51 protein-coding genes, 1 pseudogene and 2 other annotated features are annotated in these 57,671 nt (G+C 27.9%); of the genes and pseudogenes, 4 read left to right on the plus strand and 48 right to left on the minus strand.

Features of this window, described 5'->3' with window-relative positions:
* Positions 1-134 precede the first annotated feature (134 nt).
* The 3 genes from NSA50_RS15095 to NSA50_RS15105 all read right to left on the minus strand — a co-directional run bounded on the left by NSA50_RS15095 (position 135) and on the right by NSA50_RS15105 (position 884).
* Positions 135-272: a hypothetical protein gene (locus NSA50_RS15095; RefSeq protein WP_257446364.1), complete on the minus strand. Its 138-nt coding sequence runs from the start codon at positions 270-272 to the stop codon at positions 135-137.
* Positions 256-597, minus strand: a complete 342-nt coding sequence (locus tag NSA50_RS15100) for a MerR family transcriptional regulator (protein ID WP_257446367.1) — start codon at positions 595-597, stop codon at positions 256-258. The genes NSA50_RS15095 and NSA50_RS15100 overlap by 17 nt, the downstream gene beginning before the upstream one ends.
* 68 nt (positions 598-665) lie before the next feature.
* A complete protein-coding gene (locus NSA50_RS15105; protein WP_257446370.1) occupies positions 666-884 on the minus strand; it encodes a DUF739 family protein in 219 nt (72 codons plus the stop codon).
* A 209-nt stretch (positions 885-1,093) separates the two neighbouring features.
* Between NSA50_RS15105 and NSA50_RS15110 the strand changes: the two genes are divergently transcribed.
* A complete protein-coding gene (locus NSA50_RS15110; protein WP_257446374.1) occupies positions 1,094-1,528 on the plus strand; it encodes a DNA-binding protein in 435 nt (144 codons plus the stop codon).
* 266 nt (positions 1,529-1,794) lie between these two features.
* Positions 1,795-2,874, plus strand: a complete 1,080-nt coding sequence (locus NSA50_RS15115) for a site-specific integrase (protein ID WP_257446376.1) — start codon at positions 1,795-1,797, stop codon at positions 2,872-2,874.
* Between the two features lie 53 nt (positions 2,875-2,927).
* On the opposite strand, the pseudogene NSA50_RS15120 reads toward NSA50_RS15115, so the two are convergent.
* From NSA50_RS15120 to NSA50_RS15220, 21 genes and pseudogenes are all read right to left on the minus strand, one after another.
* Positions 2,928-3,257 (minus strand): annotated as a pseudogene (locus tag NSA50_RS15120) (iron-containing alcohol dehydrogenase); the annotation flags it as partial.
* Positions 3,258-3,770: 513 nt separating this feature from the next.
* Complete coding sequence (locus tag NSA50_RS15125) at positions 3,771-5,672, minus strand: sigma-54-dependent Fis family transcriptional regulator (protein ID WP_195430167.1); 1,902 nt, start codon at positions 5,670-5,672, stop codon at positions 3,771-3,773.
* A 150-nt stretch (positions 5,673-5,822) separates the two neighbouring features.
* Entirely contained in the window at positions 5,823-6,293 is a 471-nt protein-coding gene (gene smpB, locus NSA50_RS15130) for an SsrA-binding protein SmpB (RefSeq protein WP_195262847.1), read from the minus strand.
* Positions 6,294-6,521: 228 nt separating this feature from the next.
* The gene (rnr, locus tag NSA50_RS15135; protein WP_195262846.1) at positions 6,522-8,759 is read right to left on the minus strand and encodes a ribonuclease R; all 2,238 of its coding nucleotides are present in this window, start codon (positions 8,757-8,759) and stop codon (positions 6,522-6,524) included.
* Between the two features lie 580 nt (positions 8,760-9,339).
* Positions 9,340-9,717, minus strand: coding sequence for a PH domain-containing protein (locus NSA50_RS15140; RefSeq protein WP_195262845.1), 378 nt, complete (start codon positions 9,715-9,717; stop codon positions 9,340-9,342).
* Positions 9,718-9,793: 76 nt separating this feature from the next.
* Positions 9,794-10,024, minus strand: a complete 231-nt coding sequence (gene secG / locus NSA50_RS15145) for a preprotein translocase subunit SecG (protein ID WP_195262844.1) — start codon at positions 10,022-10,024, stop codon at positions 9,794-9,796.
* 164 nt (positions 10,025-10,188) lie between these two features.
* Positions 10,189-11,484, minus strand: a complete 1,296-nt coding sequence (eno, locus tag NSA50_RS15150) for a phosphopyruvate hydratase (protein ID WP_195262843.1) — start codon at positions 11,482-11,484, stop codon at positions 10,189-10,191.
* A gap of 333 nt (positions 11,485-11,817) precedes the next feature.
* Complete coding sequence (gene mmsB / locus NSA50_RS15155; RefSeq protein WP_195262842.1) at positions 11,818-13,032, minus strand: multiple monosaccharide ABC transporter permease; 1,215 nt, start codon at positions 13,030-13,032, stop codon at positions 11,818-11,820.
* Positions 13,033-14,568, minus strand: coding sequence for a multiple monosaccharide ABC transporter ATP-binding protein (gene mmsA, locus NSA50_RS15160; protein ID WP_257446384.1), 1,536 nt, complete (start codon positions 14,566-14,568; stop codon positions 13,033-13,035).
* Between the two features lie 110 nt (positions 14,569-14,678).
* The gene (gene chvE / locus NSA50_RS15165; protein ID WP_374940978.1) at positions 14,679-15,776 is read right to left on the minus strand and encodes a multiple monosaccharide ABC transporter substrate-binding protein; all 1,098 of its coding nucleotides are present in this window, start codon (positions 15,774-15,776) and stop codon (positions 14,679-14,681) included.
* 184 nt (positions 15,777-15,960) lie between these two features.
* Positions 15,961-17,211 (minus strand): response regulator, encoded by a 1,251-nt coding sequence (locus NSA50_RS15170; protein ID WP_257446388.1) that lies wholly within the window; start codon positions 17,209-17,211, stop codon positions 15,961-15,963.
* Positions 17,212-17,213: 2 nt separating this feature from the next.
* Positions 17,214-18,680 (minus strand): sensor histidine kinase, encoded by a 1,467-nt coding sequence (locus NSA50_RS15175; RefSeq protein WP_257446390.1) that lies wholly within the window; start codon positions 18,678-18,680, stop codon positions 17,214-17,216.
* Positions 18,681-18,699: 19 nt separating this feature from the next.
* The gene (locus NSA50_RS15180) at positions 18,700-19,656 is read right to left on the minus strand and encodes a substrate-binding domain-containing protein (RefSeq protein ID WP_257446392.1); all 957 of its coding nucleotides are present in this window, start codon (positions 19,654-19,656) and stop codon (positions 18,700-18,702) included.
* A 138-nt stretch (positions 19,657-19,794) separates the two neighbouring features.
* Positions 19,795-20,385 (minus strand): protein kinase, encoded by a 591-nt coding sequence (locus NSA50_RS15185; protein ID WP_257446394.1) that lies wholly within the window; start codon positions 20,383-20,385, stop codon positions 19,795-19,797.
* Positions 20,386-20,576: 191 nt separating this feature from the next.
* The gene (locus NSA50_RS15190) at positions 20,577-21,404 is read right to left on the minus strand and encodes a cysteine ABC transporter substrate-binding protein (RefSeq protein WP_257446396.1); all 828 of its coding nucleotides are present in this window, start codon (positions 21,402-21,404) and stop codon (positions 20,577-20,579) included.
* A 27-nt stretch (positions 21,405-21,431) separates the two neighbouring features.
* Positions 21,432-22,178, minus strand: coding sequence for an amino acid ABC transporter ATP-binding protein (locus NSA50_RS15195; RefSeq protein ID WP_306813958.1), 747 nt, complete (start codon positions 22,176-22,178; stop codon positions 21,432-21,434).
* 9 nt (positions 22,179-22,187) lie between these two features.
* On the minus strand, positions 22,188-22,862 hold the full coding sequence (locus NSA50_RS15200; protein WP_257446398.1) for an amino acid ABC transporter permease: 675 nt from the start codon (positions 22,860-22,862) through the stop codon (positions 22,188-22,190).
* Entirely contained in the window at positions 22,843-23,508 is a 666-nt protein-coding gene (locus tag NSA50_RS15205; protein ID WP_257446401.1) for an amino acid ABC transporter permease, read from the minus strand. Before NSA50_RS15205 ends, NSA50_RS15200 begins: the two co-directional genes overlap by 20 nt.
* A gap of 158 nt (positions 23,509-23,666) precedes the next feature.
* Positions 23,667-23,880: a binding site (T-box leader), on the minus strand.
* Positions 23,881-24,190: 310 nt separating this feature from the next.
* Positions 24,191-25,057: a DegV family protein gene (locus tag NSA50_RS15210; RefSeq protein ID WP_195262832.1), complete on the minus strand. Its 867-nt coding sequence runs from the start codon at positions 25,055-25,057 to the stop codon at positions 24,191-24,193.
* A 265-nt stretch (positions 25,058-25,322) separates the two neighbouring features.
* On the minus strand, positions 25,323-26,015 hold the full coding sequence (locus NSA50_RS15215; protein WP_257446404.1) for a hypothetical protein: 693 nt from the start codon (positions 26,013-26,015) through the stop codon (positions 25,323-25,325).
* Positions 26,006-26,689, minus strand: coding sequence for a hypothetical protein (locus NSA50_RS15220; protein ID WP_257446407.1), 684 nt, complete (start codon positions 26,687-26,689; stop codon positions 26,006-26,008). Before NSA50_RS15220 ends, NSA50_RS15215 begins: the two co-directional genes overlap by 10 nt.
* Before the next feature lie 209 nt (positions 26,690-26,898).
* On the opposite strand from NSA50_RS15220, the gene NSA50_RS15225 reads away from it, so the two are divergent.
* Positions 26,899-27,027 (plus strand): hypothetical protein, encoded by a 129-nt coding sequence (locus NSA50_RS15225; RefSeq protein WP_257446409.1) that lies wholly within the window; start codon positions 26,899-26,901, stop codon positions 27,025-27,027.
* A 75-nt stretch (positions 27,028-27,102) separates the two neighbouring features.
* On the opposite strand, the gene gpmI is transcribed toward NSA50_RS15225, so the two are convergent.
* The 14 genes from gpmI to NSA50_RS15295 all read right to left on the minus strand — a co-directional run bounded on the left by gpmI (position 27,103) and on the right by NSA50_RS15295 (position 44,156).
* Entirely contained in the window at positions 27,103-28,629 is a 1,527-nt protein-coding gene (gene gpmI / locus NSA50_RS15230; protein ID WP_257446412.1) for a 2,3-bisphosphoglycerate-independent phosphoglycerate mutase, read from the minus strand.
* Between the two features lie 311 nt (positions 28,630-28,940).
* Positions 28,941-29,687, minus strand: coding sequence for a triose-phosphate isomerase (gene tpiA / locus NSA50_RS15235; protein ID WP_097033114.1), 747 nt, complete (start codon positions 29,685-29,687; stop codon positions 28,941-28,943).
* A 241-nt stretch (positions 29,688-29,928) separates the two neighbouring features.
* Positions 29,929-31,107, minus strand: a complete 1,179-nt coding sequence (locus NSA50_RS15240) for a phosphoglycerate kinase (RefSeq protein WP_142418739.1) — start codon at positions 31,105-31,107, stop codon at positions 29,929-29,931.
* A 181-nt stretch (positions 31,108-31,288) separates the two neighbouring features.
* A complete protein-coding gene (gap, locus tag NSA50_RS15245; RefSeq protein WP_195262830.1) occupies positions 31,289-32,287 on the minus strand; it encodes a type I glyceraldehyde-3-phosphate dehydrogenase in 999 nt (332 codons plus the stop codon).
* Between the two features lie 46 nt (positions 32,288-32,333).
* Entirely contained in the window at positions 32,334-33,377 is a 1,044-nt protein-coding gene (locus NSA50_RS15250) for a sugar-binding transcriptional regulator (protein WP_257446422.1), read from the minus strand.
* 376 nt (positions 33,378-33,753) lie between these two features.
* Positions 33,754-35,136 carry an RNA polymerase factor sigma-54 gene (gene rpoN / locus NSA50_RS15255; RefSeq protein ID WP_257446425.1) on the minus strand — a complete coding sequence of 461 codons (1,383 nt, stop codon included), beginning with the start codon at positions 35,134-35,136 and terminating at the stop codon, positions 33,754-33,756.
* A gap of 115 nt (positions 35,137-35,251) precedes the next feature.
* On the minus strand, positions 35,252-36,304 hold the full coding sequence (locus NSA50_RS15260; RefSeq protein WP_257446429.1) for a BMP family lipoprotein: 1,053 nt from the start codon (positions 36,302-36,304) through the stop codon (positions 35,252-35,254).
* A 230-nt stretch (positions 36,305-36,534) separates the two neighbouring features.
* Positions 36,535-37,371 (minus strand): DegV family protein, encoded by an 837-nt coding sequence (locus NSA50_RS15265; protein WP_195262826.1) that lies wholly within the window; start codon positions 37,369-37,371, stop codon positions 36,535-36,537.
* Between the two features lie 17 nt (positions 37,372-37,388).
* On the minus strand, positions 37,389-37,850 hold the full coding sequence (locus NSA50_RS15270) for a tRNA (cytidine(34)-2'-O)-methyltransferase (protein ID WP_257446435.1): 462 nt from the start codon (positions 37,848-37,850) through the stop codon (positions 37,389-37,391).
* A gap of 280 nt (positions 37,851-38,130) precedes the next feature.
* Entirely contained in the window at positions 38,131-38,967 is an 837-nt protein-coding gene (locus NSA50_RS15275) for a Cof-type HAD-IIB family hydrolase (RefSeq protein WP_195262824.1), read from the minus strand.
* A 156-nt stretch (positions 38,968-39,123) separates the two neighbouring features.
* The gene (locus NSA50_RS15280) at positions 39,124-40,596 is read right to left on the minus strand and encodes a VanW family protein (RefSeq protein WP_257446440.1); all 1,473 of its coding nucleotides are present in this window, start codon (positions 40,594-40,596) and stop codon (positions 39,124-39,126) included.
* A 281-nt stretch (positions 40,597-40,877) separates the two neighbouring features.
* Positions 40,878-41,819, minus strand: coding sequence for a glycoside hydrolase family 25 protein (locus NSA50_RS15285; protein WP_195262822.1), 942 nt, complete (start codon positions 41,817-41,819; stop codon positions 40,878-40,880).
* Positions 41,820-41,887: 68 nt separating this feature from the next.
* The gene (locus tag NSA50_RS15290; RefSeq protein ID WP_257446443.1) at positions 41,888-43,453 is read right to left on the minus strand and encodes a sensor histidine kinase; all 1,566 of its coding nucleotides are present in this window, start codon (positions 43,451-43,453) and stop codon (positions 41,888-41,890) included.
* Positions 43,443-44,156: a response regulator transcription factor gene (locus tag NSA50_RS15295; RefSeq protein ID WP_257446446.1), complete on the minus strand. Its 714-nt coding sequence runs from the start codon at positions 44,154-44,156 to the stop codon at positions 43,443-43,445. The genes NSA50_RS15290 and NSA50_RS15295 overlap by 11 nt, the downstream gene beginning before the upstream one ends.
* A 633-nt stretch (positions 44,157-44,789) precedes the next feature.
* Here NSA50_RS15295 and NSA50_RS15300 point away from each other — a divergent pair.
* Positions 44,790-45,833 (plus strand): IS1 family transposase, encoded by a 1,044-nt coding sequence (locus NSA50_RS15300; protein WP_195262819.1) that lies wholly within the window; start codon positions 44,790-44,792, stop codon positions 45,831-45,833.
* Positions 45,834-46,276: 443 nt separating this feature from the next.
* On the opposite strand, the gene NSA50_RS15305 is transcribed toward NSA50_RS15300, so the two are convergent.
* The 10 genes from NSA50_RS15305 to NSA50_RS15350 all read right to left on the minus strand — a co-directional run bounded on the left by NSA50_RS15305 (position 46,277) and on the right by NSA50_RS15350 (position 57,345).
* Complete coding sequence (locus NSA50_RS15305) at positions 46,277-46,663, minus strand: BlaI/MecI/CopY family transcriptional regulator (protein ID WP_195262818.1); 387 nt, start codon at positions 46,661-46,663, stop codon at positions 46,277-46,279.
* A 411-nt stretch (positions 46,664-47,074) separates the two neighbouring features.
* Positions 47,075-49,174: a sodium-translocating pyrophosphatase gene (locus NSA50_RS15310; RefSeq protein WP_257446451.1), complete on the minus strand. Its 2,100-nt coding sequence runs from the start codon at positions 49,172-49,174 to the stop codon at positions 47,075-47,077.
* A gap of 352 nt (positions 49,175-49,526) precedes the next feature.
* A complete protein-coding gene (locus NSA50_RS15315; RefSeq protein WP_195262816.1) occupies positions 49,527-50,426 on the minus strand; it encodes a D-alanine--D-alanine ligase in 900 nt (299 codons plus the stop codon).
* Between the two features lie 386 nt (positions 50,427-50,812).
* Positions 50,813-51,478, minus strand: coding sequence for an endonuclease III (gene nth, locus NSA50_RS15320; RefSeq protein ID WP_257446453.1), 666 nt, complete (start codon positions 51,476-51,478; stop codon positions 50,813-50,815).
* A gap of 8 nt (positions 51,479-51,486) precedes the next feature.
* Complete coding sequence (locus tag NSA50_RS15325; protein WP_195430115.1) at positions 51,487-52,191, minus strand: lysophospholipid acyltransferase family protein; 705 nt, start codon at positions 52,189-52,191, stop codon at positions 51,487-51,489.
* 34 nt (positions 52,192-52,225) lie between these two features.
* Positions 52,226-53,215: a tRNA epoxyqueuosine(34) reductase QueG gene (gene queG / locus NSA50_RS15330; protein WP_257446501.1), complete on the minus strand. Its 990-nt coding sequence runs from the start codon at positions 53,213-53,215 to the stop codon at positions 52,226-52,228.
* A gap of 213 nt (positions 53,216-53,428) precedes the next feature.
* A complete protein-coding gene (gene epsC, locus NSA50_RS15335) occupies positions 53,429-54,013 on the minus strand; it encodes a serine O-acetyltransferase EpsC (protein WP_195262812.1) in 585 nt (194 codons plus the stop codon).
* A gap of 41 nt (positions 54,014-54,054) precedes the next feature.
* Positions 54,055-54,963: a cysteine synthase A gene (gene cysK, locus NSA50_RS15340; protein WP_257446457.1), complete on the minus strand. Its 909-nt coding sequence runs from the start codon at positions 54,961-54,963 to the stop codon at positions 54,055-54,057.
* Positions 54,964-55,080: 117 nt separating this feature from the next.
* Positions 55,081-55,312 (minus strand) — a binding site (T-box leader).
* A 73-nt stretch (positions 55,313-55,385) separates the two neighbouring features.
* Positions 55,386-56,642, minus strand: a complete 1,257-nt coding sequence (locus NSA50_RS15345; protein WP_195262810.1) for a magnesium transporter MgtE N-terminal domain-containing protein — start codon at positions 56,640-56,642, stop codon at positions 55,386-55,388.
* 364 nt (positions 56,643-57,006) lie between these two features.
* Positions 57,007-57,345 carry a hypothetical protein gene (locus tag NSA50_RS15350; protein WP_243241950.1) on the minus strand — a complete coding sequence of 113 codons (339 nt, stop codon included), beginning with the start codon at positions 57,343-57,345 and terminating at the stop codon, positions 57,007-57,009.
* Between the last annotated feature and the right edge of the window lie 326 nt (positions 57,346-57,671).

Here is a 57,671-nt window from a genome sequence, read left to right on the forward strand (position 1 = left end):
TCATATCTCCATAAAGGTCAATTCTAAGTCTTGATCTATCCTTTATCTTTGTATCTATAGCAGATAAAAATATTTTATATTGATTCACAACATCAACTCCTTATATAAAAGCTTGTACTACATCAAAGCACCTTTTATATATTTAAAACTTTCTTATGTCCTTCTTTAAAATAGCGAAGTTCATTATAACTAACTTTACATATTTTCATTATCTGTCTATCTGACCACCCTATAACCTTTAATTTTACATATCTTCTATATGTCAATCTCATTAATTCCCCTCTCTTCCACCCTTAAACTAGTTAACAAATTCATACTTTCACTTCCAACACTTATTATCTTTGTTAATATATTTTGAAAAAGATTAAGTCTCTCTTTTAAATCTCTATTTTCTTTCTCTAATCTTTTTCTCTCAAAATGAGATAATGGATTAGCCTTATATCTATCTATTTTCTGAATCTCTTCCAAGTAATACATTGGCTTGTCAAAATGAGGATTCCTTGTTATAAGCCCATTTTCTTCATAATTTATAATTGTCCGAACTGTTACTCCCCATCTCTCACTAAGTTCTTTTCTACTTATCAATACTTGTTCCATCAAAATCTCCATACTAAAATCTTTAAAATAAAGATTTTCCAATAAACATACAGAATATCCAGTTCAAATTATTGAACTTTTTTATCAAAAAAATATTTTTGTATTTTATCTTCTCCAATACTTAAAAGCTCTGAAATTCTAATAATTTCATCTTGTGAAAAAAATATTTTATTATTTAACTTTAATGATAATGTTCTTTCTGATACTCCTAATATCTTAGAAAATTCATTTTGGGTTTTATGTTTCTCAATTATCCTGCCTCTAAGTTTACTATAATCAAATTGCATTTTGTTCCTCCTTATAATATCAATCAGTTTTAGTTCAATTTTTTGAACAATATTATAATATCATATCCAAATAAAACCGTCAATACTTTTATTCAATTTTTTTAACTATTTTGTTTTTTCCATTGAACTTAAATTCAAAAAGATATATACTATATATGAAAGGATTTGATTATATGATTGAAAATACTTCAACTCGATTAAAAAAAATAATGAACGAAAGGCACTTAAGACAAGTTGATTTACTAGAACTTGCAAAACCCTTCTGCAAAAAATACAATGTGAAAATGAATAAATCTGATATAAGCCAATACTTATCAGGTACAGTCAAACCTGGTCAAGAAAAACTAGCAATGCTAGGAATGGCTTTAAATGTTAATGAAACTTGGCTAATGGGATATGATGTACCAATGGACAGAAATAAAATTGTTTATAGTCAGCCTAATAATATTAGTACTATAAATCCAAATCTAAACCAATATATATATGATTTAGGATATAAAATTACAAATGATAAATCAAAACAAAATTTACTATTAGAAACAAAAAAAAATAAATATGAAATAACTTTATCTGATTTAAAAGAACTTGAAAGCTTCACAGAATCATTTATTAAATTTAAGTTCTCCGAACTTATTAATAAATAAAATACTATCTACCAATTATAAAATTTTAAATCTAAAAATAAATACTATAAACATAGACAATTATACTAATCAAAAATTAAATGCTCATAGATTTTTATATAATAATTTAATAAATTCATCAAATTCAATTTAAAACTATTTAACATTCAAAAATTCATATTAAAATCTATTGAGCATTATAAAAAATTTATTTTTCTCTCATCAACTTATATTAACTAAATTCAAATAGTTAATATAAGTTAATTTTATCAAAGGAGATTGTTATTATGAATTATACTATAACCTACAGACAAAAAGATAAAGGCTGGCAATTTATTATATCTTACAAACTAAATGGAAAATGGAAACAAAAAAGCAAGCAAGGTTTTAAAACAAAAAAAGAAGCAAAACCATTTGCTGAAAAAACTCTAAAAGATTTAAAAAAACAACTTAAAAATATTAATTCTATTCAAGTTGAATCTTTAACATTTAAATCACTTCACTATAATTTTATAGAACATATTAAGCTATATAAAGAATTTAATACTATAAAAGGATATAAAAATGCTTATTCTTGCTTTTCTACATTAGAAAACTATGAAGTTGATAATATTAAAAATATTGATATCCAAAAATGTATTGATAATTTAATAAAAAAAGAACTTAAAAATGCAACTATAAAAAGCTATATATCAAGAATTTCTTTAGAATTTGAATACTATATAGAAACTTATAATCCTATTTATATAAACCCTACAAAAAAATTGAAACTACCAATAAATAAAAATACCACTATAAAAAAAGCTTTAACAAAAAAAGAGTTAGATCATTTATTAAAAAAGCTTAAAAATAATAAATTCTATATAGTCGCATATATCGCGTCTAATACAGGTTTAAGATGTGGAGAAATTTTAGGATTAACTTGGCTAGATTTAGATGAAAAAAATTTAACATTATCAATAAATAAACAATGGAAACTATTAAAAAATGGTTATTATGGATTTGGTGAATTAAAAAGTAAAAATTCTAATAGAACTATTCCTGTTAGTAAAGAATTTGTAAAAACTTTAAAAGAGTATAAATTATTAACACCTATTTCATTCGACAATAGAATTGCACCTTTTAATAATTCCTCTATAGAAAAGTATTTAAATCCTAAACTAAAAAAATATTCAGATATATCTATACATGAGTTAAGACATACATATGCTACTTTATTAATCCACAACGGAGTAGACTTTAAAACAATCGCCAAAATTCTAGGACATGATATAAAACAAACATTAGATACTTATTCGCATGTAACAGATGATATGATGAATTTAGCTTCTAAAAAAATTGAAAAAATTTTTTCAAATAATTTTTGACGTTTTTTGACGAAAAGTTATAATCCTTGCAAAATAGCCTTTTATAAATAATAATCTGGATTTTCATAGAAAATCCACATTACTTTTGCAGCATCTATTGGTGATCCTCCTCCCATTGCAACGATCCAATCTGGTTCAAATCTTCTCATTGCTTCTGCTCCACTCATAACAGTTTCTACTGATGGATCTGGTTCAACTCCCTCAAAAAGTTCAACTTCCATTCCAGCTTCCTTTAAATATGTTTCAACTTTATCTAAGAATCCAAAGCGCTTCATTGAGCCTCCACCAACTACAACAAATGCCTTCTTTCCTTCTAATGTCTTTAATACCTCTAAAGATCCTTCCCCATGATATAAATCTCTTGGTAATGTAAAACGTGCCATAATAAACCTCCTAAAAGTTATATAATTTATTTCTTACTTATTTACATAAATATAATAAGCAAAAATCATGCCAAGTGTTTATAATTTAACAATGTTGTTAAATCATTTACCTTCCTGTAAATAGTATGCACGCTTTAAAATAAATATGTCCTAAAATAAATCAGTTTAAATATTTTTTACTGCTCTACTTTAGGACACCGTCTTATTATCTTACGTTTTAAAATAAATTGAGAATAAACATAATTATATGTATTAATTCTTTATTTAATTATTTGAAGTAGCAAAATATAAGTTGGCTAAGATAAATAAAATATGTGTAATAAGCATATAGCGAACAATTAGAAGTACTTGGTGAAGGAATAACTACTAGGCCTTAGTATTGTTGGTTTGTTTGAGCGCAGCGAGTTAACCAAAACTCTTGGCGTAGTAGTTTTTTCGAACCTAGTACTTCTTTGTGCAGCTATTAGCTTATGGAACATATCTAGTTATCTTAGCCTTTACATTAGCAATTTATTAGTTAATATTAATATTGTATTTTTTAACTTTAAGGTAAAGTGTATTTCTGCTTATTCCCAATACTTTCGCTGTTTTAGTCATATTATATTTATTATGCTCTATAGCATTTCTTATAGTTACTTTTTCAATTTCCTCTAAGTTAAAGCATTTTTCCTTTTCTCCGTCAAAAACAATATCTTTGCTATCTATATCTAATATTTCATTTCTTTTTTCTTCTGATTCTTCTAATATATCATCTGATAACTCACCATTTAAATTAACTATATTTTCTATACAGTTTTCTAATTGTCTTATATTCCCTGGCCAATTATATCCAAGTAACCTATTAAATAATTCCTTAGTTATTTCAGGAATTTCTTTTTCTAATTCTATTGATTTCATGCTAAGGAAATATTCAATAAGCTTTCTTATATCCCCTTTTCTTTCTCTAAGAGGTGGTAATTTTATTGGAATTACACATAATCTATAATATAAATCTTCTCTAAAAGTTCCTTTTTTAACTTCTTTCTTTAAATCTTTATTTGTTGCAGCTATCACTCTAATATCTACAGGAATTTCCATGCTTCCTCCAAGTCTAGCAACTCTCCCTTCTTGAAGAACTCTAAGTAGTTTCACTTGCATATCCAATGGCATTTCACCTATTTCATCTAAAAATAATGTTCCACCATTAGCAATTTCAATTTTTCCTATCTTTCCGCCTTTTTTTCCTCCAGTGAAAGTTCCATCTTCATATCCAAAAAGTTCACTTTCAATTATATTAGCAGGTATGGCTCCACAATTTATAGCTATAAATTTATTATTTTTTCTTATACTATAATTATGAATAGATTGCGCTAGTATTTCCTTGCCTGTCCCACTTTCTCCATTAATTAATACCGTTGAAGGACTATTAGCTATAATCTTACAATTTGTTATAACATTTTTTATAGCATCACTTTCTCCTATAATATCATTGAAAGTAAAAAATGCCCCTGTAAAATTACTTTCTTTATTTTTTTCTTTTATCTTTGTTAATGTTGCTACAATCCCTATTATTTTTTCATTACATTTGATTCCTTTAAGAATAATTTCAGTCTTATATTTGCTTGCATGACTTAGCTTTATTTCTTTTGTTATAGTTTCACTATTCTTTGATATTCTGCTTACTATGTTTTTAAAATTGGGGATAATATGATTTATGTCTTCATTAATTAGGTTTTGATTTCTTTTATCTAAAATATTTAATCCTAATTCATTTATGTTTATTATTTTTCCATGTATGTCAATAATCATTATTCCTTTATCAACATTTTCTATAACAGTTTTCATATAATTATAGGTTTGATTTAAGATATAATTAGTTTTTATTCTGTAAAGTTCGTTTTCTATTGCTGTAACTCCAAAAATAACTAATCCTAAGGTGTGAGGGTGTTTCATATTACTTTTTCCTGTTAAATTTAAAGTTCCTATTATTTCACACTTACTATTATGGATAGGTGCTGCAGAGCAAGTTAATCCTTGAAATATAGTAGCATAATGCTCATTTGCAGTTATTTGAAGACATCTATTTTCTGTTATTGCTGTCCCCATTGCATTAGTACCTATATTTTTCTCATCCATATAGGCTCCAACTTTTAAATTTAACTTTTCAAGTTCATCCTTTATTGAATCAGCTCCCCTTATATAAAGTATGCATCCATTATTGTCTGTTAAAATTATGATAAAGTCATTATCTTCTACAGACTCAACTACCATATCTATATAGGGTTTTGATATTTCTATTAATTCTTTATTTATCTCTAGTACTTTTTTAAGCGCTTCTCCATTTAACATGGTTCTTGAATGATTGCTACTTTTTTCAACTCCGTAATCTTCACTTCTTTTATGCGAGTTTTCGATTAATAAACTTTTATTATACATAACTCTATACCTCTTAACCATTGTTTTACTTTAATCTTTATACCGTATAATATAAGTTTACTATTAGATTGATAAATTTTCTACAAAATAATATGACTATAATTGTATTTTTATAAAAAATTACAATTATAGTCATTAAAATTTGATTTTTTAGTATCTTGTAGAGTTCTTTAATTGTCTTTCTATATCTCTCTTATGAGCTTTTTCTAACATAGAATCTCTCTTATCATAATTCTTTTTACCTCTACACAATCCAAGTGCAACCTTTACCTTACCATCTTTTAAATATAATGATAATGGTATTAAAGTAAATCCTTGTTGTGCTACAAGTCCTGCAAATCTTGATATTTGCTCCTTATGAAGTAAAAGCTTTCTTTCCCTTAATGGATCAACATTAAATATATTTCCTTGTTCATAAGGACTTATGTGCATACCTTTTATAGTAATTTCACCATTTTCTACATCTGCGTAAGATTCTTTTAAATTACATTTTCCTGCTCTTATTGATTTAACTTCAGTTCCAACTAAAGCTATTCCAGCCTCTATGGTTTCTTCTACAAAATAATCGTGCCTAGCTTTTCTATTTTCAGCTAATGTATTACTATTTTTCTTCCTTACCATATTCTCACCACTCATTTTATTTTTCTTTTAGTATAACAAAATAGTAAAAAAATGTGAACATTTTTTTTAATGGATAATTGATAATGCACAATTGACAATTAAGGAAAAAAACCCTAAATATTTTTAAAATAAAGGTGCTGCACACCAATTTAAGTTTTGCTGTTCAAAACATTCTTAATTATCAATTATCACTTGTCAATTATCAATTATCAATTGCTTCGCAATTTATTACAGTTCTTCACTATCTTCATTATCATCTTCATTAACTAGTTCATTTTTTATTTCATCTTTTGCTTCTTGAATTTTTTCACTAAGCTTTTCACTAGGTACTATTTCTTCCTTAGGTTGTTCTTCTTCAATTAAATCAAAATAGACTTCTCTGTTGTCTATATCAACTCTAGTACATTTAACTTTGATTTCATCACCTAGTCTATAAACCTTTTTAGTTCTTTCACCGATTAAGCATAAATGGGCTTCATCATAAATATAGTAATCATCATCTAAAGCTGTTATATGAATTAATCCCTCTATTGTGTTTGGTAATTCTGCAAATAAACCAAAGGATGTAACTGAAGATATAATAGCTGTAAATTCTTCTCCAATTCTTTCTTGCATATATTCTGCTTTCTTTAAATCATCAACTTCTCTTTCTGCTTCTTGAGCTAATCTTTCCATTTCTGATGATTGTTTTGATGCTATTTCAACTATATTAGTTAATCTTCCTGCTCTCTTTTCATCTATCTTTCCATTTAATTGTTCTTTTATAATCCTATGGATTTGTAAATCTGGATATCTTCTTATTGGTGATGTAAAGTGGCAATAATACTTAGCTGCAAGACCAAAGTGTCCTACACATTCTGGTGAGTATTTAGCTTGCATCATTGAACGTAATAAAAGAGTACTTACTACTGTTTCTTCCTTTTTACCTTTTACTTTTTCTAATATATCTTGAAGAGCTCTTGGATGAGCTTCCTGACCCCATCTTACAATATAACCTAAGTTATATACAAACTCTTTAAACTTTTCTAACTTTTCTTCATCTGGCTCTTCGTGAATTCTATATACAAATGGTAAATTAGTCCAGAACATATGCTCAGCTATTGTTTCATTACATACAAGCATGAATTCTTCTATTATTCTATTTGCAATAGCTCTGTCATAAGGCTTAATATCTACTGGTTTACCTAAGTCATTTAATATAATTTTTGATTCTTCAAAGTTAAAGTCAATAGCGCCTCTTTTCATTCTCTTTTCACGAAGAATGTTGCATAACTCTTCCATAGCCTTAAAATCATCCACTAAGTAATCATATCTTTTAATAAGTTCTTCATCATTATTTTCTAAAATCTTTGTTACATCTGTATATGTCATTCTTTCACTAGTTTTTATAATTGTTTCTTCTATTTCATGTTGAATTACTTTTCCACTCTTATCAATAACCATAAAGCAGCTTAAAGCTAATCTATCTACTTTAGGATTTAATGAACAAATACCATTTGATAACTTCTTAGGTAACATTGGAATTACTCTATCTATTAAATATACTGAAGTACCTCTTTTTAAAGCTTCTTTGTCTAAAGGATTCTTTTCTCTTACATAATGAGATACGTCTGCAATGTGAACTCCTAATCTAAATTTACCATTATCAAGTCTTTCTATTGAAACAGCATCATCTAAGTCCTTAGCATCTTCTCCATCTATTGTTACCATTCTTAAATTTCTAAGATCTTTTCTTCTTGCATATTCCTTAGAATCTATTTCTTCTTCAATGTTTTCTGCATAATTTAGAACCTTTTCTGGGAACTCTTCTGGTAATCCATACTTCTTAATTATTGTAAGAATATCTAACCCCTTATCTCCCTTTTTACCTAAAACTTCTTTTACTATACCTTCAGGACTTCTTCTTTTATCTGCCCATTTAACTATTTCACAAATTACTACATCTCCATCTTGTGCTCCATTTCTATCTTTTTTAGATATAAAGATATCTTGATTTAATCTTGTATCTTCTGGAACAACAAATCCGAAGTTTCTACTATCTTCATATACCCCTATAATTTTAGTATTAGATCTTTCTAAAACTTCTCTTACTTCTCCTTCTCTCTTTTTACCATTTAAATCTTCTCTTGTTATTTGAACTAACACCTTATCTCCATTCATAGCACCACTCATAGATGAACTTGGTATGAAAACATCTTTTTCTCCCTCAGTATCTGGAAGTAAGAATCCAAATCCTTTTTGATGCACTTGTAACTTACCAGTTATTAAACCAAGTCTTTCAGGCACACCAAACTTATCTTTCTTTGTCCTAACAATTAGGCCTTCCCTTTCCATTGATTTTAGAACTTTCTTAAAAGATTTATATTCATCAGGATTTATATCAAATACAGCAACCAACTCTTGAATATCCATTGGTCTGTATGCTTCCTCTCTCATAAAACTTAATAACGTCTGTTTAATTCCCATATATACGTTTCCTCCATATAATTCAATTTATTTAAAAATCTATTTCTAATCTGATTTTATAAGTAAGTTATACATTTATTATATGTATAATTTAAAATCTATATCATTTGTAAAATAAAATAATATATCATTAATTCTTGGCTATTTGTAAATTAATCTACAGTCAGATCCATTTTATAATTCACCCTAGATGAATTATTTGCTAATTCTTTCATTATTAATTATTTTACCCTTAACTTCTTCATCCTTCTCTAGTTTATCCATCTTCCCTTGATATTACACACTTCCGAAACACTTTTATTAATTTCACCCATTTTCCTATTAGGGTTTTATTTACCAATTTATATTTAATCAAAAAAACAGACAATCAACAACCCCATTGTCAATTGTCCACACCAATTACCAACTATTAATTATTCCTTCACTTTTCCATATAATTCATTTTGCTTAAATTATCTATTATGAATTAACATTCTACTCATTTGTAAATTTATTCTACAAACAGCTGACTTTCCATAATTTAACGCAAGCGAATTATTTCCTAAACTTTTTTCATTTTTCATTCTTTCACTTATCCCATTTATCTTAAGCAATATTCAGCTAATACAGTTTGTAACTCATAAATATTTAAGCTGCTGTTGAACTGCTTTTCTATTGGAAGGGCTGTTCCAGAAATCCATATTTTTAATTCTGCATCTAAGTCAAAATGTCCAGCAGTCTCAATGCTAAAATGAGTTATTGATTTATATGGGATTGAATGATATTCTGTTTTCTTTCCAGTAACACCTTGCTTATCAACTAAAATAAGTCTTTTATTTGTGAAAATAAACGTATCTCTTACTAGTTTATAAGCTTTTTCTATAGTTTCTGATGATGCTAATATTTTTCCATATTCTTTTTTTAAAGCTTCTAAATTAACTTCTGAGGCATTTCCCATTAATCCATTAAATATACCCATAAAAACACTCCCTTTATTTTAAGATAAAATAGTATAAAAGAGCTACCTATTATAAAAAGCAGCTCTTGTTATAACATTATATTAAGTTTAATACTACTGTATTCACAGCAAATAAAGTCATTGTTACAATTGTTACTTTTAATAGCATAGCTTCCTTTGTTCTAGCTTTATTCTTTGAAAAGAAAGTTTCATTTTTACTTCCTTGAATAAGTCCACTTAATGCATCTGTTTTACTTGGTTGTAATAATACTGATATTATGATTGCTAACCCTAAGATCACTTCTAATACTAATAAAACATCTTTCATTCTTATACCTCCCATGATTACTCAAAACGGTCATATTTACATAACTTTATATTATCATATTAAATGCTACATTACAAGTCAATAGTTACAAAATTATCCCTTACAATCCCTTATAAAAATAAGGATAAGATTATAAAATCTTATCCTTATATATTACAATTTAATTATTTCTTGATGTTGAAGAATGCTTTTCTTCCTCTGTATTCAGCTACATCGTCTAATTCTTCTTCAATTCTTATTAATTGGTTGTACTTAGCAACTCTTTCAGATCTTGCAGGAGCACCAGTCTTGATTTGACCAGCGTTAACAGCTACAACTAAATCAGCAATTGTAGTATCTTCTGTTTCACCAGATCTGTGAGAAATAACTGCTGTATAACCAGCTCTGTTAGCCATTTCGATAGCATTTAAAGTTTCTGTTAAAGTACCGATTTGGTTTAACTTGATTAGGATTGAGTTACCAACTCCCATGTCGATTCCTCTTTCTAATCTTTCAGTGTTAGTAACGAATAAGTCATCACCAACTAATTGAACTTTCTTACCTAATCTTTCAGTTATTAGCTTCCAACCTTCCCAGTCTTCTTCAGCCATACCATCTTCGATTGAGATAATTGGGTATTTGTTAACCCAGTTTTCTAAGAAGTCAACCATTTCAGCTGCAGTTAAAGTTTTTCCTTCATGTTCTAATACATACTTTCCATCTTTGTAGTATTCTGATGAAGCAGCATCGATAGCGATGAACATATCTTCTCCAGCTTTGTAACCAGCTTTAGTTATAGCTTCTATAATAACTTCAATCGCTTCTTCGTTTGACTTAAGGTTTGGAGCAAATCCACCTTCATCACCGATAGCTGTTGAATATCCTTTATCATGTAAAGTTTTCTTTAATGTATGATAAACTTCAGCACACATCTTTAATGCATCGCTAAATGTTTTAGCTCCAACTGGCATAACCATGAATTCTTGTAAATCAACTGAGTTATCAGCATGTGATCCACCATTGATTATGTTCATCATAGGTACTGGTAAAACTTTTGCATTTACTCCACCTACATATTGGTATAATGGTAAATCTAATGATTTTGCAGCTGCATTAGCAACAGCAAGTGAAACACCTAATATAGCGTTAGCACCTAATTTTGCTTTGTTTGGAGTTCCATCTAATTCGATAAGCATTTTATCTATATATGGTTGATCATATACGTTGCATCCAATTAATTCTTCTGCAATTGTATCATTTACGTTTTGAACAGCCTTTAAAACACCTTTTCCTAGGTAGTTATCTTTATCTCCATCTCTTAATTCAACTGCTTCATACATACCAGTTGATGCTCCTGATGGAACTGCTGCTCTTCCTACAGTACCATCTTCTAAGTATACTTCAACTTCTACTGTAGGGAAACATCTTGAGTCAAGAATTTGTCTTGCTACAACGTCTACTATTTCACAATAATTTTTCATTACTTTTTCCTCCTTATATTTGAAATGTATAATTTCTTTCGCCTATATCCATACCTTTATATTATTTCTTATGAGTAATAATTTATTCATAAAAAGATATACATATAGATTTTTCTGAAAAAAATAACATTTTTTAGCAAATAATAATCATTATCACATTTTCAATATCATTATACCACTTTGACCATAATTTTCAATATTTATTTGTGGCTGTAATCATTTAAAAGGAATTTTTTTATTATAATATTTATGATAAGTGTTACAAATTAAAAAAAGCTCAGAATATCTAAGCTTTTTATTTATATGGTTTGGATAATTTTATAATTATAGATTTTAAATTTTTGCTTTCCTCTTGCTAAATACATCAAATGCTACTGCTAATAAAAGTACTAAACCCTTTATAGCCATTTGCATATCACTACCTACACCTAAAATTGACATACCATTATTTAAAACACCCATAACTAATGCGCCAACTATAGCTCCAATAACTGTACCTATACCACCATAAGCTGATGCACCTCCAATATAACATGCAGCTATTGCATCTAATTCGAAGTTTAGTCCAGATTGAGGTGAGGCAGCATTCAATCTTGATGTGAAACTTATAGCAGCTATTGCAGAAAGTACAGCCATATTAACATATACTAAGAATAAAACTTTATTAGTATTTATTCCTGAAAGTTTTGCTGATTTTTCATTTCCACCCATAGCATAAAGATATCTTCCTGGTATCGTTTTAGAAGTAATTATAGTATAAAGAAATACTAAAATGCCTATAATTGCAAACATTATTGGAATTCCTTTATATACAGCAAGCCAATAAGTTACTAACATAGTTGCTGATACTATTAATATAATCTTAGCTATGCATAATGGTAATGGAAGAACATCAAAATTATATTTTTCTCTTTCAGCTCTGTTTTTAAATTCTATATATACATATATAATAGAAACTAATATACCTACAATAATAGTTGTAATATTTATATTACTGTTTTTAAATATATCTGGAAAAAATCCTCCACTTATAGCTTGGAATGACTTTGGAAATGGACTTAATGTTAATCCTTGAAGCATCTTTACAGTCAATCCTCGAAATAACAACATTCCTGAAAGTGTTACAATAAATGCTGGTATTCTAATATATGCTATCCAAAATCCTTGCCATATTCCTATTAATAATCCTACAGCTAAACAAATTAATATTGCTGGGAATAACGCCATTTTATTGTTAATAATAAGTATACCAGCAAGTGCACCAATAAAGGCAACTATAGACCCAACCGAAAGGTCTATATTCCCACTAGATACTATACATAATGTCATACCAATCGATAAAATAAAAACATAACTGTTTTGAAGAATCAAATTAGTTACATTCATCGGTACTAAAAGTATTCCTTTTGTTAAAATTTGAAATAAAACTATAATTACAACTAATGCTATAAGCATTGTATATTGTCTTACATTGTCTTTAAATATTGTCTTTAATGATTCCCCTAAAGTTTGCTTGACTTTTAATTCTACATTTTTATCTAATTGCATTTAAACTACCTCCTTATTACTATCCATTATGCATTTCATTATAATTTCTTGAGATGCTTCACTAACTGACAATTCTCCAACAATTCTTCCAGAATTCATTATATATACTCTATCGCATATACCTAATATTTCAGGAAGCTCTGATGAAATTACTAAGATAGATTTTCCGGAGTCCGCTAAGTCATTTATTATTTTATATATTTCATACTTTGCTCCTACATCTATTCCTCTTGTTGGTTCATCTAATATTAATATATCTGGATCAGTAAATATCCATTTACTTAAAACAACTTTTTGCTGATTACCACCAGACAAATTTCCAGCCTTTTGTATTATTGAAGGAGATTTAATATTAAGTTTTTCTCTAAAATTTTCTGTTACTCCTATTTCTTCATTATCATTTATAAATTGCATTTTACTAAGCTTTTTAATTTTTGCTATTGATATATTATTTTTTATACTATCAATTAAATTAAGTCCTGCTGTCTTACGATCTTCTGTTACATAAGCTAGCCCTGAATCTATAGCATCTCTAATATTATTTAACTTAATTTCTTTTCCATTTTTGATTATAGTTCCGCTTATATTTCTGCCATAAGCCTTTCCAAAAATACTCATAGCAAACTCAGTTCTTCCAGCTCCCATTAATCCTGATAGCCCAACTATTTCTCCTTTTTTTATGTCTAGATTCACATCCTTAATAATCCTTCTACCATCTATAATAGGATCATAAACATTCCAATTCTTAACTTCAAAAATAACTTCTCCTATATTAGATTCGTGACTAGGATATCTATTAGTAAGTTCTCTTCCAACCATACATTTAATAATGTCATTCTCGTCAATACTTCCATCATTCTTCATTGATTGTATAGTTGATCCATCTCTAAGAATTGTTATATTATCTGCTACTCTTAAAAGTTCATTTAGCTTATGAGAAATTAAAATACATGTAATTCCATCTTTCTTTAATTCTAATAAAAGTTGAAGTAGACTTTCTGAATCCTTATCATTTAATGCAGCTGTAGGCTCATCAAGAATTAATAGTTTAACATCTTTTGCTAAAGCTTTTGCCACTTCTACTAGTTGCTGCTTACCAACACCAATATTTTTAATTTTTGTATGAACATTTTCTTCTAATTTAACTCTTGCTAACATTTTTAATACCTCTATATCTGTTTGTCTCCAATTTATCATTAGCCCATTTGCTCTTTCATTACCAAGAAATATATTCTCTGATATAGACAACTCGGGTATCAAGGCTAATTCTTGATGGATTATAACTATCCCTTTTTTTTCACTATCTTTTATATTATTAAACTTACATAATTCCTCATTAAAAATTATATCTCCACTATATGTTCCATAATTGTATATTCCACTAAGTACATTCATAAGAGTTGACTTTCCAGCGCCATTTTCTCCAATTAGTGCATGTATTTCTCCTTCTGTTACTTTAAGATTTACATTATCTAAAGCTTTAACACCTGGAAAAGTTTTTGTTATATTCTTCATTTCTAAAATGACTTTTTTCATCTACTCTCCTCCCCTCTATCTCCATTTTCCATGAATATATTGCTATAGCTGAAATATAAATTACATTCAGCTATAGCTAATAAATTTATTTCAGGATATGAATTTATTTTTTACTTTAAATCGGACTCTTGATAATATCCACTATCAATTAAAGTTGCTTTATAATTGTCTACAGTAACACTTACAGGGTCACAAAGGAATGATGGAACTACTTTTGCACCGTTATCATATGTTTTTGTATCATTTACTTCTGCTTCTTTTCCATCAACTAAAGCATTTACCATTTCAACAACTTTTTTAGCAAGCGTTCTTGTATCTTTAAATACAGACATAGATTGTTGCTTATTTATCATTGCTATTACATTTGGTTTATCACAGTCTTGTCCAGTCAATATTGGATAAGGCTTATCTGCTGAACCATAACCAGCATTTTGAAGAGACGCAACAACGCCTATAGCAACGCTATCATTTGATGATAAAATTGCATCTAACTTTTTACCACTAGCATAATTAGCAGTAATTATATTATCCATTCTTGCTTGTGCCTTTGCTGAGTCCCAGCTTTGAGTTGCTACTTCTGTAAATTCCTTTTGTCCACTTGGAACTACTAATTTACCGCTATCTATATAAGGTTTTAATATACTCATTGCTCCATTAAAGAAAAAAGTTGCATTGTTATCATCTGGAGCACCAGCAAATAATTCAATATTAAAAGGTCCATTTGAATTTTTTAAATCTAATTTTTCTTCTATATATTCGCCCTGAGTAACCCCTACTTTAAAATTATCAAAAGTAGCATAATAATCTACATTTTCAGATTGCATAATTAATCTGTCATATGCTATTACCTTTATATCATTATCAGCTGCTTTACTTAATACATCAGTTAATGCAGAACCATCAATAGATGCTATTACTAAAATATTGCATCCCTTTGTTATCATATTTTCTATTTGTTGAACTTGAGTATTTACATCGTTATTTGCATATTGTAAATCGACCTTGTACCCTTTTCCTTCAAGTTCTGATTTCATATTAGATCCATCTTGATTCCATCTTTGAAGAGATTGTGTAGGCATTGCAACACCTATTAAGGATTCTTTTTTATTACCTTCATTAGTATTATCACTACTTTGTGATTTTGATGTACAACCTATAGCAAAGGACATTAAAGCTGCAGTTAAGCCTAATGCAATGATTTTTTTAATCTTCATTTTTTTGACTCCCCCTATAATTTATTTTTAATTTATCACATAACCATCTTAGCCTTTGTATACGTTTAACTCAATGTAATTACTTGCCTTTTCACTTGATAAACTTGCTATAAATAATGCAAATTTTTACTATAAAAAAACAAAAAAATACTATAAGAATAATCCTATAGTATTTTTATTATTTAAATTTATATTCTGTTGGTGAATATCCTTCATATTTTTTAAATACTTTACTAAAATAATTAGGATCACTATATCCTACCTCATACCCTATTTCCTTAATACTCATTTCATTGTTATTTAATAATTCCTTTGCCTTTTTTATCCTCAATGAATTTATATAGTCAGATAAATTACATCCTATAAACTCCTTAAAGTTTCTACTAAAATAGCAAGAACTCAAATTGAAATTTTTAGCAATGCTTTCAAGACTTAACTCTTCTTTTATATTGCTTATAATATATTCCTCAACCTTTCTAAAAAGCTTAACTTTATCATTATCATTACTTTTATCTTTATCATAGTTAATAATATTATTAATATGGATTATATCATTTCCAATATTAGAATTAACAGCTCTATTAGCTTCTTCATAAGATTTACTCATATAATTAATTCCGCTATAACAATTTCCAATTCCTATTTTTATTGAAACATTAAAATGTCTATCTACTTCTCTTTTTATATCATTAGCTATTTTTATATTTGCTATTGTTTCTTCATATGCATTAAAATATCTTTCAGTTTGAATAAAATAAACTAAATCTTCCGTAAACCTGTATGTTCCTATTACTTTATACTTTAGCTTTAAAAATTCGATTACATATTCCCATATTTTTCTCTTTAAGATATTATTATAGTTACTTGCTAATATTTTTATAATAATCGAAAAAGCACTATCTAAATTCAAATTCAGGTAACTTATATACATATTACAATCAATCCCATCTAGTGTATTATTTATAATATTGTAACTTAATTCATTTTCAAGTACTCCAATCAAATTATTAATTTTTTCTTCGTTCTCTATATCATTTTTTCTTTTAGCTTTTTCTTTTTCTACAGTTTCTATTGCATCATTAATTTTTTTTATTAACTCCATTCTGATAAAAGGCTTCAATAAATATTCCTTTACATTTAATTTAACAGCTTCCACTGCAAAATCAAAGTAATCATATGCTGTTAACATAATAAAATAAGTATTAACTGCTGTCTTTTTTATTTCTTCAATTGCTTTAATACCATTTATCCCTGGCATTTTAATATCCATTATTACTATTTCTGGTCTAATTTGTTCTGCAATTTCAATTGCCTCTCTTCCATTTTTTGCTTGTGCTATAGTGAGTTTCTCTTTAAAATTTTCTTCTATAAGATTTACTATAGAGTCTCTTTCATACTTTTCGTCATCAGCTATAAGAATTTTTAACATGATTATTTCAACCCCTCAATTGGAATATTCAAAAATACTTTTGTGCCTTCTCCTTCTTTGCTGCTTATATAAAACATATCATTTCTACCGTATAATATTTCTAATCTACTAACTACACTTTTGATACCTAGCCCTGTTGTATGACCTGTATGTTGTCTTTCCCTATCTCCAAAACGTATTTCATTTAATGATTCTTTATCTATTCCACATCCATTATCCTCAATAATAACCTTATATTGCTCTGGTTCATTATATATTTTAATACTAATATATCCCCCCTCTTCCTTAGGTTCTATTCCATGAATAAATGCATTTTCTACAAAAGGCTGTAAAGTCATCCCTGGGACTAATATATCTCCTATGTAACAATTTATATCTAAATTGAAAACTAATCTATCATCATACCTTACTTTCTGAATAAATATATACTGCTTGACCACGTTTATTTCATCTTCTAAAGTTGCATTTCTCTCCATCATACTTAAACTATATCTAAGTATCCCCGATACAGCTGTTATTAGCTCCTCTGTTTTATATGCACCTTCACTTATAGCTATTTGATTTATACAATTTAAAGTATTAAATAGAAAATGTGGATTTATTTGTGATTGTAATACCTTCAATTGTGATAATTTTAATGCATTTTCATATTTTAATATTTTTACTTCATCATCCCTTAGCTTCGCTTCTAGCTTAGCATTTTCTTTAAGTGACTTTATATACCCTTTTAAATCTATTATCATTTTATCAAAAGCTTTATATAAAATATCAATTTCATATATCTCTGTATCTTCAGCTTTAATTCTATTAAAATTACCATTTGATACGTTCTTAGCTGAATCAACTAATATCTGAAGTTTATTTAATATGTCTTTTATAAAAAGTATTGTGTAAACTGCGCTTATAAATATGGTTATTGTTATAAACAAACTTAAAAGCCTATATAATTCTGTTTCTTTTTTCTTACTGTCATTATATATAATATTATTTGTTTTTATATAACTTTCATTTAGTTTTGCAATAAATGAATTACAATAAGATAATGTATCTCTAGTCGACATATAGTTATTATAATATGCGTCAATAGCTCCTTGATTATCAAATAACTCTATAGTTTTATCTCCTTCTGTTTTGTAACTCTTAATTGTATTAAGCAAATCTCTTAATATATATCTACTTTCTATATCAGAGCTAGCTTTCAATGATTCAATTTTACTTATAGCCTTAGATATATTATTTTCATATATCTTTTTAGATTCCTTATCACTTGTTTGAAAGTGCTCATTAAAATAATTAAATGATTCATTTAAAAGATTTTTTATATCATTAGCTGTATTTAGTTTATACAACATAATGCTATAATTCTTATTTATTTTCTTACTAATAATTAATGATATTACATTACTAGTTACCAAAGGTATGATTATAATTATTACAAATACTATTATTTTACTCCTTAGACTTTTCATTTTATTGATTTCTCCCTGATTAATCATAATCATTTATATTTCTATCATTAATTACTTCAACATCAATTAATTGAAGTTCTTTAACTTTATTACCTTCTAATATATTCACTATAGTATTAACAGCTTCTTCTCCCATAATATAAGGATTCTGTGCAACTGTAGCACTTATTGTTCCATCTCTTATTAATTCTAATGTTTCAGGCAATGCATCAAAGCATATTATTTTAACAATTCCCACCAATCCCATACTCTTAACAACTTTAGCCGCACCTATTCCATCCTGTGCCGAAGTACAAAATATAGCTTTAATGTCTTGATTATCAGTTAATATTTTTTTGGCTGCTAATTCTGCTTGTAATAAATATGAATCTGAAGACTCAATATTTGTGATATCTAAGTTAGAATTTTCTTTAATATATTCTGTAAATCCTGTAACTCTTTCAACTTGATTTTTAACTTCCATACCACCTAATATTATTCCAATATTCCCCTCTGTTCCTACTTGTCTAATCATCTCTTTTGCTCCAACTTTGCCTGCATTAACATTATCTGTTCCAACATAGGATAAACGTTTACTTTTTTCAGCATCAGAATCTATAGTAACAATAGGTATATTATTATCTATTATTTTATTAATAATTGAATTATAACTATTTCCATCTTGAACATATGTTATTATTCCGCTAACATTAGATGCATATGCCATATTAATAAGCCTTATCCCCTCTTCTATACTAGCATAATCAGGTCCTTGAAATTCAACTATAATATTTTTATCTTCTGCAGCTTTTTCTGCACCATTTTTTATATCCTGCCAATATGGGTTTGAATATACATGTGAAATTAATACTATTTTATTCTTTAGTTCCTCATCATAATTCTCTTGTTCTTTTAATATATCCTTCACGCCGAAAACTAAAGCAAAAAAAATACCTATAAAAATAAAGCATCTAGCCAATCTAAGAAATTTCCTCATATAAACTTCCACCTAAATATAATAATTTATACATTTTATATAAATATTATAACATAACCAACTTATTTAATAGTACTCCTTGTAATCAAAAAATATATCCCCCATCAAGAACAAAAAAGAGCCTGTCTAGACTCTTTTTTACTCTAATTCACCATTTTGTAAGTATTGCTTATATTTCTTTTCCCACTCTCTTGCAACTTTTTTATCAATTAATCTAATATCCTCTAAAAAACTTTCCAACACTCCAATTTTATCAAGTCCCTTCATTAGATGCCTTGGATAATGTACCTTTCTTTTATAACATTGCTTTGGATCTATAACCATAACCTTATTATCACTTGTTATGTAAATATCTCTACATCTAGCATCTAATTTAGTGAATTTAAGTCTTTTAAATTCTTCTATTAAATAATATAGATTTTCTGAAATTTCATAATTAAAACCTTTCTTCTTGATGTAATGGTCTAACCTATGTCCTTCAACCTTATCTCTTACTATATAAAACTTACCTACATTATATACCCTTGGAAAATATTTAGACCTACTTACTTTTTTAAGTATCTCCCCTTCTTCCTTACAACATTTTGCTTCTTGAAATATCTTTACTGCTTTATTACCGGGTAACTCATAAACAATACCATTATGACCTTCACCAAGAAAAACGGCTTCCTTAAAAAGCTCTTCAGTTTCAGCATCAAAATCTGCTGAATAAGAATAAGTCCTAGCCATATAACTCTCCCATAAAAATATTATTATTATATATTATTACTTATACGTAGATATTATCACAAGTTTCTGCTTTTATTTATAAAGAAAAAGTTTCTTTCACTATTTTACTTCTCCACATTAATTAAATAACAAATATAAATTGGCAAGGATAAATGGAACATATCAATTTATCTTTGCCGTTATATTCATATTTAATTAAATATTACTGTTTCTGGTTTTACAGTATCTCCGTATATTGGTGCTAGAGTTGTATCATAAGCTTCCTTAAAAAATCCTTCTTTAGTAAGCTCATCTATTTCTTTATTAAGCCATTCTAATAACTCTGTGTCTCCTTTTTTAACAGCTGGTGCTATTGCATCCTCTTCGCCTAAACTTGAAATATAAGTATCATAACCTTCATTTTCTCTTGCCCAAGCAAATAATAAAGTATTGTCGTGTGCTAATGCAGCACCTCTTCCATCCTTTAATGCAGCAAATGTTTCAGTATTTTGTTCAAATTTAACTAGTTCAATATCAGGATAGTTTTTTGTAAAATAGCTTTCAGCTGTAGTTCCCTTATTAACTAATAGTTTCTTTCCCTTTAGGTCATCTACTGATTTTATTGGTGCCCCATCTGGTGAAACTACTCCTAATGAAACTTTCATATATGGAGTTGCAAAATCTACTTTTTCTTTTCTTTCTGCTGTAACTGTAAAGTTAGCTAAGATTATATCAACTTTATTTGATTGTAAGTATTCTACTCTGTTTGCTGCTTCAACTAATACAAATTCAACTTTACTTTCATCTCCTAATAAATCCTTAGCCAATCTTTTTGCTAAATAAACATCATAACCTTGGTTTGCTCCTTTTTCATCCACAAAGCCAAATGGTGGCTTATCACTAAATACTCCAATTCTTATTTTTCCTGCCTTTTTAATTGCATCTATTGATGACTTACTCTCTTCTGATTTACTTCCACATCCAACTAATGCCCCCAATGCTATTACTAATGTTAAAATTAATGATAAAAATTTTTTCATTTTTACCTGCCCCTTTCTTATTTTAAATTATTTATATAAATCAAATGATGATAAAAAGCTTTTTGCTCTTTCTGTTTTTGGATTTTCAAAAAATTCTTTTGGAGAAGATTCTTCTACTATTTTTCCTTCCTCCATAAACACAATTTTATCTGCCACATGTTTTGCAAATTCTAATTCATGAGTAACTACAACCATAGTCATTCCATTTTGTGCAAGTTCTAATAATACCATTAAAACTTCTCTAACCATTTCTGGATCTAATGCTGCTGTAACTTCATCAAAAAGCATTATCTCCGGATTCATGCACAAAGCTCTAACTATTGCAATTCTCTGTTTTTGACCTCCTGAAAGTTCTCTTGGATATGCATATTTTCTATTAAATAATCCTACTCTCTTTAAAAGTTCATCAGCTTCTTTTTCAACCTCTTCTTTACTTCTATTTTGAGCCTTAGTTGGCCCAAGCAAAATATTATTTATAACATTCATATGAGGAAATAATTCATAGCTTTGAAACACCATTCCTATTGTTCCTCTTACCTTCTCAAATTCTACCTCTTTACCTAAAATCCCATAATTGTTTAAGATGATTTCTCCTTCAGATATATCTTCTAAGCCATTTAAGCATCTTAAAAATGTACTTTTCCCACAACCTGAAGGTCCCAAAATTACTACTACTTCGCCTTTTTTAACTTCTAAGTCTATCCCTTTTAATGCTTCTATTTCTCCATATTTTTTCTTTATATTTTTTACATTAAGCAATATTTCTTCACTCATAAAGTCCCCCTAGTTTAGTTTTTTCTCTAATGCCTTTGCTCCCAATGATATTGGGAAACAAATTAAAAAGTATATTGTAAGCAATAGTCCATAAATCCAAAAAGATGCTAGTGGCTCTGTTAAGACTGTTCTTTCTATAATTTGCTGTCCAACTTTTACTAAATCAACTGCACCTATTAAAGTCATTAATGTTGTAGTTTTAATCATTCTAGTGCTTAAATTAATAATACCTGGCAGAACTCTTCTAATACTAATTGGAATAATAATGTACTTATAAGTTTGTATCTTATTCAAAGATAATGCCTTTGATGATTCATAATATATTTTAGGAATAGAAGTAATTGCCCCTCTTACTAGATCTCCAATTTCTGCTGTTCCCCATAAAGTAAAAACAATATATCCAACTATTGCAGATTCTAAATGAACATTTAAAAATGTAGGTACTCCAAAGTAAAAAATAAATAACCACACCATTAATGGAATTATTCTTATACTCTCTAAATATATAGTTGATATTACCTTTACAAACTTTCTTTTACTTGTCATAATTATTCCAAATATAACTCCTAATATAGTTGATAAAACAACAGATACAATAGCTACATTTAATGTTACCAATAACCCCTCCATGAGTCTTTTCATGTTATCTATATTAAAAATTATATTACCTGCCAAATTCTCCATATCTTAACCTCCTCTCTAATATCCTGCTGATTATTGAAATAGGAAGTAATATTATAAGATAAAATATCACAACTAATATTAATGCTTCATTTGTTTTATAGTACATTCCTATAACATCCTTAGTAACAAACATAAGCTCTGCAACAGCTATTGACCCTATAATAGATGTTTCTTTTACTAAGAAGATACAATTAGCTACTATGGATGGAATTGATATAGAAAAGCTCATTGGCATCACTATATATGTTAAAATCTGTGTTTTCCTTAAGCCTAAAGCTTGTCCACTTTCTATTTGTGCTTTGGCAACTGCATCTATTCCACCTCTAAAGGATTCTGCCATATAAGCTCCACCTAAAAATGATAAACCTATTACTCCACAAGTAAATCCACTTAAGGTTACTCCTATCTTAGTTAATCCATAATAAAGAAAAAATACTTGTATTAATAATGGTGTATTTCTTGAAAACTCTATATATCCTTTTGATATTATATTTAGCAATTTTATATTAAAATATCTAGCCACTTCTATTATTAATCCAATTAGAATGGACAATATAATCGATATAATTGCTAATTTTATAGTAACGATTGTTGCCTGAAAAAAATGTGGTAAACTACTGATAATAAAATTGAAATCTAACTCCATAAAATCCCCCTAAATCTTATAACTCAATATGCACTTTCTAAACGATAAAGCAACTTAAACATATTAAAACCTTAACCCTATCAAAATTTATATTAAATTTAAATATAATATTCCTAATGTAATTTATATAAATAAAAAACTTCCTCCCTTACAACTTTATAAGAGACGAAGTCATACTCCGCGGTTCCACTCTAATTGAACATAGTTCCACCTTAAAAATTCGCTATAAACGGCGATCCGTTAAAATACTACTTATATTTCACATTTTAAACTCCGAAGTGCAATTCATATATTACTTTGCTAAAGGATCTCAGCAATTCCTTCTCTCTGTAAGCATTATTAATATACTACTTTCTTCATCTTAGCTTTTCCTACTATTCCGATATGTTTAATTAAATTATACCCTCTTGGTTTTATTTGTCAATACGTATTATTTATTTCTACCATTTTATTTTTAACATTTTACCCCATTATTTTTTGTTTCTATATTTTTATTACTAATATTTTATTTCAATGTATGTTTATATAATTAAATTGTTCACGTGTATAGAAAAAAATTATAAAAAGCCATTTAAAGAAAAACTTTTTATAACTTAAACCCAAAATAAAAGAGCTGCCAAAAGGCAACTCTTTATTTTAAATTAATTGTTTTTATGGGATTAAAAATAAATCGATTAATCTTTTATCTTTTATTTCCTATAAATACTACTCCTAGAGTTCCTGGTCCACCATGAGTCCCTATTACTGCACCTATAGAATTAATGATAATATCTTTAACCTTAACTTCATCAAGTATCATTCTTTTTACATCTTCAGCATCTTCTAAACAATCTGCATGACATATAAATACTACTTGATCCTCCGGGTTTATTGCTTTTTCTTTTAATTGCTGAACTAAAGATTTTAAAGCTTTCTTTCTTCCCTTTATTTTATCTCCTGGTATAACTTTTCCATCATCATCTATTTTTAAAGTTGGTTTTATTCCAAGTAATCCTCCTACTGCTGCTACTGTACCCGAAATACGTCCACCTCTTTTTAAGTGATTTAAATCATCTACAGTAATTGCATGAATAACTTTCTTTTTAATAGATTCTATATACTCTACAATTTTATTAATATCTATATTATTTTTTATCATTTCATTTGCTTTATAAACTAAAGAACCTTCTCCAAGAGATACACTTAATGAATCAATAACTTTTATATTCGCCTCTGGATATTCTTCTAAAATCATTTCTTTAGCAGTATACGCACTATTATAAGTTCCACTTAGTGCCGAAGATAATCCTATATAAATTATCGACTCTCCTTGCTCTACATACTTCTTAAATACTTCTAAAAAAGTTCCAACATTTACTTGAGTCGTAGATGGCATTGCACCTTCTTTTATCATTTTATAAAAATCTTGGTGCTTTAAAGTTTGTCCTAGATCATCAGGTATAAATTCTCCATTTATATTAACCATAAGTGGTACTACTTCTATATTGTTTTGTTTAATATAATCTAAAGGCAAATCACATGCTGAATCAGTTATAAGTCTAACTTTCATAATATTCAACTCCTACAATTACTTTCGTTTTAGTAATTGATATTATACATTCAAATTTTTTCATTGTCAAATCCTTTGAATATCAAAATATTCTATAGATATATATTACCTTTATTGTCAACCCAAAAGTAAGTCAGTAAAGGATGATATACATCTCTAATATACTAAACAATATAATTCGTTAGCCCTTAAATTTGCAAATTTCTTATGTATTTTAAATTAAATAAACTATGCATACATAATAACAATAATTAATAAAAATTTTTTAATTACTAAACAGTTCCTTACTTAGATTAGTGCTAAAATTCGTCCCATGTTGTCTTAACTTATTACTAAACATTATAATTTTCTTTTCTGGTTCAGTATAAGGAATTCTAAAAGGATGATTATAATGCATATAATTTACTATATTTGTTCCAGCTAAAGATTCTTGAGTAATATCTATTTTATAGAAAATATACCCTCTTTGTTTTTGAGATTTATAAGGATAATTTATAGCACCTGTAATTTTTTCTTCTTGCCTTTCATCTCCAAATATATCCCTACTTGTAACCATTCCACCATTTAACCTAGGTATTTCAGCTGAATAATTAACCCCATCTTTTTCATATAATAATCTTCCATTTATAACTTTTAAAGGTCTTGTGTTACTTATATCAAAACCATCTTGCCAATAAGGTCCTTCTTCCCCCCAGTTAAAATATTCAATTGCATACATTTCATTACCATAAAGTTCAAAAAATATAGTTGTTACTTGAACATCAATTCCAAAATCATTTAAAATAGAATTAAATTTTAAATCTTCACTAAAAGTTTCAATATTTATTAAATTTTTAAGTTTACTAATATCCTCGTCTTCTATATCCTTAACAATTTCTATTGGGACTCCTTTATCAATCAGCGTATTTCTAAATCCAAATTCCTTAACAGAAATAACCTCACTTGAATCTAGCAACAAACTCCAACTACAAAAGTAGAAAATAGCATATATGTATAAGTAAGCTTTTTCTTATTAAGTATTTCAATCTTCCTCGAATCTATGTAAATAATAGCTTCAATGTCGTAACTTAATTTATATAAGGATTTAAATATATAAAAGTAATAAATAATTATTGGAATAGATATAACCCAAATTTGTCCTAATTCTGTTAATGCACAAATAATAATTACAATTCTCCAAATAATTATCCTTAAAATAATATCTTTTTTTAAGATAACTCCTGATTCCTGAAAAATTTTCTTTAAACCTAATCTAAAAATAACAAGAAAACTTAATTGAAAAACTGTAGATACAAATGCTAATATACCAATACCTTTAACGTTAACATTTAATGGTGTATTTAAATATATCAAATTTAACACTCGAAATATCATATTTATTATGGAAAAGATCCAAGCTAAGTTAAGAGATTTATTTTCCTTTCGCAAGTTGTGAAATCCAATATATAAAAGTACTGCTCCTATACACGGTAAAATATATTGTAAATAAAAAAAATCAAAAGTAATTAAAGTAAACATGAAGCCAATTGTAATATTTTTCATAGATTCATACCAGAAGCTTTTTAAATTTGATTCTTCTAAAACTATTGATTCACCCTTAAAATATTGCTCTATAAATTTCGTTTTTCCCATCTCCTTTATTTCTAAATTTCATGATTAATATAATTCCAAATAGTATTCTTTTAGAATCTATCACTCAAAATTAATTATATCATATTTATACCAAATATTGTTTTATTATCCAGATAACTTACTTATTTATATTTAATTATGTATAAATTTAAATTGTTTTTGCTAATAGAAATTTAGAATGCAGGGATACTTTCATATAATAATTAATAATGGAAAATATCATAGAGCTTTTAAAAGATATGGTTACAAAAATTAACGTAACTGATTCAATAATTGATTCCACCTTAAGACTACCTACTGAAGAAATACCTTTTTATTGCTTTGATAACACTCTATAAATTTGACTTCTTAAATTTTAACAAAAGTAAAAGGACACTCCTTTATAGTGAGTGTCCTTTTACTTTTTATTCTTATTACTTATTTACTATTAAACATTCTCCAGTCATTTCTTCTGGTTTTGAAAGACCCATTTCATTTAACATAGTAGGAGCTATATCTGCTAGCTTACCTTCTTTTAATGTTCTTCCTTCAGTTCTGTTTGAAACCCAAATGAATGGAACTGGATCTGTAGTATGTGCTGTAAATGGATTTCCTGTTGAGAAATCTATCATAGTTTCTGCATTACCGTGGTCAGCAGTTATAAATAAAGTTCCGTCTTTTTCTAGAATCTTATTTGCAACCTTTCCTAAGCATTCATCTACAACTTCAATAGCTTTTACAGCTGCTTCCATTACTCCTGTATGTCCAACCATATCTGGGTTAGCATAGTTTAGAATAATCATATCATACTTATCTTCATTAATTCTATTAATTAATTCTTCTGTTACTTCATAAGCACTCATTTCTGGTTTTAAGTCATAAGTAGCAACCTTAGGTGATGCTATAAGAGCTCTATCTTCACCTGGATTTTCCTTTTCAACTCCACCATTAAAGAAAAATGTAACGTGAGCATATTTTTCTGTTTCTGCAATTCTTAATTGATTTAAGCCATGATTTGAAACATATTCTCCTAAAGTATTGTTGATGCTTTCTGGTCTATATGCAACATTAACTCCTTCTAAAGTTTTATCATATTGAGTCATTGTTACAAATGTTAAGTTTAAAGTTTCTCTCTTAAATCCTGCAAACTCTTTATCATTTATTGCTCTAGTTATTTCTCTAGCTCTATCTGGTCTAAAGTTAAAGAATATTACTGAATCTCCATTTTTAATCATTCCATTTGAATCTACAACAGCAGGTAATACAAACTCATCTGTTTTATTATCGTGGTATGATTTTTCTATTGCTTCTACTGCTGAAGCTGCAATTTCACCTTTTCCAAGTACCATTGCATTGTAAGCAAGTTCAACTCTTTCCCATCTATTATCTCTATCCATTGCATAGTATCTTCCTGCAACAGTAGCTATCTTACCTACACCAATTTCCTTCATGTAGTTTTCTAGTTCTATTATAAAATCTTTTCCTGATGATGGTGGAACGTCTCTTCCATCCATGAAGCAGTGAACATATACATTTTGTAATCCAGCTTCTTTAGCTAGCTTTAATAATCCTTTTAAGTGATCTATATGTGAGTGAACTCCACCATCTGATAATAATCCCATTAAGTGAAGTGCTGCATTATTTTCTTTAGCATTGTTAACAGCAAGAGTTAATGCATCATTTTTGAAGAATCCACCTTCACTAATTTCTTTAGTTATTCTAGTTAATTCTTGGTATATAATTCTTCCTGCACCTATATTTAAATGACCAACTTCTGAGTTACCCATTTGTCCATCTGGTAATCCAACATATAATCCACTAGCTTGTAATTGAGTGTGTGGATATCTTTCCATTAATCCACTAAAGTTTGGTTTATTAGCTGCTTCAACAGCATTTCCATCTGACTTTGGAGCTATTCCAAAGCCATCTAATATCATTAACATTACAGGTTTCTTCGCCATAATTCCCTCCAAATTTTTATCAAAATCTATATTTGACAATATTCTAATATTATCTTTCTTAATTTATATCTATATTATACTATAATTAGTGACTTTAAACAATAAAAGCACCGACTAGGTAAACCTTTGCAGAAAATTATTTTAATCCGTAAAAAGCATGTTTTAGTAAATTTTCTAAAAATTTTAAATATAAGCTTCCATTACTAGTATTCACTATGTATTTATTATTTTTATACCAGCCTATATAATGTTTTTATTAATTTTATAATAAAAATACGTAAGTAGAAAAACTACTTACGTATTTAACATTATTAGTAATTAACTATTTGTGAGAAGTCAGCAGCTACTAAGCTAGCTCCACCAACTAAAGCACCATCTATGTCAGACATAGCCATTTGATCTTTAATTGTGTTTGGCTTAACTGATCCACCGTATTGGATTCTTACTTTGTCAGCAACTTCTTTACCAAACATTTCAGCAACAACGCTTCTGATAGCCATTATTGTTTCATTAGCTTGCTCATTAGTAGCAGTTTTACCTGTTCCTATTGCCCATATTGGTTCGTAAGCAATAACTACTTTTTCTGCTAATTCATTTGATAAACCTTCTAAATCAGCTTTAATTTGAGCTCCAACAACTTCATTAGTTGTTCCATTTTCTCTTTGCTCTAAAGATTCTCCACAGCAAAGTATTGGAGTTAAGTTATGAGCAAATGCAGCTTTAACTTTCTTGTTTAAAGCTTCATCAGTTTCATTGAAGTATTCTCTTCTTTCACTATGTCCTAAAACAACATAGCTAACTCCCATAGCTTCTAACATTCCTGGAGCAACTTCACCTGTGAAAGCTCCTTTTTCTTCAAAGTGCATGTTTTGAGCAGCAACCTTAATGTTTGATCCTTCTACTGCTTTTAAAACAGCATCTAAGCAAACAAAAGTAGGACAAACTACTACGTCACAAGTAGCATCTTTTACTAATGGTTTTAATTCTTCTATAACTTTTACAGCTTCTGCTGGAGTGTAGTGCATCTTCCAGTTTCCTGCTATTATCGCTTTTCTCATTTAAATCACCTCATATTATAATTAATAATTGCTAATGAATAATTGATAATTATAAAAATTATTCAACAAAGTTGAATAATAAAAATTTAAATCCATAACTCCACCTAAGTGGAGTTATTTCATTAATTATGCATTATCCATTATACATTGTTCATTTAACAAATATTTCTGTTTAATGAAGCTCCTCCTCAGATTCCTTCGGATGAGTAAGTTCGCTTTACTAAATCAAAGATTTAGAAGCTTATTTATTATTAAGTGCTTCTATTCCTGGTAATGCTTTTCCTTCTAAGAATTCTAATGAAGCTCCACCACCTGTTGAAATGTGAGTCATCTTGTCTCCGAATCCTAAGATATTAACAGCTGCAGCTGAGTCTCCTCCACCGATAACTGTTGTAGCATCTGCATCAGCCATAGCTTTAGCAACTGCAATTGTTCCTTTGTTGAAGTTTTCAAATTCGAATACTCCCATTGGTCCGTTCCATATAACTGTTTTAGCATCTTTAATTGCATCAGCATATAAAGTTTCTGTTTTTGGTCCGATATCTAATCCCATGTTTCCTGCTGGAATGTTTTGATCTTCTGTAACTACTGGTTCAACATCTTTGAATTCTGCAGCAACTCTGTGGTCAACTGGTAATAAGAATTTAACTCCTTTTGAAGCTGCCTTTTCGATCATTTCTTTAGCATATTCAACTCTATCAGCCTCTACTAATGATGATCCTACTTCATATCCTTGAGCTTTTAAGAATGTGTAAGCCATTCCACCACCGATGATTAATGTATCAACTTTTTCTAATAAGTTGTTGATAACAGCTATCTTATCTGAAACCTTAGCTCCACCTAATATAGCAACGAATGGTCTAACTGGATTGTTTACTGCTTCTCCTAAGAATTTTAATTCTTTTTGAATTAAGTATCCACATACAGCTGTATCTAAGAATTCAGTAACACCAACTGTTGAACAGTGAGCTCTGTGAGCTGTACCAAATGCATCATTTACAAATATGTCAGCTAATGAAGCTAATTCTTTTGAGAATTCTTCAACGTTCTTAGTTTCTTCTTTTCTGCATCTTGTATTTTCTAATAATACAACATCTCCATCTTTCATTTCTGCAACAGCAGCTCTAGCATTTGCTCCTACAACTTCTTCGTCTCTTGCAAAAACTACTTCTTTATCTAGCATTTCGCTTAATCTCTTAGCAACTGGAGCTAATGACTTTGATGCATCTTTTCCTAAGTGTGAGCAAAGTATAACTCTAGCTCCATTATTAACTAAATATTTGATTGTTGGTAGTGCACCATTTAATCTATTTTCATCAGTTATAACGCCATCTTTTAGTGGCACATTGAAGTCACATCTTACTAAAACCTTTTTACCTTTAACGTCTATATCTTCGATAGTTTTCTTATTAAAGCTCATTGATTTCACCTCTTAAATTTATTTTGATTAATCTACACAAAACTTATAAATATAAATTTAAATATAAACTTAAATATAAACTTATAATTCTTGCTTAATTTAAAATTGGCCTGGCCTCATAGATTTTCTATAAAACCAGACCAATAATTATATTTCTTTAATTATACATTTAACTATTTAATTATCTAGTTACGAAGTATTTTAAAGTTCTGATTAATTGGTTAGTGTATGACATTTCATTGTCGTACCAAGCAGCAACTTTAACTAATTGCTCATCTCCAACTGTCATAACCTTAGTTTGAGTTGCATCGAATAATGAACCGTAAGTGATTCCGATTACGTCTGATGAAACTATTTCATCTTCAGTGTAACCAAATGATTCGTTAGCAGCAGCAGCCATAGCAGCGTTGATTTCTTCTACAGTTACTTTCTTGTCTAAAGTTACAACTAATTCAGTTAATGAACCTGTAGTAACTGGAACTCTTTGAGCACCACCATCTAATTTTCCTTTTAATTCTGGAATAACTAAACCAATTGCTTTAGCAGCTCCAGTTGAGTTTGGAACGATGTTAGCAGCAGCAGCTCTACCTCTTCTTAAATCGCCTTTTCCGTGAGGACCATCTAATGTGTTTTGGTCGTTAGTGTAAGCGTGGATTGTAGTCATGAATCCTTTTTGAACGCCAAACTTGTCGTTTAATACTTTAGCCATTGGAGCTAAGCAGTTTGTAGTACATGAAGCACCTGAAATAACTGTTTCAGTACCATCTAATATATCATTATTTACGTTGTAAACAACAGTCTTTATGTCTCCAGTTGCAGGAGCTGAAATAACAACCTTCTTAGCACCAGCTTCTAAGTGTAAACCAGCTTTTTCTTGAGAAGTGAAGAATCCAGTACATTCTAAAACTACGTCAACGTTTAATTCTTTCCATGGTAAGTCAGCAGGATTTCTTTCAGCTGTAACTTTTATTTCTTTTCCGTTAACAACGAAAGCTCCTTCTTTAACTTCGATTTCTCCGTTGAATCTTCCTTGTGAAGAGTCATATTTAAATAAGTGAGCTAAAGTCTTAGCATCAGTTAAATCGTTGATTGCTACCACGTTAAATTCTGGGTTTGCGATCATTAATCTTAATGCTAATCTTCCTATTCTTCCAAAACCATTAATTGCTACATTTACCATTTGCAATTACCTCCTAAAAATAGTTATATTTAAAATTTTAAAAATTTTAAGCTTGTTTAGTGTGTTCCTTAATAAATTCTACAATTTTTCTACCAGCTGCTTCGTCTGTTATTAATACTGCATTTTGATTTTTCATCATTGTTGCAATAATAGCATCAACTTTATTTTCCCCAGCAGCAACTGCAATATGTGTGTTAATTTTTCTTGCTTCATTAATATTTATTCCAATTGAAGTATTTTCTGAAACTACTTTGGAATCTTTGTTAAAGTAACAACCAAACGCTTCACCCACAGCTCCTAGAGATTTTAGTTTATTAAACTCTTCTTCTGAAACATCTCTTTTTTCTGCCATAACTAAAGCATCACCAATACCATAAATTAATATATCAGCTTTATGGATATTATCTATAACTTCTTTTATTTCCTTTTCCTTTAGTAAAGTATCCAAAAGTTCTAAACTAAGGTTTTCAGGAATATGAAGCAATTTATAAGCACCATTTAACTTTTTTGCTAAGGATGCAGCTAATGTACTAGCCTGTATTTCAACTTTTCTTCCCATACCGCCTCTTGCTGGAACTACGAGAATATTTGAAACATTATTTATCTTAGGTAATGCCTCCACAAACTCTTTTATAGTATTTCCCCCAGTTATAGCTATTATATTATCATCTTTAATAATTGATTTTAGATAATTAGCTGTAGCTTTACCAAGTTCTTTTAAAATTATTTCGTTTGTTTCTACATCACCTGGAACAATTATTACATCTCTTAACCCAAGGAAGGACTTTATGTTTTCCTCGATATCTGATAAACCTTTTATTTCATGTATAAAATCTTTAAGCTTATCCACTATTTCTTGTCCCTCTTCAGTAACTGTCATTCCTGGAGTATTAATCTCTATCAAATTTTGTGATTTTAAAAAACTTATTTCAGTTCTTACGATTCTTTCTCCAAGATCTAACTGATTGGCTAAAACACGTCTTCCGATAGGCTGATTGTAATATATAGTCCTAAGAATACTATATCTTTTCTCTAGGACTTCTACAAGTTCAGGAACTATTTTTTTCTGTAAAGACAATATTTCCTGCACTTCCAACCCTCCTTTGGTCTAAAAAGGTCCCGCATATAATTTATATGTCCCATATTTATTATTATAAAACACTTCTATGAATTTTAAAAGTACTTTCTTCAAACTTTTCTAAAAGTTTTACAAGTTTTTAGCATTACAGCTTCATATATCCTATAAAAGCCAGCATATGTAAGTTTGCCTTTTCCATCACTACTTTACCTAAAAAGTCAGTTCGAACTACACATATGACATTAAAAACTTAATTGATAAGTTAAGAAAAGAACTTATAATAGAAATGCCAACTTTCATTTCTACTATATTTAATATAAATAGCTATCATCTCTATTATAAATTCCCCTTTTTAATTCTTTTTTATTCTATTTTTATAATACTCTTTTCATTCTATTCTTTTTCTTTTGCTTGATGATTTTATCCCCATTTCTTCCCTATATTTTGCTACTGTTCTTCTAGATATATTTAAATTTTTCTTATTTAATTCTTCACATATTATTTGATCTGACAAAGGTTTTTTCTTATCCTCATCACCTATCATTTCTTTTATTTGTTTTTTTATATTAACAACAGCAACATCTTCACCATTACCTTTAGATTGACTTAAACCTGTTGTAAATAAATCTTTTATTTTTACAGTTCCAAGGCTTGTTAATATATATTTGTCTTTTATAGCTCTACTTACTGTTGATTCATGAATTCCAAGGTCTTCAGCCATTTCTTTCATCGTCATTGGCTTTAAATATTTTTGTCCCTTATCAAAATACTCTTTTTGCTTCTCCACAGTTTTTTCTAATATTCTAAGTAAAGTACTCTTTCTTTGTTCTATACTTTTTATTAAAAACATAGCGCTATTTAATTTTTCTTTTACATAGTTTTCCGTATTTTTATCTTCCTTATTATTTAAGATATCTTTATATATATTACTTATTGATAATCTTGGTATAACGCCATCATTCATAATAACAAAATATTGTCCGTCTATATTTCTAATAGCCGCATCTGGTATTATAAACTTAACCTCATCTCCTGTATAAAATCCCCTAGAAGGCTTTGGCTCTAACCCCTTAATTATATCCCCTAAATCTTGAGCTTCTTTGGGAGTTATTTTCAAATTTTTAGCTATTGCATTAAATTTATTATCCGCTATTAAATCTAGATATTCATCTATTATTATCTCTAAGTTGTCATCTAATATTCCCATTTTTATTAGCTGTATCTTCAGACATTCCCTAAGATCCCTAGCCCCTATACCATCTGGCTCTAAATCTTGAAGTATATCTAATGACTCCTGTCCTAAATCAATTGATATATTTAATTCTTTACATATATCTTCTAGAGGCATGTCCAAATATCCTCTTGCATCAATATTCTCAATCATATATGATACTATTGCCTTTTTCAATTCATCCTCATCTATCTCAAGTAATTGCTCCTGCAAATACTCTGTTAATGACTCTTTTTGTGATATAAAATTAAAAGGCGATACATCTTCATCCTTATTATAGTCTCCATAACTTTGAGAGCCATAATTATCGAATTCTAGGTATTTTATCATTTCCTTATAATCTATTTTATCTTCGTAATCCTTTTCTTCTTGAACAAAATCAAAATCACCTTCTAGTATTGGATTTTCCACAAACTCATTTTCTATATATTCTCTTAAATCATAAGTTGACATTTGTAAAAGCTTTATAGATAACTGCATTTGTTGGGTCATTATTAATTTTTGCTCTTGTGTGAGATTTAAATTAAAGTCTAATTTCATAAAGTACACCTTCATTTCTAAAACTATAAACTATAACTTTTACTTAATATACTAGTATTAATGATAACACTCTTTAATACTAGTATATACTGTAAGTAAACGTTATATCAAGTGTTTATTGTACTCTAAATTCTAAGACTTCTTCTTTTATCTTTGGAATTTCAATCTTTTCTTTGATTACTTCACTTTTATAGTTATTGACTAAATTAATTGTTTCTTTATCTAATATTGACTCATTCATAATTATTTCAATTGTATTCTCTTTTAAGCCTTCATTTATTTTGTTTATTTCTCCGCTCTTAAACATGCCATCATTTGCTTCTGATATGCTTTTATAAAGAATATCATCAAATCTAATTACTAAAGATGCAAGTACATTATCCTTATAATCACTATAAACCTCTTGTGCATTCATACCGCTGTTAATTACATACTTTCCTTTTTCTTTAGCGGCTTTAAAAACTCCTTCAGAAGCTCTACCTGCGGCTGTTAAAATAACTTCACAACCCTTATCATAAAGTTCTATTGCCTGTTCATATGCCAAATCAACATTTGCACAATCTTCAACGTATTTTACATTTTCTTCTGATAATAATTTTGATAATGCTTTTGGATTAGTAACTTTAATCCCTGCCATATAACCTGATAATAATAACTTATTTGGTTCATTATCCTTAATAGCTATATATCCAACATCTTTATTACTGCTTCTCTTTCCTGCTATTGCCCCTACTAAAAATCCGCCCTCTTCATATTTAAAATCTACATTTTGGACATTACTTTCTCTTATCTTATTAGTAGTAACTATGAACCTTTTATTTCTATAGTTTGTTGCAGCTTCATTAACTACATTTTTAAACTCTTCACCAACTACAATTATTAAATCATTACTTTTAACTGCTTTTATAAATTGCTTTTGAAAACTGTCTTCATCATCTCTGTCTATTTCTATGATAGTTAATTTAATGCTATCTTCTATAATAGATTTATTTATTCCTTCTAACCCTAACTGATTAAGCCCCTTATCTTCTAAACATCCTTTATTAATAACATAAGCTACTTTCAGTCTATCTAAATCTATTACGTGACTATTAAGCACTCCACAACTTACAAGCATACTAATTAGACATATACTTAGAGTTAGTAAAAATAGTCTTTGTTTATTCACTGTAACCACCTTCCTTTTTACTTTAGGTTACCCAAATAAATATATAAAAATTCAGTTTGTCTTTTTTACAAAATAAAAAAGATAAAGAATTTACTCTTTATCTTTTTAGTCTTATTATAAAAGTTATTTATTCTAAAAGTTATTTATTCTAAAAAATTTATTTATTATTCCATATATTTAGTTTGTACTCTTATTTTATATCTTTTAAGTTATTCAAAACTATTTAAAACTTATTTGCTTATAAAAAATAGACCACTTACTCTTGTACCAGAATGTATTCCAACTGCACAACCTGGTTTTGTTTCAATATATTTTATATTGTTATCCTCTAAATATTTTTTAAGTTCACCCTTCATTTCTGGGCTTTCTATTTCGATTAATATAACTGGCTCATTTTTATCTGGATTGCTTGATTCATAATCTGATATTATCTTCTTTAATGCTTTTTTATTACCTCTTACCTTATCTTTTGCAGTCATCATTCCATCTTCGAACCCAATTATTACTCTAAGTCCTAATGCTGTTCCAATAACACCAGCAGTCTTTGATATTCTTCCACCTCTAACTAGGTTTTCTAAGGATTCAAAGCATAATGATGCATTCATTTTAGGTATCATTTTTATTATTTCTTCCTTTATAGCTTCTGCGCTATATCCTTTATCTCTAAGCTCACAAGCCTTCAAAACAAAGAAACCTTGAGCAGATGTTATAACTTGTGTATCCACTATAACTATATCATCAGATTCAATCATATCTTTTGCAATACATGCTGAATTATATGTTCCACTCATATTAGATGACATAAGGATTGTTAAAACTTTATAACCTTCATCTAAATACTTTCTAAAGATTTCTTCAAATCTAACCGGAGTAATTTGTGCTGTCGTTGGAAGTATTTGTTCACTTTGTATTTTTTCTTGCATTTGTTCTAAATTAATTTCTTCTCTATCAATATAACTTTTATCACCAAAATTAATTAAAACTGGTATAACTTCTATATTATTTTGTTTAATTAACTCTTCTGGAAGATCTAAGCAACTATCTGTTAATATTTTTATCTTTTCCACTTCTATTCCCCCTAAATTTATTTCATTTCAGGAAAACCAATTTGCCTTAAAGCTTCGTATGCAACAATTGCAACTGTATTTGAAAGATTTAAACTTCTTGTACTCGTTTTGATCATTGGCACTCTTATTCCTTCATGATTGTTATGTACTTCTTCTGGAACACCTGAAGATTCTCTTCCAAACATTATAAAATCCCCTTCTTTAAATGAAGCTTCATCATAATGTACCCCACCATGAGTTGTAGCTAAAAATATTCTTTCATTTCCATATTTGTTCATAAAATCTTCATAGCTTTCATGCATTTCAAGCTTTAATTCACTCCAATAATCTAATCCAGCACGCTTTACTTGTTTATCATCTATTTTAAAGCCCATAGGTTCAATTAAATGTAGTGTTGAATTTGTTAAAACACAAGTTCTTGCAATATTACCTGTATTTTGTGGTATTTCTGGTTGGTATAAAACTATATTTAAATTCAATTTTCTTACCTCCGATTAAAAAAGCAAGATGAAATCATCTTACTTTAGTAAAACTATATAAAAAATGATACTATATGAATCTTGATTAGTCAAAACATTTAGCATTTATTAACATAATATTATTTTATATTATAAAAATAATATTCCTATTAAGTATTTTTTGATTTCGAATCAAGTAAATATTCTATTGTCTTTTCTTTCAAAGTTGTTTTTTTATTTTATAAAAGTAATGTTATCTAATGATTAATATCTAATTGAAAATTTTTTAATACTTAAAAATCTAAAGTTTAAAGAATTTTTTTATAGCTTTTTCAACACCATTTTCAATATTAGTATCAGTAATATAATCTGCTAATTTTTTTACTGGTTCTATTGCATTACCCATTGCTATTCCAATTCCAGCATACTCAAGCATAGATAAATCATTTTCATTATCTCCAATACATATAATTTCTTCTCTTTTAAAACCGTAATAATTTGCTAAAGCTTTTACAGCATTACCTTTAGATGCACCTTTACTATTAATTTCAACGCTTCTTTTCCCTGAGCCGTAATATACTATACTATTTAAACTATTTAGATGGTTTTTAACTTTTTCAATCTTCTCTGGTTTTGTTGAAAAAGCTATACATTTAGTTATTTTCCCATGATTTTTTCTAAAAAACTTTTTCCACTTTTCTATATTATTGATAACATAATAATTTATTTTTAAATTATCATACCCTATTTGTTTTGTCATATATAATTTAGTTCCAAGCTCTGTAATCCTATTACTACAATATATACTATCTAAAGTATAAAAATGAAAATGCATCTTCATTTTATATAGCATTTCAACTAGCCTAATACACTCTTCTGTTTCAATTGGTTTTTCATATATAACTTTATTTGTATTTTTCTCCCTAACAATAGCTCCGTTAGCTGCAATAACAGGTGATTCAACTCCTAAAAGATGTGAATAATATGCTGCATTGTTATAAATTCTCCCTGTAGTTACTACTATTTCTACACCCTTTTCATGAATTTCTTTTATTACTTTTTTGCTTTCTTCGGATATTTTTTTCCCTTTACCTAGTAAAGTTCCATCCATATCAATACAAACCATTTTGTATTCCATAAAATACTCCTTTATTCACATTTTCATATTATTATAATATCATTATGCTAGATTTTCGACAATAAACTTATAGTCTTTCTAACATTTATTATTCTATTTAACTAAAAAAATTATAAAAAATAGAATGGTTAATATATCCATTCTATTTTATATCTATTATTGATTTGGTTTTTTCTCTTCAGTAGAAGTTTGTGGTTTCTCTTCTGTTTTATTAGTTGAATTTTGAGGAGTTTCTTTCTTTTTAGTTCCTCTTTTTATAACTGTATTTGTTGTTAAATAAACATCTGTAGCTATAAACTCTCTATCCACTTCAACACCATTTTCATATGTTATTTGATAAGAGCTTGCCTTATAACCTGGCATTCCATGTGATACAACTTTTTCAGTACCTTCTTCCATAGTTGGATCATCTTCATACTTAACTTCTGGATTGTATTTTTCATGAACTTCATTTACAAGCTCATAAGTTTTTCCACCCATAGCTTCTACATTACCATATATGTTAAATGATACTGTTCCTCCAGCTACATATCCTTGAATGTAAACTGGAAAATCATATGAATTCTTGAATTTATAGTCTATAACACCATTTGCAACTGTTGCATCTAATCCAGGTTCTGAATAAGAAACAGTTAAGGAATGATTCATTCTTTCTGTTGATCTTAAATTTGCTCTCATTGCTGCTCTATAAAGAGTTGTTGATACTTGACATATTCCTCCACCGTAGTCTGGAACAATTTCATTTCCAATATATGTATTAGCTTTTTCATATCCTTTATCTGGGGTTGTATCTCCAATTAATGCATTGTAGCTAAACTCTTCTCCTGGCATTACTATTGTTCCATTTACAATTTGAGCTGCAATTTTCATATTTTTAACCCTACCATCTCCAGTATCTTTATAACTACTACTATAACCGCTTATTTTTCCAGTTACTTTATTTAAATCTTCTGCTTTTACTTTTGCTTGTTCTTCTTTTAGCTCAAATGTTAATTCAACAGTATTAGTTGGATCTCCATTAATATTTTCAACTAGTTTATTATGAAGCTCTTCTTCGTCTATCTTCTTTCCAACAACTTCTGATGTAACCACTATGTTTCCTGAATTTATTTCTATAGTAGCATCTTTCGGAGCTACATTTACTTCAGTTTTAACCTTTTCTTCAAAAGCCTTTAAACTTTCTTCATCATATGTAATCTTAGCTTCTATGTTAATATCATCATCATTTTTAATTAGTGAATTTTTACTAAACATTCCACCATCTTTCCCATAATTAAAAGCTTCCTCTGCTATTGATTCTATGTCATATTTAGGCTTTATTTCACTATAAGCTAACTCTAACTTCTTATCACCAACCAAAATATCTAACTTCTTGTCCATAATAAGATTTGATAATTTTTCGTTTAAAGAGTTTGTAGCTTCTTCTTTACTTAATCCACCTAACTCAACACCATATACAGCAATCCCCGGATAAACCTTATTCTCCCATGCTGCTACTCTATTATTCACTGAAAAAATATAACTTATAATTCCTACTATAACTATTATTGCTATAGCTATTGCAGCTATTACTGTATTTTTATATTTGGGAGATATAGTCTTTTTTAAATTATTTTTTTGTTCCTCCAACTGCCCCACTCCTTTCTAAATAAGCATAACAAAAATTACGAAAATATTATTATTCCCTATAATTATAATACTACTATATCATTAATATTATGTTATATTCTACAGTTTATTTTAATATATTTATATGAATAAAATAATTAACTTTAATTAAGTACTTAATAAAAAAATTCATGATTTTTTGTCAATCAAATATAAAATAATTAAAGCTTATAATATTATAATTACCTTTAATATTATAAGCTCTATAATTAGTATTATTTTAATGTTTTAATGTAAATATTTTAGACAGTAACTCTACTTCTAATTCTAGATGTTTCTCCATCATAATCAAAAGCTTCTATAGTTATATTTACAGGAGAAGTTGTTTTAACAGGTAATTCAGATAATCTTATTTCAAAACTTGTATCATTTTTTCCTACTGTTCCAATCCAATAGCCATTCTCAAAAATATTATATCCCAATAAATCAGCATCATCATTTCTTCTCCATGAAACCTTTAATAATCCACCTTCCTTGACAGCTCTTAAATCTCTTACCTGTCTCGGTTGCATAAGTAAATCTAAATTATCAGGACCCCAATTGGCATCAACAGGATTTCCAACACCATTAACTACTTGACCTTCACTAAATTGCCATATTCTCCATCTCGTCCATCCACCTAAATTTGGAGGATATGGTGGATTAACTGGAACATTTGTATACATCGCTATCCATAAAGGCATATTTTTTAGTGGTTGTGTTCCATTAGGTAATTTAAAGTCATTATATAGCTCTATAAAAAAAGCTCCTGTATATAACATTAATCTTCTTCTAGTTTTTCTCTCGAACCTTTTTCTAAATCTATCTACCCAATCAATTAATGCTTTTGTACTTATTTTATTATCTATTGGTGCTTCAACATCTACTACTGGAAATAAATCTCCGTAATCTTTTTCTCCAAACCCTTCCTGTAATATGTCTATGAACTCGTCACATTGAGAATCTGCAGTAGTTAAATCATATGAAGGTAAAGCATAGTGATATGCGCCTACTGGTATTCCATAATCTCTAGCAGCTTTAGCGAATTCTAAGAATCTCCTATCAACTCTAAATCTTCCCGATCCTGAACCTGATGCTCTTAGATATAAAAAATCTATTGTTCTTGCTAGAGTTTGAAAATTAACCTCTTGTGTATATTCATTTATGTCTATTCCAAATCTACTATTAGGATTTTTATTTTGCATTTTTCCTCCAAGAAAAATATTCTCTATATTAGTTTATTACGATTTTTCTTAAAGGTTACTTTTATTTATTATCTAATTACTTTTAACTTTATAAAGAAACTTATCTCATTACCAACACATTCGGCCCATATACTACCATTATGAAGTTCTACTATATTTTTAGAAATAGCAAGGCCAAGACCACTTCCTTTGGTATTAGAATTTCTAGCTTCATCTACTCTATAAAATCTATCAAATAGTCTCTCCACTTTTTCTTTTGGTATATGTTCTCCTCTATTTTTTATAGTAATGTTTACAAATCCATTATTTTCATATGCAGATACTATTACACTTCCTGGCTTAAAAGAATATTTAATGGCATTTGAAAATAGATTTTCAAAGACTCTAACCATTTTCCCGGCATCTATTTCTACCATACATTTTTCATCTACAAACTTTTTAACTACTTCTATTTCATTTTCTTCAAATACAGGAATATACTCTTCTATTATTTGAGATAAGAATTCAACTATATTTACTTTGTTTTTTCTCAAAACTATTCCTTTATTGTTGAGTTTTGTATATTCAAATAAATCTTCTATTAATTCCTTAAGTTGATTAGATTTATTAAATGCTATATTCAAATACTCCTTCATCATATTTTCATCTTCATATTTTCCATCTTTGACAAGTCCTATATATCCCATTACAGATGTTAAAGGAGTTCTTAAATCATGTGAAACATTTGTTATAAGCTCACTTTTAGTCTTTTCAGCTCTTCTTTCCGCATCAATTCTATTTTCTATTTCCGATGCCATATTATTTATATTTTCAGCTAATTTCTTTATTTCATCTTTTCCCTTTTCTTCTATCCTATATGATAAATCCCCATTCGATATAATTCTTACACCTGACGCTATTTCTTCTATATACTTCATTTTCTTATTTGTTATTATAATAAATATTGATATAAACATAATAACTGATAACACAAGCGCCAAAAATGAATTTTCATCCACATAATAGTCATATGATATATAAGGAGTAGGTATCTTTGAGTATATTAGATAAGCCCTGTCCGCTCCTATATTTACTGGATAAAGAAATACTCGTTCGCTTCCATCTTCTGCTACAGAATTGCTTTTATCTATGATTGCATATATATCTAATTTTTCTTGAAATTCACCATTGACCTTAAATAATATTTTCCCATCTAAATCAGTCAAGTAAATTTTAGCTTTACCATCATTGTATCTGTTTAATAATTCTTTTATTTGTTCTTCTTCTTTAAGACCCTCTATTTTATATCCATATTCTCCACTTAATTCCTTTGCAATAGAATTAGCATGTGACTGAACTTCTCCAATATCATATTCAAGATTAGTTATTGTTTTATTTTTCGATAAGACATTGTTAGCAAATCCATAAAACATAAAAGCAGCTAAAAAACATATTGCAAAAACAAGCATTAATTCAAATCGTATACTCTTTTCTATTCTTATATAAATCCACTCTAAAACCTCTCTAATTTTAACTCCTAGTATTGAATTATAAAGTTTACAAAAAATCTTTAAGATTAAGTTTCTTATTCCCTTTATAAGCCCAACTCTTTCTTTCTTAACTTTCTCTTTTTTAGACTTCTTCTTACCTATCAATTTTATAGCCTACCCCCCATACAGTCTTTATGAATTTCGGCTTTCTTGAATCCTCTTCTATCTTTTCTCTTACCTTCCTTATATGAACCATAACTGTATTATCAGACTGCATAAACTCTTGTTTCCAAACGCTGTTATATATATTTTCAATACTAAATACTTTTCCTCTATTTTCACCAAGTAGAACTAATATATCAAATTCTGTTGGGGTAAGTTTTATTTCTTCACCATCTTTAAAAACTTCATGAGTTTCTAGATTTATACTTATCTCATCAATCTCCAATACATTGTCTTGTTTAACTATTAATTCTTCCTTAGTGGATGTATTATTAAACCTCTTATATCTCCTTAGTTGTGATTTTACCCTAGCTACTAATTCTAATGGATTAAATGGTTTCGTTAAATAATCATCCGCTCCAGTATTTAACCCTAATATCTTATCCATATCCTCAGACTTTGCAGATAACATTATTATAGGCATTTCTCTTTCTTCTCTTATTTTCAAACAAGCTTCAATACCATTTACCTTCGGCATCATTATATCTAAAATTATTAAATCCACTTCATTATTTGAAAGGATATCTAACGCTTCTTTACCATTTTCAGCCTTTATTGTATCGTATCCCTCACCCTTTAAATATATATCTATTAAATCCCTAATTTCCTTTTCATCGTCAACTATTAATATTTTCTCTTTGCTCAAAAAAATCCACTCCTCTCTACTTCTAAAATTAGTTTACCATAAAAGAAGAATTCTTTTAATTTCTGCTCTCACTATTTATCTATATTGTAGCGAAAATATCTTAATTTTAAACTTTATAATTTCTTAAAAAAACCTTAATATATCGGTATCCATTAGGAGTAGTTTGGAAACTTATCGATACGCTTTCATTTAAATAAATCAATCACTAAGCCAATTAATAAAAGAATACATATACTTATTAACGAAAAAATATATCAACTGATAAATAAATCATTAATTAAATACTAAATTAATTTATTAAGTGAATTTATTTCTAAAAAATATATAATGATAATTTTCAATAAGATTCCTTCAAACAATTTTGAAAATTAATACCTAATTACATGTGTAAATTCTATTTTCTATTAATTACTTGATACTTCATATTCAAACATTCAATAACACGTATATCATTCTTGTTACTATAGTAATCTGTTTTAAAAAATTGTTGTTTTTTAAAATTAAATTCAAAAAGTATAATATTCTTTGATTAAAGTCTGAATTTTATGTAGAAAATTTAAATAAATAAATTATATGTATATTTATTAATAAATCAGTTCAACTAATCTCATTATAATTAAAGGAGAGAAAAATATGAAAGTATCATCATCACTATGTAGTTATGCTAATTGTGAAATTAATAGTAAATTTAAACAAGTAGATCTGTATCTTAACGAATTATCTATTATTGATATTTTAAAAGATAAAGAAATAAGAACTTGTCCTAATTGTAATTCTAATAACTTTATAAAATATGGCAAATACAGGGGACTACAAAGATTTAAATGCCTCAATAAGAATTGTGGTAAAACTTTTTCTAAAAAAACAAATTCCATGTTCAGTAATTCGAAGAAGCCATTGGATCTTTGGTTAAAATATTTAATTCTCATGAACAATGAATTTTCTCTTAGAAAGTGCTCCGCTATTTTAGGAATCAATTTAGCTACTTCTTTTTATTGGAGACATAAATTCTTAATTACTCAAACATCAAATAACTATAATATATTAAAAAATTATGTAGAAATTAGTAAAATAATTATTAAAGAAAACTTTAAGGGAGATAGAAAAGCTAGATACTATAATAAAGAAAATATCTTTATAGCTTGTGCAATGGATAGTAATAAATCACTCATTTCTAAAGCAATTAGTAGAAGATCGATCTCTTTAGAAGCCATAAATAAAAACTTCTCTCAAAACCTAGATAAATCTTCAGTTATATCTGCTTATAATGACAGGTATTTTGATATTTATGCAAAAAAACATAATGATACAATCCTTCCGCTATCATCAAAAGTTATTTTAAAAGTTATTAACCAATTAGCCTCAAATAATCTAACACCTTCAAATATTGTGTCAATAAAAAATATAAATAAAAAATTACCTTCTAACAGCATTTTTATACATACATTTTCTTTAAATATAAAAAAGTGGTTAGTAAGGTTTAGAGGTGTTGCTACTAAGTATTTGGAAAATTATTTGAATTGGCATATACTCGATTTTAAGAATGATTATAAAACTTATTCACTAAATCAAATTTTACTATTTAAAAACTTATCCTTTAAATCAACTTATATAAAAACCAAAAACTTTTCTGACTTCAAATTAATATATCAATATAATTCAACAGGCAATTATTAAATTTTTCCCAATCTCACTATAACTATCTGCTTTAAATATTTTATAAAATCATGTATTTTAAATACTAATTCTTGTGCAAATAAACTCTATATTAAGACATTAATTAAAGAGAGTTCTTGATTTAATAAAAAAAGAACCCTAATAATATATAGTAGAAATTTTCAAATTAATATTGTTAAATAGCACTTTTTAGATTTTAAAAATACTCAAACAAAAACTTTACTTGTTTTAACAACAATTTTTAAAACACATTCATATAGTTTATTTAACTGTGAACAACTCTTTATATATGCAATAGCCTTTCTTATTAAATTAAAACAAAAAAATAATTGATTTTTTATATGATACTTGAATATTAGTCTTAATCCTAAGATTAAAACTACTAATAAGCTTACAACTAAAGATATCACTAAAATATAATCAAATATTTTAAGATAATCTATTTAGTTTTCCTCCGATATAATTTTTTCGTTTAATATATTTCTTAACTCATTTATATCTTCTTTAGTTAGATTATCTGCTTTCACAAAGCTTAGTATCATTTCATTCAATGATCCATTAAATACCTTTTTTATAAATGAATTGCTTTCCTCTTTAATACACTCTTCTTCTGATACAAGTGGAAAATAGAAATATTCCTTTCCAAGTTTTTTAAAGCTTATAGCATCTTTGTTTAACAATCTACTTATAAGACTTTTTACAGTTGTGTTTTTCCAAGATTGTTTGCCTTTAAGATTTTCAATAATCTCACTTGATGTTGCTTCTCCTAAAACCCATATTATTTTCATAACTTCCCATTCTGCATCAGATATTTTAGGTAATTTCCCCATAAACCTCTCCCCCATCTTTAATTACATTCGTAATTTATAATTTAAGTTTACGAATGTAATCCTTAACTGTCAATATATAACTGTAAATATCTTATTAATATTATTTTCATATTTGGAACCATATAAATTTTAACATTATATGGCCTTAAATATTATGTAACTTATAAATATTATGTAACTTATAAATATTATATTACTTTTAATATTCCCTAGTTTTTAATATTCCCCAGCTTTTCAAAATTCTCTAGATTTAAAAAATTATAGAATTATTTAGATATTATTAATCCTTAAATAAATTAATTAATACTACCTAAATCTCTATAAATATTAATCAAAATAAAAAAGCGCTAACTAAGATTAATTTTTCTTAGTTAGCGTTTCTTTAAACTTGAAATAGAAATAATAATAAATCTAAAGCATTCCAAATGCTAGTACTAAAGCACCAAATACTATTGATACCATAGACATAAGCTTAATTAATATATTTATTGATGGTCCTGTAGTGTCTTTAAATGGATCACCTACTGTATCTCCTACCACAGCAGCTTTATGACAATCTGATCCTTTACCACCTAAAACTCCTGATTCTATATATTTTTTTGCATTATTCCATGCTCCACCTGAATTTGACATCATTATTGCAACTGCAAAACCAGTAACTGTGGAACCTGCTAATAATCCTGCAACACCATTTGGTCCTAATAATAATCCAACTACAAGAGGTGTAACGATAGCTATTATAGCTATTGTTACAAGTTCTTTTTGAGCTGATTTTGTACAAATATCAACGCAAGAAGCATAATCCGGTTCTGATTTTCCATCCATAAGCCCAGGTATTTCTTTAAATTGTCTTCTTACTTCTACTACTATTTTAGAAGCGGCTCGACCAACCGCATCCATTGTCTTTGAAGAAAATAAAAATGTAACCATTCCTCCAATAAATAATCCTATAAGAACTTGGGGATTTAATATAGATAAATTAAATTCAAAGTTATAAGCTCCACTTTTCACCATGTTTTCAATAGAGTCCTTATATGCTGCTATAAATGCAAGGGCAGTAAGAGCTGCTGAGCCTATAGCAAAACCTTTTCCTGTTGCTGCTGTTGTATTTCCTAGTGAATCTAATGCATCTGTCCTTCTTCTAACCTCAGGGGCTTGATTTGACATTTCAGCAATTCCTCCTGCATTATCTGCAATTGGACCATAGGCATCAGTTGCTAGAGTTATTCCTAAGGTCGATAACATACCTACTGCTGAAATGGCTATACCATATAACCCCAAGTTAAAATCATTTGATCCACCTGACAATTTGAAGCTTATTAAAACTGATATAGAAACTATAATTACTGGAATTGCAGTTGATATCATTCCTAATGATAATCCACCTATTATAGTAGTTGCTGGTCCAGTTTTAGTCATATCAGCTAATTTTTTTGTTGGGCTATAGTTATCCGAAGTATAGTATTCTGTAAAAAATCCTATTAATATTCCAGCTATAAGACCTGATAGTATACTAAAATAAATTCCTATATTTTCAGATCCTAATACAGTTTTAACTATAAAAAATGATCCTACAGCTACAATAATTGATGATATATACACACCTCTTCTTAAAGCACTTAAAAGATTCTTCTGAGTTGCATCTTCTTTTGCCTTAACAAAAAATGTAGAAAAAATAGATGCTAATACGCCTAAAGTTGCAACTAATAAAGGAACCGCTACCCCCTTGGTGGATAAACCTGCCGCTACTGCTAAAGCACATGATGAAACTAGTGAACCTACATAAGATTCATATAAATCTGCTCCCATACCAGCAACATCACCTACATTATCACCTACATTATCTGCTATTACTGCTGGATTTCTTGGATCGTCCTCAGGAATTCCTATTTCAACTTTTCCAACTAAATCAGCTCCAACATCAGCTGCCTTAGTAAATATTCCTCCACCAACTCTTGCAAATAGAGCCATAGAAGAAGCTCCAATACCAAATGTTAGTATATTTGTTGTAATTTGAACTACACGTTCTGCTTCAACTAAATCTCTATAATACCAATCCAAGAAAAAATAACCAACGCCTATATAAAGTAATCCTAGAGAAACAACTACTATTCCAATTACAGACCCACTTTTGAAAGCAATCTTCAATGCTCCATTTAAACTTTTTTTAGCTGCAGTAGTTGTCCTTGCATTTGCATTTGTTGCAACCTTCATTCCAATAAATCCACTAAGTCCTGATAAAAATCCTCCAATAACAAAAGAAAAAGGTACAAATATTGATACATAATCAAAAAGGCTCAAAACTAAAAAGATAATAAACATTAATATAAAGAATATAGCTACCCCTTTATATTGCCTTGTCAGATATGCATTAGCTCCCTTTCTAATTTTAATTGATATGCTTTTTACCTTCCCTTCTCCTTCATCTTCTTTTAGTATTGTGTATGCTTGATAAGCTGCAAAGATTAAACCTAAGACAGATCCAAGTAAAACTAAGAAAATGAAATTCATTATAATTCCTCCTATTTTATTAATATAGATATATTAACTTCACTTTATTATACGTTTCAAACTTCTGGAAAATACTCAAATTAAATATAAATTTGATATAAATATTATCCTTATTATCATTTATATTAATAAAAAAGCTAATATATAAATTTTCCTCCTCAACCACTTTTCTCAAGATTGATACAACATTGTATAATTCTATACTTCCATACATAAAAAAATAGGTATGATTATTTTTACAAATCATACCTATCCATATATTTTATATTTTGTCTCTATCTTTTATAGTTTACCTATATATTTTATACTTAAGAAATTTATATTTTTATATTTTACACATATATTGAATTTTTTATTTCTTCAATGAATGTTCTATTATCATATCTATAAATTCAGAATAGCTTATTCCTTTTTCTCCTGCACTTTGAGGGAAAAGACTAGTTGCTGTCATTCCTGGTAAAGTATTAACTTCTAGTACATATGGAACTCCTTCTTCTGTAATTATCATATCAATTCTAGAATATACAGAACATTTTAAAGCTTTATATGTGCTAAGTGCCATCTTTTCTACTTCAGTGTGAATATCTTTTTCTAAGTTTATTGCGTAATGCTCAGCTCCATTAGCAGAATACTTTTGCTCATAATCATAGAAATCAGTTTTAGCCTTTATAGCAAGTACTGGGAACATTTCATTTTCAAATACAGGACAAGTTATTTCATCACCTTTTATAAATTCTTCGATCATAACTTCATTGTCCCACTTTAAACCTTCTATAACTGCATTTTCAACATCTTCTTTTTTTGTTATTTTAAATGTTGCAACACTTGATCCTCCATTAGTTGGCTTTATAAATACTGGATATCCCATTTCTTCTATTGCAGCATAATCAATTTCTTCTACTGATCTAACATTTAACCATCTTGCAGTTCTTATTCCATTTGCTTTTAAGATTGTTTTTGTTAAATCCTTATCCATGCATAATGAACTGCTTAATGTATTACAACCTGAATATGGTATTCCTAAAGTTTCTAATACTGCTTGAACTGTACCATCTTCTCCAAACTTTCCATGTAAGGCTAATAATGCAAAATCTATATCTTTTACCTTTTCTATTACATCTTCCTTTTTATCTATAACAACTGGAATAACTTCATACTTTTCCTTGTTTATATGTTGCATAATAGAGTTACCACTATTTAATGATACTTCTCTTTCTGAAGATATTCCACCCATTAAAACTCCAACTCTCATAACAAGTCCTCCATTTTACTATAAAATTTACTGATTTAAATCTTTAATTATTATATCACTATACAGTCTATGATTAAAGTAATAATAGTAAACTAAAAATAAAAATTCCATTCCATTGCTTACAAATAGTAATTCTATCATAGTAGACTATAAGTATCCTCCTCCTAATAGAATTATATTAAAATTCAAAGTTACTATAACCACCTAAAGTATAAAAGAGATGTAAAACAACTAAATTTTACATCTCTTTTATTATTACTTTTATTATTAATTGAATGATTATTATTCTAAATATATTTATGTAGAAACTTTATAATTATTTTCATAAATTTATTTTTTGATTCTTTTTAATTTAAAACTCAATTTAGCTTTATAACTATTCTTACTTACTTCTTTTTTGAATCTTTCTTTTTAATTTCTTTTTTCTTAACTTCTTTATAATACTTACATTGTTTTGTTAAGTTACAAATCTCACATTTTGGATTTCTAGCAATACAACATCTTCTTCCATGGAAAATTAATAAATGATGCGCTAAACTCCATTCCTTTTTAGGCAGCTCTTTTTGTAGTTGTTTTTCTACTTCTAATACATTATCAGAATCAGCAAGTCCTAATCTATTTGAAACTCTAAATACATGAGTATCTACAGCTATAGATGGCACTCCAAAAGCATTTGATAATACTACATTTGCAGTTTTTCTACCTGCTCCAGCTAATGAAGTTATTCCTTCCATAGTATTTGGCACTTCTCCATTAAACTTTTCTTTAAGTTGATTACACATCATTATTAGATTTTTTGCTTTACTTCTATATAATCCAATTTGTTTTATTCTTTCTTCTAGTTCCTCCACTGTAAGAGTTAAAAAAGCATCTAAATCTGGATAATCCCTAAACAAAGTTTCAGTTACTTCATTTACTTTTTTATCAGTTGTTTGAGCTGAAAGTATAGTAGCAACTAAAAGTTGAAATGCAGATTCATGATTTAATTCACACTTTGCATCTGGATAATCATCCTTTAATGTTTCTAATATTACTTTTGTTCTTTGCTTCATAAAATCACCTATTTATATATCCCTCTATATTTTTCAGGTAGCAAGTTTGCAATAGACTTCATTATATATATCATGGATCTTTCATCAAATTCGTGCTTATCTTCATCTTTTTCTTTTACAGGTAATGTTATAGGGTCTCCAATTTTAATACTTACATCCGCATAATTAAATTTTTCTCCACCCATATCACCATCTTTATTTATAGGCAAAAGAATTTCAGTTCCATGCATACCAATTGGTATAATTTGAGCCTTTGTCATTCTTGCTATTAATAGTATTCCTTTTTTTCCTTCAATCATAGATCCAGTTCTACTTCTTGTTCCTTCTGGGAAAATAACTAAATTTTCTCCGCCTCTAACAAGCTTAACTATCTTTGTAATAGCCTCTTTATCTGCTGAGTTAGGTTTAATACCCACATTCTTAATCATAGCCGTTCCTAGTCTAGTTACAGGATCATTTGAAAGTTTTACTCCTGCAACAAATGTTGGATCATACTTTTCTCTAAGTACTTTATCCAATATTAAACCATCAGCATTACTCAAATGATTACATATAAATATTTTAGGACCATTTGCCTTTTCAATATTTTCAAATCCCTCTATTTTAATATTTGCATATTTTTTAAAATATTTGTTTACAATAACTTTTGTTATCTTCACTACTACTGATTCTGGTAATATGTTTATTACCTTTACTAATGTTGGTGATAACATTAATCTCCCTCACTTCCTATTGTTATATGTAATATTATATTTTATTACTATTTAAAAGTCTATCAACATAATCTTTTAAATAGGGCGAATCAGTTTTTATATCACTTATATCCCCATTATTATGCCTAATTTTAATTAAAGCATTCCTTTTCAAAACATTTTTTCCTCTCCATCCACAAGATGTATTTAGAAATGTTTCTTTAAATTCTCTAGTATTTATACTAGCTAACTCAAGTGCATTTTCCTTATTCATAAACTCAAAAGGATAAAAATCACTTATATTTGAAAAACCTTTATCTTCATTATAAGGACAACAGTTTTGACAACTATCACAGCCAAAAACTCTTCCCTTTAATAATTTTATATGCTTATCTTCTAAATCCTTTTTTTGAGTAAAATATGAAACGCATATATTGCTATTTTTCTTATAAGCATTTATAGACTTACTAGGACAGCTTTTGTAGCAGTTAACACATTCTCCACATTCTTTAAAAAGAGAAATTTCATTAAAATTTCTTTCATCATCACAATTTATTTCTAAATCAGTTATTATTTCTCCTAAAAATACATAAGAACCATACTTTTCAGTAATAATCATATTGTTCTTACCTATAAATCCAACCCCTGCTAAATATGCTATATATCTTTCTGGTAAAAAGTTGCTATCAACAAATGAACTTGCTTTTCCACCAAGCACCTCTATGTATTCACATATTTTACTTAAATATGACTTTACTACTTTATGATAATCTTTTCCTCTTGTATAAACTGAAAAGCCATTATCAACATAATTTATATCATGAAGATAAGGGAAAGCTATTGATATAATAGTTTTCCCTTCATTCATATAATTAAAAGGATTTATCCTCTTTTCAATATCTTTTTCTTCAAACTCATTTTCAAGACCTTGTTTTCTTCTTTCATAAAAAAAATCCTTAAGTTCTGTAAACTCCCTACATCTTATAAATCCTAAAGTATCTAGTCCTAATGAGTTACAATAATTAATTATATCTTCTTTTATCATAACGAACCTCTGTATAATTATATCACTTAACATATCACTGAACATATCACTGAACATATCACTTAACATATTCATAAACATATTAATTCTATATAATCATGCTCTCTTTTTTATATTGTACTTTTTATATAATATCTAACTACTTTATTAATTAAATTTTCTTCTGTAGATAGTATAATATATAATAATTAACCTCTATTTAATAATAAACTTTTATATAATCATGTTATTATATATTGTCTTTTTATTTCCATCTTCATCTACTACTTCAATTATATCATTAATATTTTTAATTATATTTCTTCCTGCGCAACCAACAACAGTGGCTTTTTCAGGAACTTCCTTTAAAACTACAGTATTTGCTCCAACTCTAGATCCCTTTTTCAAAGTTATTGGACCTAGTACCTTTGCTCCAGCTCCAATTATTACATCATCTTCTACAGTTGGATGTCTCTTACCTTTTTCTTTTCCAGTGCCACCTAAAGTTACTCCGTGATATATTGTAACATTGTTTCCTATTTCACTTGTTTCCCCAATTACTACTCCCATCCCATGATCTATAAATAAGCCTTTTCCAATTATAGCTCCTGGATGGATTTCTATTCCAGTAAAAAATCTAGCTAATTGCGATAATAGTCTAGCACAAAAAAATCTTTTATGCTTATATAAAAAATGTGCAATTCTATATGCAATTAAAGCATGAATACATGGATATAATAAAAGTACTTCTACTTTACTTCTTGCAGCTGGGTCTTTTTCTAATATATTATTTATGTCATATCTTAAATTTTTAAACACAGCTATTTTCCTCCCTTTGTTAAAATTACTTATTACTAATTTTAATCGTAAATCCCCATAGATATATATTTTTCTCCACCATCAGGTGCTATCACTAAGACTTTTTTACCCTTTCCAAGTCTTTTAGCTTCTTGAAGTGCTACAAATATAGCCGCTCCTGATGATATGCCTAGTAATATTCCTTCTTTTTCTGCAAACTCTTTTGTCATCTTAAATGCGTCTTCATCTGAAACCTTTATTACTTCATCTATACATTTAGGATTATATATTTCTGGTATAAATCCTGAGCCTAGTCCTTGTATGTTATGGGCCCCTGCTCTTCCTCCACTTAATACTGGTGATTTAAGTGGCTCTACTGCAATAACTTTAATTTTTTTCATCTTCTCTTTTAGTTTATTTCCTACTCCTGTAACAGTTCCACCAGTTCCCACCCCTGCAACAAATGCATCTAACTCATTTATCTCTAAACAAATTTCTTCTGCTGTAGTTTCATAGTGTTTTGTTGAATTTGCTAAATTTTCAAATTGTTGAGGCATAAAATAATTATCTTTCTTTGCAAGCTCTTTTGCCTTTTCTATCGCCCCATTCATTCCTTCTGCTCCATCAGTTAATATAAGTTCTGCTCCATAAGCTTTTATTAAATCTCTTCTTTCTTTGCTCATGCTATCTGGCATTACAATTATAACTTTATATCCTTTTATCCTTCCAATCATAGCTAAAGCTATGCCTGTATTTCCACTTGTTGGCTCTACAATTACTGAACCTTCTTTTAATAATCCCTCTTTTTCAGCCTTTTCAATCATTCCTAAAGCTGCTCTATCTTTGACACTTCCACCTGGATTATATTTTTCTAATTTAACATAAACTTCTGCACTATCCTCATCAACTAGTTTATTCAATTTTAGTATAGGTGTTCTTCCCACTAAATCTAATACGCTATTATATATCATATTTTCCTCCTGTTATTTAAACCAATAATCAAACTATATATTTAATTCACTATATAGTTTATTCTAATATATTAATCTATAATTTATTATAAATTAAAAACTTCGTCTCTAAAATAATATAGAGACGAAGTTAGCTCCGTGGTTCCACTCTAATTAGACTAATAAATTAATCTCACTCATAAATGCAAATTAGTGCATTATCATTATAACGGATGATACCGGAAAGTTCTACTTATTTCAAACCTCAACTCCAAAGTGCACTTCATATAAATTGTAGGTAAAAAGATCTCATCCTTCTTTTCTCTCTGTAACCTTCCTCTATACTACTCTTCTTTTTCATAGTCTTTAATTCTGAGTATTTTAGTAAGTTTTATATTTTCATTATATTCTTAAAGCTTTAATTGTCAACCACTATAATCTTTCTATTTTATCTTTTTCTTCCAAACTGGATATAAAATTTCATCTATTAAATCATGAGTGTTGACAGCTCCTATTAATTTATCTTCTTCATCAATTACTGGTATAGCTAATAAATCATATTTAGCTGCAATTTCTATTGCTTCATCTATATTAACATCATGCCTAATTACATTAATATTTTCATTCATTATATCTTTAACTTTAACATTTGGTTTATTTAATATTAAATCTATTTGACTTATATCTCCTAGTATTCTATCTTCTTCATCTGTAATATAAATCCTATAAAGCTCATCTTCTTCAAGTTCTTCCATTTCCCTTAATATATCAATTATTTCACCAACAGTTATATCTAAGTTAAACGAAATAAAATCTGTACTCATTATACTACCAACAGCTTCATCTTCATAGCTTAATAATTCCTTAACTTCATCTGCATCTTCTTTTTCTAAATTTACTAGGATCTTTTCTCTTTCCTCATCATCTAGTTCATCTAGAATATCTGCAATTTCATCATTTGGCATATTTTCTAGAAGTTCAGCTGCTTTTGTTTCACTTAAGTCTTTTATAATACTTCCCTTATATTCAGGTTCAATTTCTTCTAATGTATCTGCTGCTAAATCTTCATCTAGTGATTCAAAAATTTGCTTTCTTGAGCTTGCATCTAAGTTTTCTAATATATCTGCTAAATCTGCTGGATGAAGAGTTGAAAGCTTTTTATATGGTACTGCTATTTTCAAATTATTATCTACCATTTCTAGTGACTCAACATCATCCCACATTAAAACCCTATCTTCATAGTCTTTTCTAAGCATCTTATAAATAAAGCTACCAAACTTTGCACAATTCGCTCTTCTAAATCTTGCCATAGGACCAGTTTCAACAGCTATTACCCTATATTCTCCTGCAATTTCAGCTATTCTTAAATCATCAACCCTAACTACTTGCTTGCCATTAATATCTACTATTTTTTTATCTAGTAAATGTTCTGATAAAAGGTAAGAATATGTTCTTGGGAGTATTTCTTTACTGCCTCTTGTAACTATTTTTATCCTATTGTCTTGTTGATAAAAATTAATACTCCTAAACTCATAGTGAAAAGTATATCCATCTCTTTTGACTTTATAGCCAATTACCCTTGGATATCCATCCTCAGTAGTTACATAAATATCTTTAAGTTCTCCAAGGCTTTCATCAAACTCGTCATACATCTTTCTTCCTAAGATATTTGTATATAGAAATACTGATAGTTTCTTCATATCTTTTCCTCCTCACTTTTAGAGGAGTAGACAATGAATTAACTATAACAAGATTAATTTATAATGAAGTCCATCTCCTCTAAAACTTTAATATTCAATTTTGATAAGTTACTACTCTGAGGGACACCCTCCATTTTAAATTCACCCCTTATTTATTTAGAATAAATATTATTTTATTTTATTATACATATAATCTCCAATACTATATTATATTAAAATACCCCAAAAAGGCAACCTTTTTAAGAATGCAAAATTTAAAATGAATAATTAAAAATAGAAGGCTGATGACAATTTGTCATCAGCCTTCTATTTTTAATGTAAAATTTAAAATTAAAAATTTTACATTCTAGTTTGAATTAACTATTTATTTAAATGTAAATATAGATTTAAGTAAACAAAATAATATTAATACTTCACCAATTATTGGATAAGGATATATACTTACCCCTCCTAATAACAAAATATATTCTACTATATATAAAAATAAACTTACTAGCAGCAGTCTCATACCAACTTTATTACAAAATGGCTTATCCAAATTAATTAATATAAACACTGCTAAAGAAGCTAATATAATTAAATATATTAAAATTGGTATCATTCCATTTTCTAAAGAAATAATAAATCCAAAATTATTAGTTATACTTATACTAAATTTATATGTATATACTAATACAACATATAGTAAACCTAAGATTATCATAAAAATATAATTTCTATTAAACTTTAACTTTTCATTTCTTAAAAAAATATACAAAGCTGAAAGTATAATTAAAGGAATACTAAAGTAATTAAGCAGGACATAGTATTTCAAAAAATATATTATTCCTTGCTTTTCTATGATTACTCCACATAATAAAACTAAGCATCTTAATATTAATGGCATTAATGAGATACTTACAAATAATTTAATCTTTTTGGGTGATAAATCTATATTCTTTTTTTCTAGATATAAAATAAATGTAATTATAAATAACAAAAGACATAAATAGCTAAACTCTAACAATTGTTACTCCTACCTTTTTATAT

The organism is Clostridium mucosae (assembly GCF_024622765.1).
GTDB lineage: Bacteria > Bacillota > Clostridia > Clostridiales > Clostridiaceae > Clostridium.

What these genes read in the sequence shown, in the direction of transcription:
- NSA50_RS15095 (WP_257446364.1), bottom strand. Translation starts at nt 272, where the DNA reads ATGAGATTGACATATAGAAGATATGTAAAATTAAAGGTTATAGGGTGG.
- NSA50_RS15100 (WP_257446367.1), bottom strand. Translation starts at nt 597, where the DNA reads ATGGAACAAGTATTGATAAGTAGAAAAGAACTTAGTGAGAGATGGGGA.
- NSA50_RS15105 (WP_257446370.1), bottom strand. Translation starts at nt 884, where the DNA reads ATGCAATTTGATTATAGTAAACTTAGAGGCAGGATAATTGAGAAACAT.
- NSA50_RS15110 (WP_257446374.1), top strand. Translation starts at nt 1,094, where the DNA reads ATGAACGAAAGGCACTTAAGACAAGTTGATTTACTAGAACTTGCAAAA.
- NSA50_RS15115 (WP_257446376.1), top strand. Translation starts at nt 1,795, where the DNA reads ATGAATTATACTATAACCTACAGACAAAAAGATAAAGGCTGGCAATTT.
- NSA50_RS15125 (WP_195430167.1), bottom strand. Translation starts at nt 5,672, where the DNA reads ATGTATAATAAAAGTTTATTAATCGAAAACTCGCATAAAAGAAGTGAA.
- smpB (WP_195262847.1), bottom strand. Translation starts at nt 6,293, where the DNA reads ATGGTAAGGAAGAAAAATAGTAATACATTAGCTGAAAATAGAAAAGCT.
- rnr (WP_195262846.1), bottom strand. Translation starts at nt 8,759, where the DNA reads ATGGGAATTAAACAGACGTTATTAAGTTTTATGAGAGAGGAAGCATAC.
- NSA50_RS15140 (WP_195262845.1), bottom strand. Translation starts at nt 9,717, where the DNA reads ATGGGTATATTTAATGGATTAATGGGAAATGCCTCAGAAGTTAATTTA.
- secG (WP_195262844.1), bottom strand. Translation starts at nt 10,024, where the DNA reads ATGAAAGATGTTTTATTAGTATTAGAAGTGATCTTAGGGTTAGCAATC.
- eno (WP_195262843.1), bottom strand. Translation starts at nt 11,484, where the DNA reads ATGAAAAATTATTGTGAAATAGTAGACGTTGTAGCAAGACAAATTCTT.
- mmsB (WP_195262842.1), bottom strand. Translation starts at nt 13,032, where the DNA reads ATGCAATTAGATAAAAATGTAGAATTAAAAGTCAAGCAAACTTTAGGG.
- mmsA (WP_257446384.1), bottom strand. Translation starts at nt 14,568, where the DNA reads ATGAAAAAAGTCATTTTAGAAATGAAGAATATAACAAAAACTTTTCCA.
- NSA50_RS15170 (WP_257446388.1), bottom strand. Translation starts at nt 17,211, where the DNA reads ATGTTAAAAATTCTTATAGCTGATGACGAAAAGTATGAAAGAGACTCT.
- NSA50_RS15175 (WP_257446390.1), bottom strand. Translation starts at nt 18,680, where the DNA reads ATGAAAAGTCTAAGGAGTAAAATAATAGTATTTGTAATAATTATAATC.
- NSA50_RS15180 (WP_257446392.1), bottom strand. Translation starts at nt 19,656, where the DNA reads ATGAGGAAATTTCTTAGATTGGCTAGATGCTTTATTTTTATAGGTATT.
- NSA50_RS15185 (WP_257446394.1), bottom strand. Translation starts at nt 20,385, where the DNA reads ATGGCTAGGACTTATTCTTATTCAGCAGATTTTGATGCTGAAACTGAA.
- NSA50_RS15190 (WP_257446396.1), bottom strand. Translation starts at nt 21,404, where the DNA reads ATGAAAAAATTTTTATCATTAATTTTAACATTAGTAATAGCATTGGGG.
- NSA50_RS15195 (WP_306813958.1), bottom strand. Translation starts at nt 22,178, where the DNA reads ATGAGTGAAGAAATATTGCTTAATGTAAAAAATATAAAGAAAAAATAT.
- NSA50_RS15200 (WP_257446398.1), bottom strand. Translation starts at nt 22,862, where the DNA reads ATGGAGAATTTGGCAGGTAATATAATTTTTAATATAGATAACATGAAA.
- NSA50_RS15205 (WP_257446401.1), bottom strand. Translation starts at nt 23,508, where the DNA reads ATGGAGTTAGATTTCAATTTTATTATCAGTAGTTTACCACATTTTTTT.
- NSA50_RS15210 (WP_195262832.1), bottom strand. Translation starts at nt 25,057, where the DNA reads ATGAAAGTTAGACTTATAACTGATTCAGCATGTGATTTGCCTTTAGAT.
- NSA50_RS15220 (WP_257446407.1), bottom strand. Translation starts at nt 26,689, where the DNA reads ATGGGAAAAACGAAATTTATAGAGCAATATTTTAAGGGTGAATCAATA.
- NSA50_RS15225 (WP_257446409.1), top strand. Translation starts at nt 26,899, where the DNA reads ATGGAAAATATCATAGAGCTTTTAAAAGATATGGTTACAAAAATTAAC.
- gpmI (WP_257446412.1), bottom strand. Translation starts at nt 28,629, where the DNA reads ATGGCGAAGAAACCTGTAATGTTAATGATATTAGATGGCTTTGGAATA.
- tpiA (WP_097033114.1), bottom strand. Translation starts at nt 29,687, where the DNA reads ATGAGAAAAGCGATAATAGCAGGAAACTGGAAGATGCACTACACTCCA.
- NSA50_RS15240 (WP_142418739.1), bottom strand. Translation starts at nt 31,107, where the DNA reads ATGAGCTTTAATAAGAAAACTATCGAAGATATAGACGTTAAAGGTAAA.
- gap (WP_195262830.1), bottom strand. Translation starts at nt 32,287, where the DNA reads ATGGTAAATGTAGCAATTAATGGTTTTGGAAGAATAGGAAGATTAGCA.
- rpoN (WP_257446425.1), bottom strand. Translation starts at nt 35,136, where the DNA reads ATGAAATTAGACTTTAATTTAAATCTCACACAAGAGCAAAAATTAATA.
- NSA50_RS15275 (WP_195262824.1), bottom strand. Translation starts at nt 38,967, where the DNA reads ATGGAATACAAAATGGTTTGTATTGATATGGATGGAACTTTACTAGGT.
- NSA50_RS15285 (WP_195262822.1), bottom strand. Translation starts at nt 41,819, where the DNA reads ATGCAAAATAAAAATCCTAATAGTAGATTTGGAATAGACATAAATGAA.
- NSA50_RS15300 (WP_195262819.1), top strand. Translation starts at nt 44,790, where the DNA reads ATGAAAGTATCATCATCACTATGTAGTTATGCTAATTGTGAAATTAAT.
- NSA50_RS15305 (WP_195262818.1), bottom strand. Translation starts at nt 46,663, where the DNA reads ATGGGGAAATTACCTAAAATATCTGATGCAGAATGGGAAGTTATGAAA.
- NSA50_RS15310 (WP_257446451.1), bottom strand. Translation starts at nt 49,174, where the DNA reads ATGAATTTCATTTTCTTAGTTTTACTTGGATCTGTCTTAGGTTTAATC.
- NSA50_RS15315 (WP_195262816.1), bottom strand. Translation starts at nt 50,426, where the DNA reads ATGAGAGTTGGAGTTTTAATGGGTGGAATATCTTCAGAAAGAGAAGTA.
- nth (WP_257446453.1), bottom strand. Translation starts at nt 51,478, where the DNA reads ATGAAGCAAAGAACAAAAGTAATATTAGAAACATTAAAGGATGATTAT.
- NSA50_RS15325 (WP_195430115.1), bottom strand. Translation starts at nt 52,191, where the DNA reads ATGTTATCACCAACATTAGTAAAGGTAATAAACATATTACCAGAATCA.
- queG (WP_257446501.1), bottom strand. Translation starts at nt 53,215, where the DNA reads ATGATAAAAGAAGATATAATTAATTATTGTAACTCATTAGGACTAGAT.
- cysK (WP_257446457.1), bottom strand. Translation starts at nt 54,963, where the DNA reads ATGATATATAATAGCGTATTAGATTTAGTGGGAAGAACACCTATACTA.
- NSA50_RS15345 (WP_195262810.1), bottom strand. Translation starts at nt 56,642, where the DNA reads ATGAAGAAACTATCAGTATTTCTATATACAAATATCTTAGGAAGAAAG.
- NSA50_RS15350 (WP_243241950.1), bottom strand. Translation starts at nt 57,345, where the DNA reads ATGATAATCTTAGGTTTACTATATGTTGTATTAGTATATACATATAAA.